This is a genomic window from Pseudomonas donghuensis (assembly GCF_000259195.1).
Lineage (GTDB): Bacteria > Pseudomonadota > Gammaproteobacteria > Pseudomonadales > Pseudomonadaceae > Aquipseudomonas > Aquipseudomonas donghuensis.
Genome location: NZ_JH650769.1, coordinates 33,535 through 75,479 on the forward strand (window position 1 = coordinate 33,535; position 41,945 = coordinate 75,479).

The 41,945-nt window shown below is 65.4% G+C and carries 45 protein-coding genes and 1 pseudogene; 32 read left to right on the plus strand and 14 right to left on the minus strand.

All coding sequences use genetic code 11. From position 1 onward, the window contains the following. From UW3_RS29690 to UW3_RS0117025, 7 genes are all read right to left on the minus strand, one after another. The coding region (locus UW3_RS29690; RefSeq protein WP_010223840.1) for an MFS transporter at nucleotides 1–590 on the minus strand (590 nt) is incomplete at its 3' end. Next, entirely contained in the window at nucleotides 580–1,707 is a 1,128-nt protein-coding gene (locus tag UW3_RS0117000) for an efflux RND transporter periplasmic adaptor subunit (protein WP_010223841.1), read from the minus strand. The genes UW3_RS0117000 and UW3_RS29690, both read right to left, overlap by 11 nt. After that, the gene (locus UW3_RS0117005; protein WP_010223843.1) at nucleotides 1,704–3,161 is read right to left on the minus strand and encodes an efflux transporter outer membrane subunit; all 1,458 of its coding nucleotides are present in this window, start codon (nucleotides 3,159–3,161) and stop codon (nucleotides 1,704–1,706) included. Before UW3_RS0117005 ends, UW3_RS0117000 begins: the two co-directional genes overlap by 4 nt. A gap of 105 nt (nucleotides 3,162–3,266) precedes the next feature. After that, on the minus strand, nucleotides 3,267–4,139 hold the full coding sequence (locus UW3_RS0117010; RefSeq protein WP_010223845.1) for an alpha/beta fold hydrolase: 873 nt from the start codon (nucleotides 4,137–4,139) through the stop codon (nucleotides 3,267–3,269). A 17-nt stretch (nucleotides 4,140–4,156) separates the two neighbouring features. Then, nucleotides 4,157–4,786: a LysE family translocator gene (locus UW3_RS0117015; protein ID WP_026001380.1), complete on the minus strand. Its 630-nt coding sequence runs from the start codon at nucleotides 4,784–4,786 to the stop codon at nucleotides 4,157–4,159. A 79-nt stretch (nucleotides 4,787–4,865) separates the two neighbouring features. Next, a complete protein-coding gene (locus UW3_RS0117020; RefSeq protein ID WP_010223848.1) occupies nucleotides 4,866–5,474 on the minus strand; it encodes a 2-hydroxychromene-2-carboxylate isomerase in 609 nt (202 codons plus the stop codon). Nucleotides 5,475–5,508: 34 nt separating this feature from the next. Continuing rightward, the gene (locus tag UW3_RS0117025; RefSeq protein WP_010223850.1) at nucleotides 5,509–6,240 is read right to left on the minus strand and encodes an SDR family oxidoreductase; all 732 of its coding nucleotides are present in this window, start codon (nucleotides 6,238–6,240) and stop codon (nucleotides 5,509–5,511) included. A gap of 91 nt (nucleotides 6,241–6,331) precedes the next feature. On the opposite strand from UW3_RS0117025, the gene UW3_RS0117030 reads away from it, so the two are divergent. Then, the gene (locus UW3_RS0117030; protein ID WP_010223851.1) at nucleotides 6,332–6,886 is read left to right on the plus strand and encodes a TetR/AcrR family transcriptional regulator; all 555 of its coding nucleotides are present in this window, start codon (nucleotides 6,332–6,334) and stop codon (nucleotides 6,884–6,886) included. Then, nucleotides 6,873–7,469 (plus strand): eCIS core domain-containing protein, encoded by a 597-nt coding sequence (locus UW3_RS0117035; protein WP_010223852.1) that lies wholly within the window; start codon nucleotides 6,873–6,875, stop codon nucleotides 7,467–7,469. Before UW3_RS0117030 ends, UW3_RS0117035 begins: the two co-directional genes overlap by 14 nt. Before the next feature lies 1 nt (nucleotide 7,470). On the opposite strand, the gene UW3_RS0117040 is transcribed toward UW3_RS0117035, so the two are convergent. Then, on the minus strand, nucleotides 7,471–8,067 hold the full coding sequence (locus UW3_RS0117040) for a TetR/AcrR family transcriptional regulator (protein WP_010223853.1): 597 nt from the start codon (nucleotides 8,065–8,067) through the stop codon (nucleotides 7,471–7,473). A 110-nt stretch (nucleotides 8,068–8,177) separates the two neighbouring features. Between UW3_RS0117040 and UW3_RS0117045 the strand changes: the two genes are divergently transcribed. From UW3_RS0117045 to UW3_RS0117165, 25 genes are all read left to right on the plus strand, one after another. Then, a complete protein-coding gene (locus tag UW3_RS0117045) occupies nucleotides 8,178–9,233 on the plus strand; it encodes a sugar phosphate isomerase/epimerase family protein (RefSeq protein WP_010223854.1) in 1,056 nt (351 codons plus the stop codon). 29 nt (nucleotides 9,234–9,262) lie between these two features. Further along, nucleotides 9,263–10,129 (plus strand): alpha/beta fold hydrolase, encoded by an 867-nt coding sequence (locus UW3_RS0117050; protein ID WP_010223855.1) that lies wholly within the window; start codon nucleotides 9,263–9,265, stop codon nucleotides 10,127–10,129. A 91-nt stretch (nucleotides 10,130–10,220) separates the two neighbouring features. Then, nucleotides 10,221–11,267 (plus strand): class I SAM-dependent methyltransferase, encoded by a 1,047-nt coding sequence (locus UW3_RS0117055; RefSeq protein WP_010223856.1) that lies wholly within the window; start codon nucleotides 10,221–10,223, stop codon nucleotides 11,265–11,267. A 207-nt stretch (nucleotides 11,268–11,474) separates the two neighbouring features. Then, nucleotides 11,475–12,065: an amino acid synthesis family protein gene (locus UW3_RS0117060; protein WP_010223857.1), complete on the plus strand. Its 591-nt coding sequence runs from the start codon at nucleotides 11,475–11,477 to the stop codon at nucleotides 12,063–12,065. Between the two features lie 26 nt (nucleotides 12,066–12,091). Further along, on the plus strand, nucleotides 12,092–12,925 hold the full coding sequence (locus tag UW3_RS0117065; protein WP_010223858.1) for an alpha/beta fold hydrolase: 834 nt from the start codon (nucleotides 12,092–12,094) through the stop codon (nucleotides 12,923–12,925). Next, nucleotides 12,922–14,403 carry an aldehyde dehydrogenase gene (locus UW3_RS0117070; RefSeq protein WP_010223859.1) on the plus strand — a complete coding sequence of 494 codons (1,482 nt, stop codon included), beginning with the start codon at nucleotides 12,922–12,924 and terminating at the stop codon, nucleotides 14,401–14,403. The genes UW3_RS0117065 and UW3_RS0117070 overlap by 4 nt, the downstream gene beginning before the upstream one ends. Before the next feature lie 12 nt (nucleotides 14,404–14,415). Continuing rightward, a complete protein-coding gene (locus UW3_RS0117075) occupies nucleotides 14,416–14,901 on the plus strand; it encodes a flavin reductase family protein (RefSeq protein WP_010223862.1) in 486 nt (161 codons plus the stop codon). A gap of 18 nt (nucleotides 14,902–14,919) precedes the next feature. After that, the gene (locus UW3_RS0117080; RefSeq protein WP_010223864.1) at nucleotides 14,920–15,309 is read left to right on the plus strand and encodes a carboxymuconolactone decarboxylase family protein; all 390 of its coding nucleotides are present in this window, start codon (nucleotides 14,920–14,922) and stop codon (nucleotides 15,307–15,309) included. Between the two features lie 44 nt (nucleotides 15,310–15,353). Continuing rightward, entirely contained in the window at nucleotides 15,354–16,106 is a 753-nt protein-coding gene (locus UW3_RS0117085) for a GntR family transcriptional regulator (RefSeq protein WP_010223866.1), read from the plus strand. 2 nt (nucleotides 16,107–16,108) lie between these two features. Continuing rightward, nucleotides 16,109–16,672: an NUDIX hydrolase gene (locus tag UW3_RS0117090; protein WP_010223868.1), complete on the plus strand. Its 564-nt coding sequence runs from the start codon at nucleotides 16,109–16,111 to the stop codon at nucleotides 16,670–16,672. Between the two features lie 93 nt (nucleotides 16,673–16,765). After that, a complete protein-coding gene (locus tag UW3_RS0117095; RefSeq protein WP_010223870.1) occupies nucleotides 16,766–17,437 on the plus strand; it encodes a GntR family transcriptional regulator in 672 nt (223 codons plus the stop codon). A 246-nt stretch (nucleotides 17,438–17,683) separates the two neighbouring features. Continuing rightward, entirely contained in the window at nucleotides 17,684–18,616 is a 933-nt protein-coding gene (locus tag UW3_RS0117100) for a 4-hydroxyproline epimerase (RefSeq protein ID WP_010223871.1), read from the plus strand. Continuing rightward, a complete protein-coding gene (locus tag UW3_RS0117105; RefSeq protein ID WP_010223873.1) occupies nucleotides 18,613–19,728 on the plus strand; it encodes an NAD(P)/FAD-dependent oxidoreductase in 1,116 nt (371 codons plus the stop codon). The genes UW3_RS0117100 and UW3_RS0117105 overlap by 4 nt, the downstream gene beginning before the upstream one ends. Beyond that, nucleotides 19,721–19,957 (plus strand): (2Fe-2S)-binding protein, encoded by a 237-nt coding sequence (locus tag UW3_RS0117110; protein WP_010223875.1) that lies wholly within the window; start codon nucleotides 19,721–19,723, stop codon nucleotides 19,955–19,957. The genes UW3_RS0117105 and UW3_RS0117110 overlap by 8 nt, the downstream gene beginning before the upstream one ends. Continuing rightward, entirely contained in the window at nucleotides 19,954–21,210 is a 1,257-nt protein-coding gene (locus UW3_RS0117115) for an NAD(P)/FAD-dependent oxidoreductase (protein ID WP_010223877.1), read from the plus strand. Before UW3_RS0117110 ends, UW3_RS0117115 begins: the two co-directional genes overlap by 4 nt. Nucleotides 21,211–21,266: 56 nt before the next feature. Beyond that, nucleotides 21,267–22,016, plus strand: a complete 750-nt coding sequence (locus UW3_RS0117120) for an AraC family transcriptional regulator (protein ID WP_010223878.1) — start codon at nucleotides 21,267–21,269, stop codon at nucleotides 22,014–22,016. Between the two features lie 242 nt (nucleotides 22,017–22,258). After that, complete coding sequence (locus tag UW3_RS0117125; protein WP_010223880.1) at nucleotides 22,259–23,077, plus strand: ABC transporter substrate-binding protein; 819 nt, start codon at nucleotides 22,259–22,261, stop codon at nucleotides 23,075–23,077. Nucleotides 23,078–23,087: 10 nt separating this feature from the next. Next, the gene (gene lhpI / locus UW3_RS0117130) at nucleotides 23,088–24,869 is read left to right on the plus strand and encodes a cis-3-hydroxy-L-proline dehydratase (RefSeq protein WP_010223882.1); all 1,782 of its coding nucleotides are present in this window, start codon (nucleotides 23,088–23,090) and stop codon (nucleotides 24,867–24,869) included. After that, nucleotides 24,862–25,527 (plus strand): amino acid ABC transporter permease, encoded by a 666-nt coding sequence (locus UW3_RS0117135; protein WP_010223883.1) that lies wholly within the window; start codon nucleotides 24,862–24,864, stop codon nucleotides 25,525–25,527. Before lhpI ends, UW3_RS0117135 begins: the two co-directional genes overlap by 8 nt. Nucleotides 25,528–25,537: 10 nt before the next feature. After that, nucleotides 25,538–26,188, plus strand: coding sequence for an amino acid ABC transporter permease (locus UW3_RS0117140; RefSeq protein WP_010223884.1), 651 nt, complete (start codon nucleotides 25,538–25,540; stop codon nucleotides 26,186–26,188). After that, nucleotides 26,181–26,903, plus strand: coding sequence for an amino acid ABC transporter ATP-binding protein (locus UW3_RS0117145; protein ID WP_010223885.1), 723 nt, complete (start codon nucleotides 26,181–26,183; stop codon nucleotides 26,901–26,903). Before UW3_RS0117140 ends, UW3_RS0117145 begins: the two co-directional genes overlap by 8 nt. 96 nt (nucleotides 26,904–26,999) lie before the next feature. Then, entirely contained in the window at nucleotides 27,000–28,028 is a 1,029-nt protein-coding gene (locus UW3_RS0117150) for a trans-3-hydroxy-L-proline dehydratase (protein ID WP_010223886.1), read from the plus strand. A 124-nt stretch (nucleotides 28,029–28,152) separates the two neighbouring features. Next, nucleotides 28,153–29,070: a dihydrodipicolinate synthase family protein gene (locus UW3_RS0117155; protein WP_010223887.1), complete on the plus strand. Its 918-nt coding sequence runs from the start codon at nucleotides 28,153–28,155 to the stop codon at nucleotides 29,068–29,070. A 69-nt stretch (nucleotides 29,071–29,139) separates the two neighbouring features. Then, complete coding sequence (abaF, locus tag UW3_RS0117160; protein ID WP_026001381.1) at nucleotides 29,140–30,522, plus strand: fosfomycin efflux MFS transporter AbaF; 1,383 nt, start codon at nucleotides 29,140–29,142, stop codon at nucleotides 30,520–30,522. Nucleotides 30,523–30,547: 25 nt separating this feature from the next. Beyond that, nucleotides 30,548–32,128 (plus strand): aldehyde dehydrogenase (NADP(+)), encoded by a 1,581-nt coding sequence (locus UW3_RS0117165; RefSeq protein ID WP_010223889.1) that lies wholly within the window; start codon nucleotides 30,548–30,550, stop codon nucleotides 32,126–32,128. Between the two features lie 29 nt (nucleotides 32,129–32,157). Here the strand turns inward: UW3_RS0117165 and UW3_RS0117170 are convergent, their stop codons facing one another. Together UW3_RS0117170 and UW3_RS0117175 are read right to left on the minus strand one after the other, a co-directional pair. After that, nucleotides 32,158–33,165, minus strand: coding sequence for an Ldh family oxidoreductase (locus tag UW3_RS0117170; protein ID WP_010223890.1), 1,008 nt, complete (start codon nucleotides 33,163–33,165; stop codon nucleotides 32,158–32,160). 145 nt (nucleotides 33,166–33,310) lie between these two features. After that, nucleotides 33,311–33,598, minus strand: coding sequence for a DUF1330 domain-containing protein (locus tag UW3_RS0117175; RefSeq protein WP_010223892.1), 288 nt, complete (start codon nucleotides 33,596–33,598; stop codon nucleotides 33,311–33,313). A 74-nt stretch (nucleotides 33,599–33,672) separates the two neighbouring features. Here UW3_RS0117175 and UW3_RS27165 point away from each other — a divergent pair. Beyond that, a pseudogene (locus UW3_RS27165) lies at nucleotides 33,673–34,250 on the plus strand (3,4-dihydroxy-2-butanone-4-phosphate synthase). Between the two features lie 137 nt (nucleotides 34,251–34,387). Here the strand turns inward: UW3_RS27165 and UW3_RS0117185 are convergent. Further along, a complete protein-coding gene (locus tag UW3_RS0117185) occupies nucleotides 34,388–34,576 on the minus strand; it encodes a hypothetical protein (RefSeq protein ID WP_010223898.1) in 189 nt (62 codons plus the stop codon). Between the two features lie 239 nt (nucleotides 34,577–34,815). Here UW3_RS0117185 and UW3_RS0117190 point away from each other — a divergent pair, with 239 nt between their 5' ends. Genes UW3_RS0117190 through UW3_RS0117205 form a run of 4 tightly spaced genes read left to right on the plus strand, consistent with a single transcriptional unit; the run spans nucleotide 34,816 to nucleotide 38,742 of the window. Then, nucleotides 34,816–35,841, plus strand: a complete 1,026-nt coding sequence (locus UW3_RS0117190; RefSeq protein WP_010223900.1) for an ABC transporter substrate-binding protein — start codon at nucleotides 34,816–34,818, stop codon at nucleotides 35,839–35,841. Continuing rightward, nucleotides 35,838–36,758 (plus strand): ABC transporter permease, encoded by a 921-nt coding sequence (locus UW3_RS0117195; RefSeq protein WP_010223902.1) that lies wholly within the window; start codon nucleotides 35,838–35,840, stop codon nucleotides 36,756–36,758. The genes UW3_RS0117190 and UW3_RS0117195 overlap by 4 nt, the downstream gene beginning before the upstream one ends. Before the next feature lie 6 nt (nucleotides 36,759–36,764). Further along, nucleotides 36,765–37,574 carry an ABC transporter permease gene (locus UW3_RS0117200; RefSeq protein WP_010223904.1) on the plus strand — a complete coding sequence of 270 codons (810 nt, stop codon included), beginning with the start codon at nucleotides 36,765–36,767 and terminating at the stop codon, nucleotides 37,572–37,574. A gap of 19 nt (nucleotides 37,575–37,593) precedes the next feature. Next, entirely contained in the window at nucleotides 37,594–38,742 is a 1,149-nt protein-coding gene (locus tag UW3_RS0117205) for an ABC transporter ATP-binding protein (protein WP_010223906.1), read from the plus strand. A gap of 62 nt (nucleotides 38,743–38,804) precedes the next feature. On the opposite strand, the gene ahpF is transcribed toward UW3_RS0117205, so the two are convergent. From ahpF to UW3_RS29695, 3 genes are all read right to left on the minus strand, one after another. Continuing rightward, the gene (gene ahpF / locus UW3_RS0117210) at nucleotides 38,805–40,367 is read right to left on the minus strand and encodes an alkyl hydroperoxide reductase subunit F (protein ID WP_010223909.1); all 1,563 of its coding nucleotides are present in this window, start codon (nucleotides 40,365–40,367) and stop codon (nucleotides 38,805–38,807) included. 121 nt (nucleotides 40,368–40,488) lie between these two features. After that, a complete protein-coding gene (gene ahpC / locus UW3_RS0117215) occupies nucleotides 40,489–41,052 on the minus strand; it encodes an alkyl hydroperoxide reductase subunit C (protein WP_010223911.1) in 564 nt (187 codons plus the stop codon). 239 nt (nucleotides 41,053–41,291) lie between these two features. Beyond that, on the minus strand, nucleotides 41,292–41,945 hold a 654-nt coding region (locus UW3_RS29695), incomplete at its 5' end, for an FAD-dependent oxidoreductase (protein WP_010223912.1).

Consider the following 41,945-nt stretch of genomic DNA (forward strand, 5'->3'; position numbering starts at 1 on the left):
TTGCGCCGGTCCCCGGCCTGGGCGCCGATCGACCAGGCCACCGCCGCAATCAGCGCCACCCCCGGGAGCAACTGCAACAGGAAAATCCAGCGCCATGAATAAGCGTCGGTGAGCCAGCCGCCAATCGATGGCCCGGCCGCCTGGGCAACGCTGTTGGACAGGCTGAACAAGGCCATGCCCAGCGGGATCTTGCTGGCCGGCAGTTCAGTGATGATCAGCTGCATAGACAGGGGGATCAGCACCGCCCCGGAGGCGCCCTGAATCACCCGGAGGGCGATCATCGCCTGCAGGCTCGGCGCCAGGGCGCAACTGACCGAACTGAGCAGAAACACCACCGAGCCCACCAGCATCACCCGGCGCAGGGAGAACACCTGCACCAGCCAGGCGGTGAGCGGGATCATGCTGATTTCCGCGACCAGGTAGGCCGTGGAGATCCACGAGCCTTCCTCGAAGCTGGCCCCCAGCGCGCCTTCGATCTCCGGCAAGGCGGCACTGGTGACGTGCACGTTCATCCCGGCCATGAAGCAGCCGAACAGGCCGCCGATCACCGCCACCCAGGCGCGCAGCGAGACTTTGTCTTCAGCGGCCATGATCGGCCTCCCGGGTATCGACCGTGGCGATCACCGACATGCCCGGCAGCAGTTGCGCTTCACCGGCGGCCGGCGGGTCGAGCTGGATGCGCACCGGGAAGCGCTGGACGATTTTGGTGAAGTTGCCGGTGGCGTTGTCTGGCGGCAACAGCGCGAACACCGCACCGGAGCCGGGCGACACGCTGTCGACCGTGCCCTGCCAGTGGCGGCCGAAGGTGTCGACTTCAAGCCTGACCCGCTGACCGGGGCGCAGGTGCTCAAGCTGGGTTTCCTTGTAGTTGGCGACCACATAGGCCTGGGCCACCGGCACCACCGCCAGCAATGGCAAACCAGGGGTGACGTACTGCTGCTGGCGCACCTTGCGCTGGCCGATCACGCCATCGAAGGGTGCGCGGATTTCGGTGTCGGCCAGGGCGTTCTCGGCCAGGCCCAACTCGGCCTCGGCCTGTTCCAGCGCGGCCTGGCGTGCAGCCAGATCGGCCTGCGCCTGTTGCCGCTGGCTGCTCAGCACCTGTTGCCGCGCCTGCTGGCGCTCAAGCTCGGCGGCGGCCGCGCGCAACAGCGCTTGAGCCTTGACCCGGCTGGCGCTGGCGCTTTCCAGGCGCTGGGCACTGGCGGCCTGTTGCCCGGCCAGTTGCCGGTAGCGCTGCCAGTCGAGCTGTGCACGCCGCGCTTCGCCTGCACAGGCGGCATGCTCGGCCTGGGCGCGGGCGATGGCCTGGCGTTGCTCGTCCAGTTGCGCAGCGAAGGTCCTCAGGCGCGCCTGTTGTGCCTGCACGGCCGCGGCGCTGGCGGCCTGTTGCGCGCGGGCCTGGCGCAGGCGCTGCTGATAGTCGCGGGCATCCAGGCGCACCAGCACGTCACCGGCCTTGACCCTGGCATTGTCGGCCACCCGCACCTCGGCCACATAACCTGCCAGCCGCGCGCTGACCGGCGCCCAGTCGGCGCGCACGTAGGCATCATCGGTCTGTTCGAAAAAGCGCGCGCTGCTCCACCAGTAACCGCCATAGGCCAGCACGGCCAACAGCCCGGCGGTGCCCAGCGCATAGCGGGCGTGCCGGCGGCGGGTCAATTGCGCGCCGACACGCTGCGGATCGGGGGTAACGACCTGGTTCATGGGCGGGCTCCGGTGTGCAAGGCAAGGGATTGAGGAGTGTCGGTACGCTGCCAGCCGCCGCCGAGGGCACGGAACAGCTCGACCTGGCGCTCCAACAGGCGCAAGTCGGCTTCGGCCAGCTCGGCCTGCTGGCGGACCAGGGTGCGTTGACTGTCGAGCAGCTCCAGGCCGTCCACGGCGCCAGCGTCCAGGTTCAGCCGGACAAGCTCGAAGGCGCGCTGGCTCTGGGCGGTGGCGCGGGCCAGGGCCGCGCGCTGCTGGCGTTCGCCGGCATACAGCGCCAAGGCCTGCTCGACGTCACGCAAAGCCCCCAGCACCACGCTGTCGAAGCGCGCCAGTGCGCCGTCGCTGCTCGCGTGTGCTTGCTCGACCCGGGCATGGGCCTGCGCGCGGTTGGGGAAGCGCCAACTGATCATGGGGCCGATGGCAAAGGTCAGCGCCTTGCTGTCGCCCATGGCGCCGAAGGTGGCCGCTGAAGACTCCAGCGCCGCGCCAAACTGCACCTGCGGATACAGTTGCGCTTTGGCCGTGTCGATCCGTGCCCGCGCGGCGAACAACTGGCGTTCGGCCTGGCGGATGTCCGGGCGGCGCTGCAACAGGCTCCAGGCATCGCCCACTGGCAATGGCCGGGCAATGCTGGGCAAGCGCTGGCAATGGCTGGCCTGTTGATCCAGGTGCTGCGGCGGCTGGCCACTGAGTACCGCCAGCTCGAACAAGGCGGCCTGGCGCTGGCCCTGCAACCGAGGCAACAGCGCCCGGGTCTGCTCCAGCAGGCTTTGCTGGCGGCTGATGTCCAGCGCCGTGAGGACCCCGGCGGCCTGTTGCTGACGCGTCAGGGCCAGGCTGCTTTGCAGCACCGCCACTGATTGAAGCTGCACCTCGCGGCGAGCGCCGAGGGCGCACACGCGCAAGTAGGCGCGTGTGGTTTGTGCCGCCACATTGACCCGCAGCCCATCACGGGCAGCCTGCGCCGCCTCGGCATCGGCGCGCGCGGCCACGATGCTGGCGGCAACCCGGCCCCACAGGTCAAGTTCGTAGTCCAGGGCAAATTGCGCTTCATGCTGCCACTGGCTGTCAGCATGGCTGTCGCTGGCTTGTGCCAGGGTCTGGTCATCGCCATCGCGGCCATAGCGATAGCCATACCCCAGCCGCGTCGTTGGCCAGCGGCCGGCAGCGGCGCTGCGCAAGCCACCGAGCAATACCTGCACATTAGCCTGGGCAGCGGCCAGCTCGCGGTTATGCGCAAGGGCGGCTTGCACCAGCCGATCCAGCTGCGGGTCGTGGTACAGCGACCACCAATCCTGCGGCAACGCCTGCGCATGCGTGCCGGCGGTACGGCTCAGTTCGACGTCGGGCCGCAGTGCCGGTGCCAGCGCCCGGCCCTCGTCAAATTGGCTACACGCCCCGCTCAGTAACACGCCTGCGCACAGCAACGGCCAACGCGCCTGTCCCATGCTGCCTCTCCTGTTGTTGTCTGTGGAGGGGCAGCTTAGGGAATGGCGCGTTGTCGTTCGCTCGTGATCAGGCCACCTATCGTCGCAAAATGGACAACGACCCGATCACCTCAACAGGAAGGTCTCGACCTGCTCGCAGCACGCCGCCGGGTCTTCCTGCATGAAGCAGTGTCCGCCCGGCACCTGGCTGGCGGTGACATGCTTGTTGGTCTGGGCCCAGCGCTGCACCGACTGCGGCACGAAGGGATAGGTGGACTGGCCATAAAGCACCAGGCTCGGGGTGGTCACCTGGGTCAGCGAAGCCCACATGCGCCGCGGGAAGGAACTGAAGATTTCCACCTCACGGCTGGGCCGGCACTTGAGCACCACGCCTTCGCCGCAATCGCCGATGGCGTGTTCGATATAGGCCTGCAACGCCGATTCGCTCCAGCCCTTGAAGATCCCCCGCCCCTCCAGCGACGCCCGCGCCGCGCTGCGGTCCGGCCAGTGGCTGCGGCGGGTAGCGGCCTTGCGTGCCAGGGCATGTCGACGGTGCAGGCCAACCAGGGCGGCGGCGCCCATGATGCCCATCATCGCACGGGTGAACAGCACCGGATCGAGCAGCACTGCGCGCTGGAACAACTGCGGTTGCTGCGCCAGCATCAAGCCGGTCAGTACCCCGCCAAAGCTGTGGCCGACGGCAAACCGCGGCACCTCGCCGTATTCGCCGCGCCCGGCCTCGAAGGCTTCGATGGCCAGCTGCGCGCTGCGGTTCCAGCCGGCGAACGGGCCACCATGATCACTGTCGCCATGGCCCTGGACATCGCACAGCCACAGGTCGAACCGCTCGGCCAGGCGCGCCAGCAATGGCTGGTAGGCCAGGCAGCAAAAACCGTTGCCGTGGAGAAAATGCAGCAACGGTTTGCCACTGGCTGGGGAGCGCCAGCCGCGCAGGGGGAAGCCAGCACTTGTGTCATGGGACCAGGGAATCAACTGCATGTGCCAGCGCACTCATGTCAGGAAAAGCTCGATTCTACAAACAGCAAGGGGTACAGGGATATCACCAGCAGCGCCGCCATCAACAGATTGAACAGCATCAGCCAGCGCGGGTTCTGCAGCACCGTGCGCAAGGCGCTGCCGAACATCACCCAGACGCACACGCTGGGCAGGTTGACCAGGGCGAACACGCAGGCAATGACGATGACGTTGGTGACGTAACCCTGAGCCGGGGTGTAGGTGGTAATCGCACCCACCGCCATGACCCAGGCTTTCGGGTTGACCCACTGAAATGCCGCCGCGCCCCAAAAGCCCAAGGGCTTGCGGCTCTCCGGATTGCTGACCGACAGCGGCCCGGAGGTGGCGATCTTGTACGCCAGGTACAGCAGGTAGGCGGCGCCGACATAACGCAGCACGGTATAGATCGGCGGATAGGCCTTGAACACTTCGCCCAGGCCAAAGCCCACCGCCAGCACCATGACCATGAAGCCCACGCTGATGCCCAGCGCATGGGGAATCGAACGGCGCACGCCGAAGTTCACCCCGGAGGCCAGCAACATGGTGTTGTTGGGCCCCGGGGTGATCGAGGAGACGAAGGCGAACAACACGAAGGCAGTGATCAGGTCCAGTGAACCGAGCATGGCAGGCATCCAGTTTTTTTATTGGGCTGCACTGACACTAACGGAGTCCCGATCCGGACCGACCATACAGTTGCTGAAAATAACGCCGCTACACTTGACTGTCCTGCTCCGCCAGCGCCTCGACGACGAACTCCAGGCGGTCCTGGCCAAAGAACATCTGCTCGCCGACAAAACAGGTGGGCGCGCCAAACACGCCACGGCGCACGGCTTCCTCGGTCGCATCCTTGAGCGCAGCCTTGACCTCGGGCGCGGCTGTCCAGGCCTGGTACTGCTCGGGGTCGAAACCGGCTTCTTGCAACACACCCGTCAGGACCTGCAGGTCGCCAAGATTACGCTGGCGAACCCACAGGGCCTCGAACATCGCGCTCAGGTAGGCCTGGAAACGCTCTGGCTGGTAGCGCTGCACGGCAACGGTAGCGCGCATCAGGCCCAGGGTATTGATCGGAAAGCCCGGTGGGAACGCCAGCGTCACGCCATAGCGTTTGGCATAGCGCTGAAAGTCGACGAACACATGCCGGGCCTTGGCCGGCACCATCACCGGCGAGGCATTGCCGGTGGCCTGGAACACCCCGCCCAGCAGCATCGGCCGGTACAGCAGTTGCGCATCGTGTTCGGCGCACAGTTTCGGTAACTGGGTCCAGGCCAGGTAGCTGGCCGGGCTGCCCAGGTCAAAGAAGAATTCGACGGTCTTGCTCATCTGCAGCGGTTCCTTTCTTGTTGTGGTGAGGGGCTTACCAACGTTCCATCCACGGCCGCAGGTCGAGCTCGAAGGTCCAGGCATCGCGAGGCTGGCTGTGCAGGAACCAGTAGCTGTCGGCGATGTGTTGCGGGTCGAGAATGCCGTCCTGGTCCTTGAGCGCATAACGTTCGGGGAAGCTGTCGCGGATGAACGCGGTGTCGATGGCGCCGTCCACCACCACATGGGCGACATGGATATTGCGCGGCCCAAGCTCGCGGGCCATGCTCTGGGCCAGAGCGCGAATACCGTGCTTGGCACCGGCAAAGGCGGCAAAACCCGCAGCGCCGCGCAAACCAGCGGTGGCGCCGGTAAACAGGATAGTCCCGCGCTCGCGGGTGACCATGCGCCGCGCGACCGCCTGAGCGGTCAAAAAGCCGGCGAAACAGGCCATTTCCCAGATCTTGAAGTACTTGCGCGCGGTCTCCTCGAGAATGCTGCAGGGCACGTTGGCGCCGATATTGAAGACAAAGGCTTCGATCGGGCCAAGGCTGCTTTCGATCTCCTCGACCAGCGCCGCGACCTCCTCTTCCTTGCGCGCATCCGAGGCAAAACCGTGGGCTTCGCCACCGGCGGCGCGGATCTCGTCCACCAGCGGCTGCAGCTTGTCGGCGCTGCGCCGGGTCACGCAGGCGACATAACCCTCGCGGGCAAAACGCCTGGCAATCGCGCCGCCGGTTGCATCGCCGGCCCCTACCACCAGTACCACCTTCTTGCCTTGGGTCATCTGTCGCCTCCATTAGTAAACGATCATTTAGTAAACGAACGCTATGCTATGATCCAGGCTTCGTCAAGCCAGCCCAGCGGAGATTGTCGGCGTGCGCTACTCCACCACCCACAAGGAACAAACCCGGCAAAAATTGCTGGAAAGCAGCGGCGCCCTGGCCAAGCGCGGGGGCTTCGGCAGCACCGGCGTGGCCGGGCTGATGAAGGCCATCGGCCTGACCGGCGGCGCCTTCTACAACCACTTCCCATCCAAGGACGACCTGTTCAGCGAAGTGGTGCGTCGCGAACTGTCGCAGAGCCCCATCGCCCAGCAACCGATAAACCGCGCCCGGCTGGAGCGCTGCCTGGAGCAGTACCTGAGCATGGCCCATTTGCACAATGTCGAAGGCGGATGCGCGATTCCGGCCCTGGGCGCGGAGATCGCCCGCGCCGAGTTACCGGTGCGCGCCGAAGCCGAACACTGGCTGTGCCATCTGCAGCACGCCTGGGCGCAGACCCTGAAAGACCCGGCCCTGGCCTGGGCGCTGCTCAGCCAGTGCGTGGGCGCGCTGGTGATTGCGCGCATGCTGGCCAGCGAGCCGATTCAGCAAGACGTGCTCAAGGCCTCCCGCGACTTTATTGCCGGGGCTTTGCATGAAGCCTCTTGAGTCGCTACTGCTGAGCCTTGCCCTGAGCGCCCCCCTGACCGCCCTCGCCGCCTGCCCGGCCGGCCAGTATGAAATCTGTCTGGGCAGTTGCATCTGCTCGCCCATCGACCTCGGCCAGGCCGGCACCGTGCTCGACGACCTCGGGCGCATGGCCAGCAGCTCCCTGGCCATGGCCTTGCAACAGGCACGCGACACCGCCGCGGCCGGCACGGTGCTGCCGATCCCGTTGCACATCCGTGCCCAGCTCGAGCCGTTCTATGACTTCCAGGTGCTCGATGCCGCGCGCTACAAGGTTGGCGACCAAGAGGCGCTGGACAGCGCCAATGCCCTGCTGCAGAACCCCGATGTCAACGCCGTGACCCTGATCGACATCATCGTCTTTCGCAACGAAGCCGACGCCCAGGACAACGTCGCGCTCTGGGCCCACGAACTGCACCATGTGCAGCAGTACCAGCAATGGGGAGTGGCGGAATTCGCCCGGCGCTACTCGCGCGACTTCGACGCCGTCGAAACGCCGGCCTACGAAATCCAGGCAAAGGTCAGCAAGGCCCTGCGTGAGCGGGCCTCGGGCCAGGCGCGCTGAATCAGGCCTGGGCCGCGCGCAGTGCGCTTAGTGCCGGTTTGATCATCGCCTGCAGGCGCGCCGTGGCAATGCCGTCGCGGGCCTGGATGGCAATGCCGTGCAGCAAGGTAGCGAACAGATCGCCCAGTGCCTGCGGATCGGCATCGGCCTTGAGCTCGCCACGGCCATGGGCCTGCTGCAGCAAGTCGATGATCGACTGGGTGCGCTGGCGGCGCAGCTCGCTCATCCAGTCGAGCACGCCGCTGATATCCGGCCCGCCGCTGGCGGTCGATGACACCGCCAGGCAACCGCGCGGGCCGTCCGCCGCCGTGTAGGTCGCGATGGCATCGAGGAGGATCTGCTCCAGCGCCTGGCACACCGGCAGGCCACGGTTGATGACCCGCTCGGCAAAGCCGCCCTGCTCGGCCAGGTACAGCGACACCACTTCGCGAAACAGCTGCTCCTTGCTGCCAAAGGCGGCGTAGATGCGCGCCGAGGCAATGCCCAGGGCACTGACCAGCAAGGCCATCGAAGTGCCTTCATAGCCGTATTGCCAGAAGGTCGCCAGGGCCTTGTGCAAGGCCTGGTCGCGATCGAATTCCCGGGGACGTCCGGCCATGGGTTGTGTGTCCATCAAATCAGGTGTGGCGGATTCTACCCTGCAAAACAGTTGACGCAAGCCTGTTGCCGACCTATTGTTTGTCGATCGACAAACAATAGGAAGTCACCATGCGTACCCTCAAAGGACCCAGCCTGCACCTGGCCCAGTTCAGCGCTGAGCAAGCCCCCTTCAACAGCCTCCCCGAGATCGCCCGCTGGGCTGCCGGCCATGGATTCAAGGCCTTGCAGGTGCCGGCCTGGGACCGGCGCCTGTTTGACCTGGAACGTGCCGCCGAAAGCCAGACCTACTGCGATGAGCTGCGCGGCATGCTTGCCGACCACGGCCTGCAGATCAGCGAACTGAGCACCCACCTGCTCGGCCAGTTGGTCGCGGTACACCCGGCGTACGACGCCCTGTGCGACAACTTCGCCCCGCCGGCCCTGCACGGCAAACCCCAGGCGCGCACGGCCTGGGCGCTGGAACAATTGCACCTGGCAATCAAGGCCTCGCAACGCCTGGGCCTGACCGACATGGGCACGTTCTCCGGCTCGCTGGCCTGGCCTTACCTGTTCCCCTTCCCGCAGCGCCCGGCGGGCCTGATCGAGGCGGCGTTTGCAGAGCTGGCGCGGCGCTGGCGGCCAATCCTCGATGCCTGCGAAGACCACGGCATCAACCTCTGCTACGAAATCCACCCCAGCGAAGACCTGCACGACGGCAGCAGCTTCGAACGCTTCCTCGACCTGGTGGACCAACACCCGCGCTGCAACCTGCTGTTCGACCCCAGCCATTTCGTCCTGCAGCAATTGAACTACCTGGACTACCTGGACATTTACCACGCGCGCATCCGCATGTTTCACGTCAAGGATGCCGAGTTCAACCCAACGGGCCGCCAGGGCACCTACGGCGGTTACTGCGACTGGACCGAGCGGGCCGGGCGTTTCCGTTCCCTGGGCGACGGCCAGGTCGATTTCAAGGCGATCTTCTCCAAGCTGGCGCAATACGACTTCCCCGGCTGGGCCACCCTGGAATGGGAGTGCTGCCTCAAGGATCAGGAAGACGGCGCCCGCGAAGGCGCAGCATTCATCCGTGAGCACATCATCCAGGTCACCACTCGCACCTTCGACGACTTTGCCGGCGCGCCGGTCGACCCGCAACAGATCCAGACCCTGCTGGGCCTGGCTTGAATCCCTCTCTTTCACATGGAGTGCAACAGATGTCAGTAACCCCCGAAGCCGACTTCGAACATCGCTATTTGATCCTGGAACCCGGCCGCCGCCTGCATTGCGTGCAATTGGGCCGCGGCCAGCCCGTGCTGCTGATCCCGGGTTGGCCGCAGACCTGGTACACCTGGCGGCATGTGATGAAAGCCCTGGCCCGCCAGGGTTACCAGGCCATCGCCGTCGACCTGCCGGGCACCGGCCTGTCCGACCCGGCCGCCGAAGGCCACGACACCGGCAACATTGCCGCGCTGTTGCACCGGGCCATGAGCCAACTGGGGCATCAGCGTTACCGGCTGGCGGGCCATGATGTCGGCATGTGGGTTGGCTACGCGCTGGCCAGCGACTACCCCGACGCCGTCAGCCAGTTGGTGCTCAGCGAAGCGGTGATTCCAGGCCTGGCCGAGGCGCCGCCAATCTTTGTCAGTGCCGAGCAGAACATCTTCATCTGGCACTTCCTGTTCAACCAGCTGCAGGACTTGCCCGAAGCCTTGATCAGTGGCCGCGAGGACCGCTACCTGACGTTCATGTTCGAGCGCTGGGCGCACCATGTCGACCGCGTTGCGGTTGATACCTACATCAAGGCCTACAGCAAGCCCGGCGGTCTCAGTGGCGGGCTGGCCTACTACCGCTCGATCAGCCAGACCATCGCCCAGAACCAGCAGCGCGCGGGCAAACGCCTGGGCATGCCGGTGCTGGCCATCGGCGCCGAGCATGCTACTGGCGAGGTGCCGTTGCAGACCCTGCAGGCCCATGCCGACAACCTGCGTGGCAGCGTCATCGCCGACTGCGGGCACTTCGTCATGGAAGAAGCGGACGAAGCGTTCAGCGCACAAGTGCTGGCGTTCTTCGAAGCGAACTAGACTTAAAAGTTGCCCCCGCAACATATTGGCCCGAGGTTGCCGGCCCCGCTGGCAACCCCGTTGACGTTGGACTTCTGCAGGAGAACACGCAATGGACGAAGCCAGACTCAATGACTTCATGGGCAAGCTGGTCACCGACATGGGTGCCGCCGCCATGCTTGCCAACCTGATCCTCGGTGATGAGCTCGGTTTGTACCGGGCCATGGCCGACAGCCAATTCATCACACCCGAACAACTGGCCGACAAGACCGGTTGCAATGCCCGCCTGCTACGCGAATGGCTGAGCGCCCAGGCGGCCTCCGGATACATGGAACACAGCGACGGGCGCTTTCGCCTGCCGGAAGAACAGGCCATGGCCCTGGCCATTGAAGATTCACCGGTGTACGCGGCTGGCGGCGCCTCGGTGATCGCCGCACTGTTTCATGACAAAGACAAACTGGTCGCCGCGATGCGCGGCGATGGCGCCCTGGCCTGGGGCGATCATCACCCGTGCATGTTCAGCGGTACCGAGCGCTTCTTCCGCCCCGGCTACCGTGCTCACCTGGTGGCCGAATGGCTGCCGAGCCTGACCGGGGTAATCGACAAGCTGCAGGCCGGGGCCAAGGTCGCCGATGTCGGCTGCGGCCATGGCGCCTCGACAGTAATCATGGCCCAGGCGTTCCCGGCCTCGCGTTTCAGCGGCTTTGACTACCACGGCCCGTCCATCACTATCGCCAACCAACGTGCTGCCGAAGGGGGGGTGGCCGAGCGCGCCGAGTTCGTCCAGGCCAGCGCCAAGAACTTCCCCGGCAACGACTACGACCTGATCTGCTACTTCGACTGCCTGCACGACATGGGCGACCCGGTCGGCGCTGCCCGCCATGCCTATGAGTCGCTCAAAGCCGATGGCACGGTACTTTTGGTCGAGCCGTATGCCAACGACACCCTGGATGAAAACAGCACGCCGGTCGGGCGGCTGTTCTATGCCGCCTCGACCTTTATCTGTACGCCGAACTCGCTGTCCCAGGAAGTCGGCCTCGGGCTTGGCGCCCAGGCGGGGGAAGCGAGGCTGCGGGCAGTGTTTGAAGAGGCCGGGTTCAAGCGCTTTCGCCGGGCCACCGAAACACCGTTCAACCTGATCCTCGAAGCACGCAAGTAGTCCCCCTATCGCGGGTCAAGTCGAGTCGTCGCACCGGCGCCCCTACAAGGTTATCTGAACCTCTGTGGGAGCGGCGGTGTGACCCGCGATGCTGTACATCCCCACCCGTCCCCCCTAGCAGAGAAATTTGCCGGAAGCACTTGCATGGTAAATATTATGGTATACCATCAGACAACAAGACCAACCCACCCTGCACGGGAGCAGCCCATGAGTTTCGAAATCCGCAAGATCGTCACCTACAGCGAACAGACCCTGATTGAAGGCGGCAAGGCCAGCGACAAACCGGTGACCATGGTCGGCCTGGCTGTGGTGATCAAGAACCCCTGGCTGGGTCGCGGTTTTGTCGAAGACTTGAAACCCGAGATCCGCGCCAACTGCTCGGACCTCGGCGCCCAGATGGTCGAGCGCTTGTGCGCGGCCATCGGCGGTGCCGACAAGATCGAGGCGTACGGCAAAGCGGCCGTGGTCGGCGCCGATGGCGAGATCGAACACGCCTCGGCGGTGATCCACACCCTGCGTTTTGGCAACCACTACCGCGAAGCGGTCAAGGCCAAGAGTTACCTGAGCTTCACCAACAAGCGCGGCGGCCCGGGCACTTCGATCCAGATCCCGATGATGCACAAGGACGACGAAGGCCTGCGTTCGCACTACATCACCCTGGAAATGCAGATCGAAGATGCCCCGCGCGCCGACGAGATCGTCGTGGTGCTCGGTTGCGCCGACGGTGGCCGCCTGCACCCGCGCATCGGCAACCGCTACATCGACCTGGAAGAGCTGGCCGCTGAAAAAGCGCAATAACAATAATGACGCCCTAGGAGCGACCGATGATTCAGCCTGCTGCTGAACGCACCCCGGCCGGCACCAGTTACCTGGCGACCGGCCAAGGCCAACCCGTGGTCCTGATCCACGGCGTGGGCCTGAACAAAGAAATGTGGGGCGGGCAGATCGTTGGCCTGGCCAGCGACTACCGGGTAATCGCCTACGACATGCTTGGCCATGGCCACAGCCCGCGCCCGGCCGCAGGCACCGGCCTGCCCGGCTATGCCGCGCAACTGGCCGAGCTGCTCGAGCACCTGCAAGTACCTCAGGCGACCATCATCGGCTTCTCCATGGGCGGCCTGGTGGCCCGCGCCTTCGCCCTGCATTACCCACAGCGCCTGGCCGCGCTGGTGGTGCTCAACAGCGTGTTCAACCGCAGCGCCGAACAGCGCGCCGGGGTGATCGCACGCACTGCCCAGGCGGCCGAACACGGCCCCGACGCCAATGCCGAAGCAGCCCTGGCACGCTGGTTCAGCCGCGAATACCAGGCGGCCAACCCAGCGCAGATCGCCGCTATTCGCCAGACCCTGGCCAGCAACGATCCGCAGGGTTACCTGACCACCTACGAACTGTTTGCCACCCAGGACATGTACCGCGCCGATGACCTGGCCAGCATCCAGGTGCCGACCCTGATCGCCACCGGCGAATGGGACCTGGGCTCGACCCCGGACATGACCGAGCAACTGGCCCGGCGCATTCCCGGTGCCCGGAGCATGGTGCTGGCCGAGCAACGGCATATGATGCCGGTAGAGTCGCCGCGCCTGGTCAACCAGATGCTCCTGGACTTTCTCGGGCACGCCCGAACCCTCTCCGATTCAGCCAAGGGGATCGTTGCATGACACTTGTACCTTTCCAGATGTGCATCGACGGCCAGTGGCGCGATGCGCTCAGCGGCAAGACCTTCACCAGCCTCGACCCGTCCACCGCGCAAGCCTGGGCGCAACTGCCCGATGCCGCTGAAGCCGATGTCGAGCTGGCGGTACAGGCCGCGCAAAAAGCCTTCGAAAGCCCCGCCTGGCGCGGCATCACCGCCACTGCCCGGGGCAAGCTGTTGCGCCGCCTGGGCGACCTGATCAGCGACAACAAGGAACGCCTGGCCCAGCTGGAAAGCCGTGACAACGGCAAGCTGATCCGCGAGACCCGCGGCCAGGTCGGCTACCTGCCGGAGTTCTTCCACTACACCGCAGGCCTTGCCGACAAGCTCGAAGGCGGCACCCTGCCGCTGGACAAGCCCGACCTGTTTGCCTACACCGTGCACGAACCGATCGGTGTGGTGGCAGCGATCATCCCCTGGAACAGCCCGCTGTACCTGACCGCGATCAAGCTCGCACCGGCCCTGGCGGCTGGCAATACCATTGTCATCAAGCCGTCCGAACACGCCTCGGCGACCATCCTCGAACTGGCGCGCCTGGCCCTTGAGGCCGGCTTCCCGCCGGGGGTGGTCAACGTTGTCACCGGCTACGGCCCGAGCACCGGCGCGGCCCTCACCCGCCACCCGCTGGTGCGCAAGATCGCCTTCACCGGCGGCGCCGCCACCGCCCGCCATGTGGTGCGCAGCAGCGCCGAGAACTTCGCCAAGCTGTCGCTGGAGCTGGGCGGCAAGTCGCCGAACATCATCTTCGCCGACGCCGACCTGGACAGCGCGGTCAATGGTGCAGTAGCCGGCATCTACGCCGCCTCCGGGCAGAGCTGCGTAGCCGGCTCGCGCCTGCTGGTGCAGGAGGAGATCTTCGATGAATTCGTCGAGCGCCTGATCGAACGGGCCAAACGCATCAAGATCGGCAACCCGCAGGATGAAAACAGCGAAATGGGCCCGATGGCCACCGCCCAGCAACTGGCCGTGGTCGAAAACCTGGTCGCCGCGGCCAAGGCCGAAGGCGCCACCCTGCGCCTGGGCGGCCAGCGTGCCGAGGTCGAAGGCAACGGCTGGTACTACCAGCCGACCCTGTTCGAATGCGACAGCCACTCGTTGCAGATCATGCAGGAAGAAGTCTTTGGCCCGGTGGCGGCGGTGATCCGCTTCAAGACCGAAGCCCAGGCCCTGGCCATGGCCAACGACTCGCAGTTCGGCCTCGCCGCCGGTATCTGGACCCGCGACCTGGGCCGCGCCCATCGCCTGGCCCGAGACGTGCGGTCGGGGATCATCTGGGTCAACACCTACCGCGCAGTGTCGGCCATGGCGCCGATCGGCGGCTTCAAGAACAGCGGCTACGGCCGTGAAAGCGGCATCGATTCGGTGCTGGCGTATACCGAGCTGAAAACGGTGTGGATCAACCTCTCCACCGCGCCCATGCCCGACCCCTTTGTCATGCGTTAGGAGCGCCAGTCCATGATCGAACCCGGCATTTACAAAGACGTGATGGGCTCCTTTCCCTCCGGCGTCACCGTGGTCACCACCCTGGACGCCGACGGCGGCATCGTCGGCATCACCGCCAGCGCCTTCAGCGCGCTGTCGATCGACCCGGCGCTGGTGCTGTTCTGCCCTAATTACGCCTCCGACACCTACCCGATCCTGCGTGACAGCAAGCAGTTCGCCATTCACCTGCTGGCCGCCGGGCAAACCGCCGAAGCCTACGCTTTCGCCGGCAAGGGCAAAGACAAGGCCAAGGGCATCGACTGGCACCTGAGCGCGCTGGGCAACCCGCTGCTGGGCAACGCCACGGCGATCATCGAGTGCGAACTGTGGCGCGAGTACGACGGCGGCGACCACGCCATCATCGTCGGCGCGGTCCAGCACTTGATCCTGCCCGAGCAACCGGCAACGCCGATGATCTACCACAAAGGCAAGCTCGGCGCCCTGCCGCCACTGGCCTGATTGATTGGGAGCGCAGCGATGAACAACGAGAAGTACCAAAAAGGCCTGCAGATCCGCACCCAGGTGCTGGGCCAGGACTACGTCAACAAATCGATCGAGAACGCCGACGACTTCAACCGGCCCTTGCAAGAGCTGGTCACCGAATACTGCTGGGGGCATGTCTGGGACCGTGACGGTTTGTCGCTCAAGGAACGCAGCATGATCAACCTGGCGATGATTTCCGCGCTCAACCGCCCTCACGAACTCAAGCTGCATATACGTGGCGCCTTGCGTAACGGTCTGAGTCGTGAGCAAATACGCGAAATCCTGCTTCAAGTCGGTATCTATTGCGGTGTGCCCGCAGCCGTGGACAGTTTCCGGCTGGCCCGCGAAGCCTTCGCCGAGGCCGACTCGGAGCCCACCCGATAACGACGGGCTGTTCAACTGCGACAGCCCTCTGCCGAGCACCGATGATGAAACGCCAGCCCCTCGACGACAGCTTCAAGGTCAACCGCAACCCCGTCACCCTGCGTGAAATCGTCCTCGACAAACTGCGCGGGGCGATCATCAGCTTCCAGTTGCTGCCGGGCGACCGACTGGTCGAGCGCGACCTCTGTGACCGCCTCGGCGTCAGCCGTACATCGGTGCGTGAAGCGCTGCGCCACCTGGAGTCCGAAGGCCTGGTGGAGTTCGCCGATGCCAAGGGCCCACGGGTAGCCATCATCACCCTCGAAGACGCTCGCGACATCTATGAGCTGCGCTGCGTGCTCGAAGGCCTGATCGTTCAGTTGTTCACCCTGAACGCCAAGGCCAAGGACATCCGCGCCCTGGAAAAGGCCCTGGAAGTCAACCGCAAGTCCCTGCAGGAAGGTGAGCTGCAACAGGTGATCGACTCGGTGCAGGGCTTCTACGACGTGCTGCTCGAAGGCTCGGGCAACCACGTTGCCGCCACCCAGCTGCGCCAGTTGCAGGCACGCATCAGCTACCTGCGAGCGACCTCGGTGTCCCAGGAAAACCGCCGCGGCGCCAGCAACCAGGAAATGGAAAAGATCGTCGAGGCGATCAAGAGCGGCGACCCGCTGGCCGCCCACCAGGCCTCGGTCGATCACGTGCGCGCCGCCGCCAAGGTGGCGCTGGACTACCTGCGCTTGAAACAGAACGACAACAGCAAGGTGCGCGACATCGCCGCGCCCATTGCCCTCAAAGAACCCCGTATAGGCCGCTGACCATGCCCGCCGTCCCGCGTTACTGCCCGCATTGCACTGCCGAGCTGCACCAGGGACGGCCCAGCGGCGATACCCACGAGCGCTTGCTGTGCAGCGCCTGTGGCTATGTTCACTATGTGAACCCGAAGATCATCGCCGGCTGCATCATCGAACAGGACGGCAAGTACCTGCTGTGCCAACGGGCGATCCCGCCGCGCCCGGGCACCTGGACGTTGCCGGCAGGCTTCATGGAAAGCTGTGAGACCACCGAGCAGGCGGCACTGCGCGAGCTCTGGGAAGAAAGCGGCGTACGCGGCGAGATCATCTCGCCCTACTCGATCTTCAGCGTGCCGACCATCAGCGAGGTGTACATCATCTTTCGCGCCATCGCCCTGGAGATCACCGGCCAGTACGGCCCGGAGACCCTCGACTACCGTTTCTTCGCCCCTGAAGACATCCCCTGGGACGAGATCTACTACCCGGCGATCCGGCAGATTCTCGAACGCTACATCGAGGAGCGCCAGGCCGGGGTATACGGGATCTACATGGGCAATGACGACACCGGCAAGGTGCATTTCATTCGTTAAGCCCGCCGCCAGCGCTGTCCGTCGGGCATGAGTGGCGCCGTACCCGGTTAGTTTCGTATACCATATCCAGAAATAACTTCGGACGACGCCACCGTGACCGTACCCCGCCTCAACGCCCCGGACCTGGGCAACACGCCTTCGACCTCGGAAATCATCACCCGTCACCTGCGCGATGCAATCATTGCCGGGCACTTCGCCGAAGACGAACCGATCCGCCAGGACGATATCGCCCGTCAGTTCAACGTCAGCAAGATCCCGGTGCGCGAAGCGCTCAAGCGCCTGGAGGCCGAAGGGCTGGTGATGTTCCAGCGCAATCGCGGGGCGATGGTCACGCGCATGTCCGAGTCGGAGCTGGCGCAGATGTTCGAAGTGCGCATGCTGCTCGAAGACAAGGCCCTGCGCCTGGCCATCCCGAACATGACCGAAGAAACCTTCGCCCGTGCCGAACGCATCTGCCAGGAGTTCGTCGGCGAGAACGACGTCGGTCGCTGGGCCGAGCTTAACTGGGAGCTGCACGCCTGCCTGTACGAGCCGGCGCAGCGCCCCTTCCTGGTCAACATGATCCGCTCGGTGAACGACAAACTGGAGCGTTACCTGCGCATGCAGATGAGCCTGTCGGCTGGCAAGGAACGCGCCGACCACGAACACCGCGACATCCTCGACGCCTGCCGGGCCAAGGATGTCGAACTCGCCGTCAGGTTGCTCGACGAACACATCGCCGGCGTCTGCAAGACCCTCTTCGAGCACCTGCCGCCCACCAAATAATGGCAACCTGGTGGACCTGTGGGAGCGGGCTTGCCCCGCGATCGAGCGCGAAGCGGTCGCAATCCAGGGGCCACCTGATGTGCTGGCTGTACTGGCCTCATCGCGGGGCAAGCCCGCTCCTACAGGTCCCACCAGGGTTCCGGCGCTGTGCCGATTTCGTCATCGGCGTGGCGTAAAGGCATCAAGCCTGCGCACTGGGGGACAGGCCACTCTGTCGTTCACTTCCCTGAACGGACGCGGCCTTCGATGAAACGCATTACCGTGATCGACTCCCATACCGGCGGCGAACCGACCCGCCTGGTCACCGACGGATTCCCCGACCTTGGCAACGCCAGCATGGCCCAGCGCCGCCAGCGCCTTGCCCAGGAACACGATCAATGGCGCACTGCCTGCATGCTGGAGCCGCGCGGCAGTGATGTACTGGTCGGCGCGCTGCTGTGCGAACCGGTGGACCCGAGCGCCTGCGCCGGGGTGATCTTCTTCAATAACAGCGGTTACCTGGGCATGTGCGGCCACGGCACCATCGGCCTGGTGGTATCGCTGGCGCACCTTGGCCGGATCGGGCCGGGCGTGCACCGCATCGAAACCCCGGTCGGCACCGTTCAGGCGACGCTGCACGAGGACCTCTCGGTCAGCGTGCGCAACGTGCCGGCCTACCGTTACCGCAAGGACCTGGTGCTGGAGGTGCCGGGCCTCGGCCGGGTGGTTGGCGATGTGGCCTGGGGCGGCAACTGGTTCTTCCTGATCGCCGACCACGGCCAGAAGGTCGCTGGCGACAACATCGAAGCACTGACGGCCTACACCTACGCCGTGCAACAGGCGCTGGAGCATCAGGGCATCCGCGGCGAGGACGGTGGCCTGATCGACCATATCGAACTGTTCGCCGACGACCCCGACGCCGACAGCCGCAACTTCGTGCTCTGCCCCGGCAAGGCCTACGACCGCTCGCCCTGCGGCACCGGCACCAGCGCCAAGCTCGCCTGCCTTGCCGCCGACGGCAAGCTGCAGCCAGGTCAGACCTGGCACCAGGCCAGCGTGATCGGCAGCACCTTCGAGGGCTCGTTCGAGGCCGACGGCGAGCGCATCATCCCGACCATTCGCGGCCGCGCGTACATCAGCGCCGAAGCCACGCTCATCCTCGAGGAAGACGACCCGTTCGCCTGGGGCATTCGCCCGTGAGCGGCGCTGCCGTGGCCGATGTAATCGTGATCGGCGCCGGGATCATCGGCGCGGCCTGCGCGCAGTCGCTGGCCGCGCGTGGCTTGCGCGTGCTGGTGCTGGACGCCGGGCTGCATGGCGCCACGGCAGCCGGCATGGGCCACCTGCTGGTGCTCGACGACAACCCCGCAGAGCTGGCACTCAGCCAACATTCGCTGCAACGCTGGCGCGAACTGGCCCCGCAGCTACCCGCAGACTGCGCCTACCGCAGCAACGGCACCCTGTGGCTGGCGGCTAACGCCGAAGAGATGGCCGTGGCCGAGCATAAATTCAACGTCCTGCAAGCACAGGGGGTGACCTGCGAGCTGGTCGCCGGGCACGCCCTGCGCCAACGCGAACCAGCGCTGCGCGAGGGGCTCGAAGGGGGTCTGCTGATCAACGGCGACGGCATCCTCTACGCGCCGGCCACCGCCCGCTGGATGCTGCAATCGCCGCGTATCGAACAGCGCCGGGCGCGGGTCACTGCGCTACAAGGCAACCGCGTGCGCTTGGATAACGGCCAGTGGCTGAGCGCCGAGGCCGTGGTGCTGGCCAACGGCATCCAGGCCGTTGACCTATGCCCGGAACTGCCGATCGAACCGAAGAAAGGCCACCTGCTGATCACCGACCGCTACCCCGGCACCGTCACCCACACCCTGGTGGAACTGGGCTACGTAACCAGCGCCCACACTGCCAGCGGCCCGTCCACCGCGTGCAATATCCAGCCGCGCCCGACCGGCCAGCTATTCATCGGCGCTTCGCGCCAGTTCGGCACCACCGACCCGGCCGTGGAAGGCTGGATGCTCGCGCGCATGCTCAAGCGCGCCACTGAATACATGCCAGGCCTGGCACACTTGAACGGCATCCGCGCCTGGACCGGCTTTCGCGCCGCCAGCCCCGACGGCCTGCCGCTGGTGGGCCGCCATCCGCACCAGGACGGCCTGTGGCTGGCGGTCGGCCACGAAGGGCTGGGGGTCACCACTGCCCCGGCGACCGCCGACCTGCTGAGCGCGCAACTGTTCGACGAAACGCCGCCACTGGCGGCCAGGCCCTACCTGCCAGATCGCTTCCTGGGAGCACTCACCCATGCCTGACCTGACTCTCGATGGCCGCCCTCTGCGCGTGGCCGACGGCACCAGCGTGGCCGCCGCCCTGGCCCTGGGCGGCGATGGCTGCTCGCGCACCTCGGTCAGCGGCCAGCGCCGCGCACCGCTGTGCGGCATGGGCATTTGCCAGGAATGCCGGGTGCGCATCGACGGCCGCCAGCGCCTGGCCTGCCAGACCCTGTGCCGCGACGGCATGCAGGTGGAGACCCGCGCATGAACGAACACACCAACCTGCTGATCATCGGCGCCGGCCCCGCCGGACTGGCCGCGGCACTGGCCGCCGCGCCGCGGGCCACGCGCATCGTGCTGCTCGACGACAACCCGCTGCCGGGCGGGCAGATCTGGCGCGACGGGCCGCAGGCCAAGGTGCCTGCCCAGGCCCGACAACTGCGCGAACAGGTACTCGCCTGTACCAATGTGCAGTACTACAGCGGCACACGGGTGATCGCCCAGCCCGGCCCGGACACCCTGCTGGTGGAAGACCCCGAACGTGGCTGGCAAATCCGCTACGACCGGCTGATCCTCTGTACCGGCGCCCGCGAGCTGCTACTGCCCTTCCCCGGCTGGACGCTCCCTGGCGTGACCGGTGCCGGTGGCTTGCAGGCACTGATCAAGGGCGGGATACCGGTGCACAACCAGCGCATCGTCATCGCCGGCAGCGGCCCCTTGCTGCTGGCCAGCGCCGCCACCGCTAAGGCTAATGGTGCCCGGGTGCTGCGCATCGCCGAACAGGCCTCGGGCGCTGCCGTCGCAGGCTTCGCCGCACAGTTGCCACGCTGGCCGCGCAAGCTGTTGCAATCGATCAGCCTGTTCGACCGCCAGTACCGCACCGCCAGCCATGTACTGGCCGCACTGGGCACCGACCGTCTCGAAGGCGTGCGCCTGAAGCACAAAGGCAAGGTGGTGGAAATGGCGTGCGACCGACTGGCCTGCGGCTTCGGCCTGATCCCCAACATCCAGCTCGCCGAGGCTCTGGGCTGCGCCGTGGAACAGCAGGCCATTGCCGTCGACGCCTGGCAGGCGACCTCGCAACCCGGCATCTATGCCGCGGGCGAATGCACCGGTTTCGGCGGCAGCGAGCGCGCGCTGGTTGAAGGCGCGATTGCCGGCTGTGCCGCCACCGGCAATCGCCAGGCGGCGCAGCAGCTGTGGCGCCGTCGCGCGCGCTGGCACGGTTTTGCCAGCGCGCTGAACAACGCCTTCGCCCTGGACCCTGCACTCAAGTCGCTGGCCACTGCCGACACCCTGGTGTGCCGCTGCGAAGACGTCCCCTATGCCGCCCTCGTCGGGCATCGCGACTGGCGCCAGGCCAAGCTTGCCAGCCGTTGCGGCATGGGCGCCTGCCAGGGCCGGGTGTGCGGTGCGGCCACCGCGCACCTGTTCGGCTGGCAACCCTCGGCGCCACGCCCGCCGTTCAGCCCGGCGCGCATCGACACCCTGCTGTGCCTGGAGGAAACCGGCGACGCTTGAGATAAACGCCGGGGGCGCTCTATGATCCCGACGGTCGCCCCCGGAACGTCAGCGCCATGCACGCCACGCTCAACCACTTCGCGCCCTGCGACCTGCCGACCCTGCTCAGCAGCCTGCAGCCCATCGCGCCGCTGCTCGACACGCTCAACGATGTGGTGTTCTTCATCAAGGACCGCGAGGCGCGCTACGCCTTCGTCAACCAGACCCTGGCCCGGCGCTGCGGGCGCAAGCACCGCGAAGAGTTGCTCGGGCTCACCGCTGAGCACGTATTCCCCGCCCGCTTCGGCCCGCTCTACACCGAGCAGGACCGCCGCGTGCTCAGCAGTGGCCGGGAACTGGCCGACCAGCTCGAACTGCACCTTTACTACGGTAATCAGCCGATCTGGTGCCTGACCCACAAACGTCCGCTCAAGGATGCCGAGGGCACTATTGTCGGGCTCGCCGGTATTTCCCGCGACCTGCAATTGCCCCAGTCGAACCACCCGGCGTTCCACAAGCTTGCCGCCGTCGACGCGCATATCCGCGCCCACTTCACCCGCCCGATCAGCCTCGCCGAACTGACCGCTATCGCCGGGCTGTCGGTGGCGCAACTGGAGCGCCACTGCAAGCGCATCTTCCAGCTCACGCCGCGGCAGATGATCCACAAGGCGCGGCTGGAGGAAGCCTCGCGCCTGCTGCAAGACCTCGACCTGCCGATCACCGACATCGCCCTGCGCTGCGGTTATACCGACCACAGCGCCTTCAGCCGACAGTTTCGTGCCCTCACCGGGCTTTCGCCCAGCCAGTACCGCGACAACCAGCGCTGAGTGTTCCTTTATCGGGCGCTGCGCACAGGCAGTGCTCCGATATGTAACACCTGCGCTGCGCCTATCCGGCTGCGCTAAAACCGCCCGCACCCGCCCTCGTTTGCTTCAGGCGCCCTAGCTCACGGGCCGCAGGATTATTCCTACAGCCACAACAAAACAGGCACGGCCATTGCACTAGAAAATATCGTATACGAAATTACCAATACGATATCTAACAGCACTTACCCGACCACGAGGCACCTATGAAAAACCGCACATTTGCCGTAGCCCTCAGCGCTGTTCTCAGTACCGCCTGCATTGCCAACGCCCAGGCCGACAAGCTCGACGACATCATCGGCTCCGGCAAACTACGTTGCGCCGTGACCCTGGACTTCCCGCCGATGGGCTTTCGCGACGAAGCCAACAAACCTGCCGGCTTCGACGTCGACTACTGCAGCGACCTGGCCAAGGTGCTGGGAGTCGAACCGGAAGTGGTCGAAACGCCCTTCCCCGACCGTATCCCGGCGCTGGTCTCCGGCCGCGCCGACGTGATCGTGGCGTCCACCTCCGACACCCTGGAGCGGGCCAAGACCGTCGGCCTGACCGTGCCCTACTTCGCCTTCCAGATGGTGGTGCTGACCCGCGACAACACCGGCATCAACAGCTTCGATGACCTCAAGGGCAAGGCGCTGGGCAACACCAGCGGCACCTACGAAGCCATCGCCCTGGAAAAAGACGTGAAAAGCTGGGGCAGCGGCACCTTCCGCGCCTACCAGTCGCAGAACGACACCCTGCTGGCCGTCGCCCAGGGGCACATCGATGCCACCGTGGTCACCAACACCGTTGCCGCGGCCACCCTCAAGTCCGGCAAGTACAAGAACCTCAAGGTCGCCGGCAATGCCCCCTACGTGATCGATTACGTGTCGCTGGGCGCCAAGCGCAACGAGTATGGCCTGCTGCGCTACCTGGACCTGTTCGTCAACCAGCAGGTGCGCACCGGGCGCTACAAGGAACTGTTCACCAAGTGGGTGGGCACTGAAATCGCCCCAACCGACCTGACCGTGCCACAGGTCTACTACTGAGGTGGGCAGCATGACCAGCACACCCATTGCCCTGACCGGGCGCAGCCTGGTCGAGGGCGCGGCCCAGGGCCCATTGTTGTTCGCCGATACCGGGTTGAGCTTCTGGGGCGGGGTTGACGCCTGCAGCGGCGAAGTCATCGACCGTCATCATCCACTCAGCGGCCAGCGCATCGCCGGGCGCGTGCTGGCGATTCCCAGCGGGCGCGGCTCGTGCACCGGCAGCAGCGTGATGATGGAGCTGATCAGCAACGGCCACGCACCGGCGGCACTGGTGCTGGCCGAAGCCGACGAGATCCTGACCCTCGGCGTGCTGGTCGCGCAGACCCTGTTCCAGCGCTCCCTGCCGGTGCTGTGCATCGGCAAGGAGGCCTTCGCCGGCTTGCGCAGTGAAGGCTGGGCGCGGGTCGAAGGCGATCGCCTGAGCCTGTATGCCCAGGCGCCAGGCGATCACTGGCAGGCCGCGCCGCCTGCCCAGGACGGCCAGCCTTTCACCACCCGCCTTAGCCTGGAAGCACAGGACCAGGCGCTGCTCGACGGCAGCCACGGCAAGGCTGCGCAGATGGCGATGCAGATCGTGCTGCGCATGGCCGAGCTGCAAGGCGCCGAGCAGTTGCTGGACGTGACCCAAGCCCATATCGACGGCTGCATCTACACCGGCCCCGCCAGCCTCGGTTTTGCCGAGCAACTGCTGCGCTGGGGCGCGAAGGTGCGGGTGCCGACCACGCTCAACGCCATCTCGGTCGACCAGCGCCGCTGGCGCGAGCTGGGCATCGACCCGGCGCTGGGCGAGCCGGCCAGCGCCCTGGGCGATGCCTACATGGCCATGGGCGCGCAGATGAGCTTCACCTGCGCGCCTTACCTGCTGGACAGCGCGCCGACCCAGGGCGAACAGATCGTCTGGGCCGAATCCAATGCAGTGGTCTACGCCAACAGCGTCCTCGGCGCGCGCACCCTCAAGTACCCCGACTACCTCGATATCTGCATCGCCCTGACCGGCCGCGCGCCGCGCATCGGTTGTCACCTGGACAGTCAGCGCAAGGCCCGGCTGATTGTGCAGGTGCCGGCGCTGGAGGCGCTGGACGACAGCTTCTATCCGCTGCTCGGCTATCACATCGGCGCCCTGGCCGGCTCGCGGATTCCCCTGGTGCGCGGGCTGGAGCAGGCGCAGCCGAGCCTGGACGACCTCAAGGCCTTCGGCGCCGCCTTTGCCACCACCTCGGCGGCGCCGCTGTTTCATATCGCCGGGGTCACCCCCGAAGCGCTGGACCCGGCGCAGGTACTCGAACCTGACGCCAGCCTGCCCAGCGAGCGTATTGAACTGAAGGGCCTGCTGCACAGCTGGCGCGCGCTCAACAGCGCCCGCGAGGCGCGGGTGGATGTGGTGTCGCTGGGCAACCCGCATTTCTCCTTCAGCGAATTCGCCGCGCTCGCGCAGCTGTGCCGAGGCCGGCACAAGCACCCGGAGGTGGTCGTGGCCATCACCTGCGGCCGCGCGGTGCTCGAACAGGCCCGCGCCGCCGGGCTGATCGCCGGGCTTGAGCGCTTCGGTGTAACGCTGGTGACCGACACCTGCTGGTGCATGCTCGGTGAACCGGTGATCCCGTCAGCGGCGCGCACGCTGATGACCAACTCCGGCAAATATGCCCACTACGGGCCGGGCCTGGCCGGTCGCCCGGTGCATTTCGCCAGCCTCGCCGAATGCGTCGAGTCGGCCTGCAGCGGCCAGGCCAGCGGCCGCTTGCCGGCCTGGCTGCAACCGGCTGCCTGCAAGGAGGACCCCGCGCATGTTTGACTACACCTTCCAGTGGCGCTCGGCACTGCGCGCATTGCCAGACATGCTGGCCGGCGCCTGGGTCACCTTCGAGACCGCCGCGCTGTCGATGATCTTCGGGGTGCTGATCGCCCTGGCCCTGACCGTGATGCGCGAAGGCAAGCAGCCGCTGCTGCGCGGCTTTGCCAACGGCTGGGTGTCGATCGCGCGCAACACGCCCTCGCTGTTCCAGATCTACATCCTGTACTTCGGCCTCGGCTCCCTGGGCCTGCACGTCAGTTCCTGGATCGCCCTGCTGGCGGGAATCACCTTCAACAACGCGGGGTACCTGGCTGAGAACTTTCGCGGCGGCCTCAAGGCCGTGCCAACCACGCAGGTGCGCGCGGCGCGCTCGCTGGGCATGAGTGCCTTCCAGACCTACCGGATGATCGTCATCCCGCAACTGCTGCGGGTGGTGTTCTACCCCTTGACCAACCAGATGGTCTGGGCGGTGCTGATGACGTCGCTGGGGGTGATCGTCGGTCTGAACAACGACCTGACCGGCGTGACCCAGGACTACAACGTCAAAACCTTCCGCACCTTCGAATACTTCGCCCTGGCGGCGGCGCTGTACTACGTGATTGCCAAGGCGATCGTCGCGCTGGCCCGGCTGATGGCCTGGCGGCTGTTCCGTTACTGAGGAGCTCGGCATGTTTTCCACCGGTTTTACCTGGAACGACTTGGTGTTCCTGCTCGACGGGGCGCGCATCACCTTGCAGCTGACCTTCTGGGCCATTCTCCTGGGCACCTTCGCCGGGCTGCTGTTCGGCCTGGCCCGGGCCCTGTGGCCACGGCTCAGCCTGCCGCTGGCGTGGGTGCTGGATGTGTTTCGCAGCGTGCCGCTGCTGATCCAGTTCGTGTTGTTCAACTCGTTCAAGAGCATCGTCGGGCTCGACATCAGCGCCTTCAGCGTCGGCTGCATCGTGCTCGGCGTCTACACCGCTGCGTACTTCACCGAGATCGTCCGTGGCGGTGTGCTGGCGGTGTCGCTGAGCGTGCGCCGGGCCAGCCGTTCGCTGGGCATGAGCTACCTGCAGGACCTGCGCTGGATCGTCCTGCCGATGGCCACCCGGGTGGCGTTTCCCGGCTGGCTGAACCTGGTCCTGGGGGTGATGAAAGACACGGCGCTGGTGATGTGGATCGGCATCGTCGAACTGCTGCGCGCCTCGCAGACCATCGTTACGCGGATTCAGGAACCCCTGCTGGTGCTGTGCATCGCGGGCCTCATCTACTACGTCATGAGCCTGGTGGTTGCCCGCCTGGGCGCCCGTCTGGAAAGAAGGTGGCAGGAAAATGATTGAGATCGAGAACGTACATAAATCCTTCGGCGACCTCGAAGTGGTCAAGGGCGTGAGCCTGACCGTGGACAAGGGCGAGGTGGTGTCGATCATCGGCGGCTCGGGCTCGGGCAAGTCGACCTTGCTGATGTGCATCAATGGCCTGGAGCCGATCCAGAAAGGCAACATCCGCGTCGACGGCGTCGAGGTCCACCACCGGGCCACGGACCTCAACCGCCTGCGCCAGAAGATCGGCATCGTGTTCCAGCAGTGGAACGCCTTCCCGCACCTGACGGTGCTGGAAAACGTCATGCTCGCGCCGCGCAAGGTGCTCGGCAAGAACAAGGAAGACGCCGAGGCGCTGGCAGTGAAACAACTGACCCACGTGGGCCTGGGCGACAAGCTCAAGACCTTCCCCGGCAAACTGTCCGGCGGGCAGCAACAGCGCATGGCGATTGCCCGGGCGCTGGCGATGTCGCCGGACTACATGCTGTTCGACGAGGCCACCTCGGCGCTCGACCCGCAGCTGGTAGGTGAGGTGCTCGACACCATGCGCATGCTGGCCGAGGACGGCATGACCATGGTCCTGGTGACCCACGAGATACGTTTTGCCCGGGATGTGTCGGACCGGGTGGCGTTCTTCCGCAACGGCCTGGTGCACGAAATCGGCTCGCCGGACCAGGTGATCGGCAACCCGTTGCAGCCGGAGACCGCGGCGTTCTTGAAGTCGGTGAAATAGAAGCATCGCGGGGCAAGCCCGCTCCTACAGGGATCTTTGTAGGAGCGGGCTTGCCCCGCGATGAGGCCTGCCCTAACAACACAAGGAGTCCTGTGAATGCGTTCATCCAAGATCATCCACATCGTCAACTGCCACGCCGAAGGCGAAGTCGGCGACGTCATCGTTGGCGGCGTCGCCCCGCCCCCCGGCGCCACCGTCTGGGAGCAATCGCGCTGGATCGCCGCAGACCAGACCCTGCGCAACTTCGTCCTCAACGAGCCGCGCGGCGGCGTGTTCCGCCACGTCAACCTGCTGGTCCCGCCCAAGGACCCGCGCGCGCAAATGGCCTGGATCATCATGGAGCCGGCCGACACCCCGCCGATGTCCGGTTCCAACTCGCTGTGCGTGTCCACCGTGCTGCTCGACAGCGGCATCCTGCCAATGACCGAGCCCGAAACGCGCCTGGTGCTCGAGGCCCCCGGCGGCCTGATCGAGGCCGTCGCCCAATGCCGCGACGGCAAGGTAGAGCGGGTGGAAGTGAAGAACGTGCCCTCCTTCGCCGACCGCCTCGACGCCTGGATCGAGGTCGAAGGCCACGGTTCGCTGCAGGTCGACACCGCCTATGGCGGCGACAGCTTCGTCATTGCCGATGCCCGGCAACTGGGCTTTGCGATACGCCCCGACGAAGCCAAGGACATCGTCGAGATCGGCCTCAAGATCACCCGCGCCGCCAACGAACAACTGGGTTTCAGCCACCCGCTGAACCCGGACTGGGCGCACATTTCCTTCTGCCAGATCGCCGCGCCCGTCGAGTACCAGGACGGCGTCGCCAGCGGCGCCAACGCCGTGGTCATCCGCCCCGGCAAGATCGACCGCTCGCCCTGCGGCACCGGCTGCTCGGCGCGCATGGCGGTGCTGCAGGCCAAAGGCCTGATGAAGGTCGGCGAGCGTTTCATCGGCCGCTCGATCATCGGTTCGCAGTTCGACTGCCGTATCGAATCACTGACCGAAATCGCCGGTCGCCCGGCCATCTACCCGTGCATTTCCGGCCGTGCCTGGATCACCGGCACCCATCAGTTGCTGCTCGATCCGAGCGATCCCTGGCCACAAGGCTACCGGTTGTCGGACACCTGGCCCGGTGCCTGAAGCCTAACCCCTTGATTTCGAAACACCCTTGAAAACCGATCAGCCACAGCCGTGAAAAAACGCTGGTCCACTCGAATCACTTGAAATATCGTATACGAAATACAATAAACAACCGGAGAACACCATGAGCAAGTACGTAAACTGGAGCGGCGTCTTCCCTGCGGTCACCACTCAATTCAACGACGACTTCTCGATCAACCTGGAAAAGACCCACGAGGTGATTTCCAACGTGATCCGCGACGGCGTCTCGGGCCTGGTGGTCTGTGGTTCGGTGGGTGAGAACACCTCGCTGAGTGCCGAAGAGAAAATCGCCGTCACCGAGGTCGCCGTCGATGCCTCCCGCGGCCGGGTTCCGGTAATCTGCGGCGTGGCCGAGTTCACCAGCGTGCAGGCCGCCAAGGTGGCCAACGCGGTGCGCCAAGTCGGCGTCGACGGCGTGATGCTGATGCCGGCGCTGGTCTATGGCTCCAAGCCTTTCGAAACCGCCGAGCACTACCGTTACGTGGCCAAGCACACCGACGTGCCGCTGATGGTCTACAACAACCCGCCGATCTACAAAAACGACGTCACCCCGGACATCCTGATTTCCCTGGCCGACTGCGACAACGTGGTGTGCTTCAAGGACTCCTCCGGCGACACCCGCCGCTTCATCGACGTGCGCAATGAAGTGGGCGATCGCTTCGTGCTGTTCGCGGGCCTGGACGACGTGGTCCTGGAAAGCATCGCCGTCGGTGCCCAGGGCTGGGTCTCGGGCATGTCCAACGTGTTCCCCAAAGAGGGCGAGACGATCTTCCGCCTGGCCAAGGCCGGGCGCTTCGCCGAGGCCATGCCGATCTATGAGTGGCTGATGCCGATCCTGCACCTGGATGCGCGCGCCGACCTGGTGCAGTGCATCAAGTTGTGCGAAGCCATCGCCGGTCGCGGCAGTGCGCTGACCCGTCCGCCACGTCTGGCCCTGCCGGAAGCGGATCGCGTCTACGTCGAGCAGATCATGGCCAAGGCTCTGGCCAACCGTCCGCAGCTGCCGGACGTCGGCCTCTGAGTGATTGCCGGGCCGGCTCCGTCGTGGAGACCGGCCTGCCTGTTTTGCGCCCATACAGGAAATGCCAGCATGTCCAGTCACCCTTCCAGCGCAACCACCCCTTCGGGATTGAAACGTGTCGTGGCCGCGGCCATGGCCGGTACCGTCGCCGAATGGTATGAATTTTTCCTCTACGGTACCGCCTCGGCACTGGTCTTCGGCCAACTGTTCTTCCGCCAGACCGACAGCCCCGTCGACGGCATCATCGCCGCCTTCGCCCTCTATGCCGTGGGCTTTCTCGCCCGCCCGCTGGGCGGTCTGGTGTTTGGTCACTACGGTGACAAGTTCGGCCGCAAGCGCTTGCTGCAACTGAGCCTGGTGGTGGTCGGCATCACCACCTTCCTGATGGGCTGCCTGCCGGGCTTCGACAGTATCGGTTATGCCGCGCCGGTGTTGCTGGTGCTGCTGCGGCTGATCCAGGGTTTCGCCTTCGGCGGCGAATGGGGGGGCGCCATCCTGCTGGTGTCCGAGCACTGCCCGGACAACCGCCGTGGCTTCTGGGCCAGCTGGCCGCAGGCCGGGGTGCCGGCCGGCAACCTGGTGGCGACCGTCGCCTTGCTGCTGTTGTCGAGCAACCTCTCGGAAGAGCAGTTCCTGGCCTGGGGCTGGCGTGTGGCCTTCTGGTTCTCGGCGGTGGTGGTGCTGATCGGCTACTGGATCCGCACCAGTGTCGACGACGCGCCAATCTTCAAGGAGGCCCAGGCCCGCCAGGCGCAGAAAGCCGAGCAACAACTGGGCGTGGTCGAAGTCTTGCGCCATCACTGGCGCGCGGTGCTGGTGGGGATCGGCGCGCGCTTTGCCGAGAACATTCTCTACTACACCGTGGTGACCTTCTCCATCACCTACCTCAAGCTGGTGGTGCACAAGGACACCTCGCAGATCCTCCTGCTGATGTTCGGCGCGCACCTGCTGCACTTCTTCATGATCCCGCTGATGGGTTACCTGTCCGACCTGGTCGGGCGCAAGCCGGTGTACCTGACCGGCGCGGTGCTCACCGCGTTCTGGGGCTTCGTCGGCTTCCCGCTGATGGACACCGGCAACAACTGGCTGATCATGGCCGCGATCACCCTGGGCCTGGCCATCGAGTCGATGACCTATGCGCCCTACTCCGCGCTGATGGCCGAGCTGTTCCCGACCCATGTGCGCTACACCGCCCTGTCGCTGTGCTACCAGGTGGCACCGATTTTTGCCGGTTCCCTGGCGCCGCTGATCGCCATCAGCCTGCTCAATGAGTTCCACAGCTCGACGCCGATCGCCTGGTACCTGGTCGGCGCTGCGCTGATCTCGATCGTCGCCGTCGGCCTGACCCGCGAGACCCGCGGCACGTCGCTGCACCAGGTAGACGCCGAAGCCGCCGCGCGTATCGCTGCCGGGCAAGCTGCGCCTGTTCGCCAGGGCAGTTCGCTGGCCTGATCCCACCCTTTTTCAGGAGTGTTCCATGCCGGATATCATTGGCCACAATTACATCGGCGGTGCACGCAGCGCCGCTGGCACCCTCACCCTGCAGAGCCACGACGCGGTCAGCGGCGAGGCCTTGCCGTATCAATTCCACCAGGCAACCGCCGAAGAAGTGGATGCCGCCGCCAAGGCGGCGGCGCACGCTTACCCGGTGTTGCGCAGCCTGTCACCAGAGCGGCGAGCGCAGTTTCTTGAGGCCATCGCCGCACAACTGGAAGCCCTGGGGGATGATTTCATCGCGCTGGTGACCCGCGAAACGGCGCTGCCCGCTGCCCGGATCCTCGGTGAGCGCGGGCGCACCAGTGCGCAGATGCGCCTGTTCGCCCAGGTGCTGCGCCGGGGTGATTTTCTCGGCGCGCGGATCGACCGCGCGCAACCGGATCGCCAACCGCTGCCACGCGCCGACCTGCGCCAGTATCGCCTGGGCGTCGGCCCGGTCGCCGTGTTCGGCGCCAGCAACTTTCCGCTGGCCTTTTCCACAGCCGGTGGCGACACGGCCGCCGCGCTGGCCGCCGGCTGCCCGGTGGTGTTCAAAGCCCACAGCGGCCACATGGCCACGGCCGAACGGGTCGCCGACGCGATCATCCGCGCGGCCGAACTCACCGGCATGCCCAAGGGCGTGTTCAACATGATCTACGGCGCCGGCGTCGGCGAAGCACTGGTCAAGCACCCGGCCATCCAGGCCGTGGGCTTTACCGGCTCGCTCAAGGGCGGCCGTGCGCTATGCGACATGGCGGCGGCGCGGGCGCAACCGATCCCGGTATTCGCCGAAATGAGCAGCATCAACCCGGTGCTGGTACTGCCCCAGGCACTGGCCCAGCGTAGCGAGCAGATTGCCCGCGAGCTGGCCGCCTCGGTGGTGCTCGGCTGCGGACAGTTCTGTACCAATCCGGGGCTGGTCATCGGCCTGCGCTCACAGGCATTCAGTGCCTTTACCGAACAACTGACGGCGCAACTGGCCGAGCAACCGGCACAAACCATGCTCAATGCCGGCACCCTCGCCAGTTACCGCAAGGGCGTCGAGGCGCTGCTCGCTCATCCTGGCATCAGCCACTTGGCGGGGCGTGCGCAACAGGGCAACCAGGCGCAGCCGCAGCTGTTCAAGGCGGATGTGAGCCTGTTGCTCGAGGGTGATGCGCTGTTGCAGGAAGAGGTTTTCGGGCCGGCTACCGTGCTGGTCGAGGTGGCCGACAGCGGCCAACTGCAGCAGGCCTTGAACGGCCTGCACGGTCAGCTCACCGCCACCCTGATCGCCGAAGCCGCGGACCTGCAGGCCCACGCCGAGCTGCTGCCGCTGCTGGAACAGAAGGTCGGCCGGGTGCTGTTCAACGGTTACCCGACCGGCGTCGAAGTCTGTGATGCGATGGTGCATGGCGGGCCGTACCCGGCCACCTCGGATGCCCGCGGGACCTCGGTCGGCAGCCTGGCCATCGAGCGCTTCCTGCGCCCGGTGTGTTACCAGAACTGCCCGGATGCGCTGTTACCACCGGCACTGCAGGACGCCAACCCGCTGGGCATCGCTCGCCTGGTTGACGGCCGGAGCAGCAGCGCCGCCTTGTAGGGTCGCCGCACCGCCGCTCCTACAGGGGCTCAGGCCAGCAGCGCCCTGAGATCGTTGTACAGGGCCTGCGGAATCTCCACGCCCTCCACCAGGCTGCGCGCGCGTGCTGCATAACGGCGCGCAGACGGCAGCCGCGCGCCCTGCCCTTCAATGCTCTCGAATACCGCTTCGGCGCGGGCCAGGTGCTGATCGGCGGCATCGCCCAGGAACCTGCGCGGGTCCAGGGCGATCAGCAATTCGCCGTGGTAGGGCGAGGCTTTGCTGCCGTCGGCATGGGCCAAGGATTCGGCACTGGTCAAGTCACCGATCAAGGGACCGGCAATCAGCTCGACCATCGCCGCCAGCGCCGAGCCCTTGTGCCCGCCGAAGGTCAGCATCGCGCCACGGTCCAGGACCACATTGGGGTCGGTGCTGGGCTGGCCGTGCTCGTCGACACCCCAGCCTACGGGAATGGCCTGGCCCGCACGCCGATGCAGTTCGATGTCACCGCGGGCGATGGCGCTGGTGGCGAAGTCGAATACGTAAGGAGGCTTGCCCGCCCGCGGCCAGCCGAAGGCGATGGGATTGGTGCCGAACACCGGCCGATGCCCACCGGCAGGTGCGACCCAGGCATGGCTGGGGGTGAACGCCAGGGCGACCAGGCCGGCCTCGGCCAGTTGCTCGATCTCGACCCACAACGCGGAAAAGTGCACACAGCGGTTAATCGCCAGGGCCGCGATGCCGTTGCTGCGGGCCTTGGCTTGCAACACCGGCAAGCCGGCCTGGAACGCCAGTTGGGAAAACCCGCCGCCGGCGTCCACGCGCACGATCGAGGGCGCCTGGTCAATGACGTCGGGGCGTGCATCGGCGACCACCTTACCGGCCTTGAGCGAACTGACGCAGCCCAGTACCCGGTACAGGCCATGGGATGCGCAGCCATCGCGTTCGCCAGCGACGATGGTGTCGCTCACCGCCTGGGCGTGGTCGGCGCCAAAGCCATTGTGCAAGAGGATTGAATAGGCAAGTGAATGGGCTTCGGACAGGGTCAGTCGGGTCATGGTCATCTCCTTGGGCTGACTGATCAGCCTGCCCTAAGCCCAGGCGCGCCGACTTGATCGCTTTAGCCCCATGCGATGACGAACTCGGCACAGTGGGCGCGGCGGTGCGACGACTCGACTTGCCCCGCGATGCTTTGCCCTGCCCTCACACCCCCTCGACAATAATCACCTCGGCCCTCGCCACCCCCTGCCTGAACGCGCACGCCTGCTGATATTCATCCGACCGATAACACGCCAGCGCCCGCTCATAGGATTCGAACTCGATCACCACGCTGCGCTGCGGCGTCGTCCTGCCCTCCAGCGCCTCGCTGCGCCCACCGCGGGCCAGCAACGTGCCGCCAAACGCGGCAAAGGCCGCCGGCGCCCGCTGGGTGTATTGCTGATATTGCGCGGGGTCGGTCACATCCACATGGGCAATCCAGTAAGCCTTCATCGCACGCTCCCGCTCAAGGTTTATCTGTATTATGGTATACCATGAAATTTACCTCAGATAGCGAGTACGCCGCAATGCCCTTCAACAGCATCGAAGACATCCTCGAGGACTACCGCCAGGGCAAGATGGTCTTGCTGGTGGACGACGAAGACCGCGAGAACGAAGGCGACCTGCTGATCGCCGCTGAACGCTGCGACGCCCAGACCATCAGCTTCATGGCTCGCGAAGCCCGTGGCCTGATCTGTCTGACCCTGACCGACGAGCACTGCCAGCGCCTGGGCCTTGAGCAGATGGTGCCGGCCAATGGCAGCGCCTTCAGCACCGCCTTTACCGTGTCGATCGAGGCGGCGCGTGGGGTCACCACTGGCATCTCTGCCGCCGACCGCGCCTGTACGGTCGCGGCTGCCGTGGCGCCCGGTGCCCGCGCCGAGGACCTGGTGCAGCCGGGGCATATCTTCCCTTTACGCGCCCGCGAAGGCGGCGTGCTGACCCGCGCGGGCAATCGCGCAGCTACTCAGAAGTGGGTACCGGCGCGCAGATTCTCCAGGACCTGGGCGTGGGCAAGCTGCGTCACCTGGGCCCGCCACTGAAATACGCCGGCCTCACCGGCTATGACCTGGAAGTGGTGCAGAGCATCCCGTTCAGCGCATAGCCGCACCAATGCCGATAACACCACCGAACCTGTGGGAGCGGGCTTGCCCGCGATCGAGCGCGAAGCGGTCGTAGTCCAGCCAACACTTGCTGCATTGACTGGGCTGGCCTCATCGCTGGCAAGCCAGCTCCCACGGGCTAGTCCTGCGCCTCGGGGAAATTGCGGCAACTCTTGCGCTCGGCCAGCTCCTTGTCAGTAGGGCGCTGCTCGACGAACACCGTCCGGCCATCCTTGTAGATCTCCAGATAGCCCCATTCCAGGTCCTGTTCATGCTGACCGGGCTTGGGCGGATTGCGCCACCAGGGTTCGCGACTGATCAACTGCATGGCAATGGCTCTCGCTGAAACACATTACTTCACTATAGACGGTAGACCGCGAAGGCTCTGTCTCGGGCATCTGCGCCCGCGAACCGGCGCCGGGTGATAGCCGGTAGCCTGCAGCCTCTTGTCAAAAGTTTGGAATACCATAATATGACATCCCGTAGACCGAAATACCTGTTGATGCTCCCCACTACAAGGCGGGCAACACAAAGCCCGCTCAAAACACAAGAAACGAGGGCGTACCTATGCTGTTCTCCAAACGCGCAAGCGCAGTGCTGGCTGCCAGCCTGCTGACATTGACCTGCCAGGGGGCCCTGGCCGCCAACAGCCTGAACTTCGTCAGCTGGGGCGGTACCACCCAGGATGCGCAGAAGCAGGCGTGGGCCGAGCCCTTCAGTGCCAGCAGCAAAATCCGCGTGGTCCAGGACGGCCCCACCGACTATGGCAAGCTCAAGGCCATGGTCGAAAGCGGCAACGTGCAGTGGGATGTGGTCGATGTCGAAGCGGATTTCGCCCTGCGTGCGGCAAGCGAAGGTCTGCTCGAACCGCTGGACTTCACCACCATCAAGCGTGATCGCCTCGATCCGCGTTTCGTCTCCGATCACGGTGTAGGATCGTTCTTCTTCTCCTTCGTCCTCGGCTACAACGAAGGCAAGCTCGGCGCCAACAAGCCACAAGATTGGACTGCGCTGTTCGACACCAAGACCTACCCCGGCAAACGCGCCCTGTACAAGTGGCCAAGCCCCGGCGTGCTCGAACTGGCCCTGCTGGCCGACGGCGTCACTGCCGACAAGCTCTACCCGCTGGACCTGGACCGCGCCTTCAAGAAGCTCGACACCATCAAGAAAGACATCGTCTGGTGGGGCGGTGGTGCGCAATCGCAGCAACTGCTGGCTTCCGGTGAGGCAAGCCTGGGCCAGTTCTGGAACGGCCGGGTCTACGCCCTGCAGCAAGATGGCGCACCGGTCGGGGTGAGCTGGAAGCAGAACCTGGTCATGGCCGATTTTCTGGTCATCCCCAAGGGCGCGAAAAACAAGGATGCGGCGATGAAATTCCTGGCCAATGCCAGCGGCGCCCAGGGCCAGGCCGACTTTGCCAACCTCACCGCCTATGCCCCGGTCAACCTCGACAGCATCAGCCTGCTCAAGCCCGAGCTCGCGCCCAACCTGCCGACCGCCTACGCTCAGGATCAGGTGACCCTCGATTTCGCTTACTGGGCCAAGAACGGCCCGGCCATCGCCACCCGCTGGAATGAGTGGCTGGTCAAATGAAAGTCGCCATCAATGCCCTGCAAGCCCCGTCCGGCGCTGCGACCGGCGCCAAGGGAGCAGCGATGAAGCACACACCCCCCCTGCGTGAACGCTGGCGCGGCAGGCGTAACCTGCTGCCGGCCCTGCTGTTCCTTGGCCTGTTTTTTTTCGCGCCGCTGATCAGCCTGCTGCTGCGTGGCGTGCTCGAACCCGTCCCGGGCCTGGGCAACTACGAGCAATTGTTCGCCAACTCGGCCTACGCCCGGGTGCTGTTCAACACTTTCTCGGTGGCCGGCCTGGTGACCCTGATCAGCGTGCTGCTGGGCTTCCCCCTGGCCTGGGCGATCACCCTGGTGCCGCGCGGCTGGGGCCGCTGGCTGCTGAACATCGTGCTGCTGTCGATGTGGACCAGCCTGCTGGCCCGCACCTACTCCTGGCTGGTGCTGCTGCAGGCCTCGGGGGTGATCAACAAGGCACTGATGGCCCTCGGCATCATCGATGCGCCGCTGGAGATGGTGCACAACCTCACCGGCGTGGTGATCGGCATGAGCTACATCATGATCCCGTTCATCGTCCTGCCGCTGCAGGCGACCATGCAGGCCATCGATCCGATGGTGCTGCAGGCCGGTTCCATCTGTGGCGCCAGCCCCTGGAGCAACTTCTTCAAGGTGTTCCTGCCGCTGTGCCGTTCCGGGCTGTTTTCCGGGGCCTTGATGGTGTTCGTCATGTCCCTGGGTTATTACGTGACCCCGGCGCTGCTCGGTGGCGCGCAGAACATGATGCTGCCCGAGTTCATCGTCCAGCAGGTGCAGTCGTTCCTCAACTGGGGCCTGGCCAGTGCCGCTGCCGCGTTGCTGATCGCCATCACCCTGGTGCTGTTCTACTTCTACCTGAAGCTGCAACCGGAATCCCCGGTCGGCAACAGTAACGCGAGGTAAGCCAAGATGCTCCTGACGCCCAATGCCATGAGCCGGCGCCTGCGCTTCGGCCTGTACACCACCACCGGGGTGATCGCGCTGTTGTTGCTGCTGCCGATCGTGTTCATCGTCCTGCTGTCGTTCGGCTCGTCGCAGTGGCTGGTGTTCCCGCCACCGGGCTGGACGCTGAAGTGGTACGAGCAGTTCTTCTCCAACGCCGAGTGGATGGAAGCGGCCCTGGCCAGCCTCAAGGTCGCGCTGCTGACCACGGTGTTTGCCGTGGCCCTGGGCCTGCCCAGCGCCTTTGCCCTGGTGCGCGGGCGCTTCCCTGGCCGGGAGATGCTCTACGGCCTGTTCACCCTGCCGATGATCGTACCGCTGGTGATCATCGCCGTGGCGGTGTACGCGCTGTTCCTCAAGCTCGGCTACACCGGCACGCTGTTTGCCTTCGTGGTCAGCCACGTGATCGTCGCCCTGCCCTTTACCATCATCTCGATCATCAACTCGCTGAAGCTGTTCGACCAGTCGATCGAAGACGCCGCGGTGATCTGCGGCGCCTCGCGCCTGCAGGCTATCGTCAAGGTGACCTTCCCGGCGATTCGCCCGGGGATGATCGCCGGCGCGCTGTTCGCCTTCCTGGTGTCGTGGGACGAGGTGGTGCTCAGCGTGATGATGGCCAGCCCCAACCTGCAGACCCTGCCGGTAAAAATGTGGACCACCCTGCGCCAGGACCTGACCCCGGTGATCGCCGTCGCTTCGACGCTGCTGATCGGCCTGTCGGTGCTGGTGATGATGATTGCCGCCGCTCTGCGCCGGCGCAACCCGGTCAGCGCCTGAGCGCCTGGAGAACAACAAGATGAGTGCAGTCCTCAACGACAAGCAACCGGCCAGGACCCTGGTCAGCCTGCGCAACCTGAACAAGCACTACGGCGATTTTGCCGCCGTGGACGACATCAGCCTGGACATCCAGGACGGTGAATTCCTCACCTTCCTCGGCTCCAGCGGCTCAGGCAAGAGCACCACCCTGTCGATGCTCGCCGGCTTCGAGACGCCGAGCAGCGGCGAGATCCTGGTCAATGGCGCCTCCCTGGTCAACGTGCCGCCGCACAAGCGCGATATCGGCATGGTGTTCCAGCGTTACTCGCTGTTCCCGCACCTGTCGGTGCGCGACAACATCGCCTTCCCCCTGGCCATCCGCAAACGCAGCGCCGCCGAACGCGACAAGCAGGTCGATGCCATGCTCAAGCTGGTGCAACTGGACAGCTTCGCCCACCGTCGCCCGGCGCAGTTGTCCGGCGGCCAGCAACAGCGGGTGGCGATTGCCCGGGCGCTGGTCTATGAACCCCGCATCCTGCTGATGGACGAACCGCTGGGGGCGCTGGATAAAAAACTGCGTGAAGACCTGCAAGATGAACTGCGCCAACTGCACCGGCGCCTGGGCATCACCATCGTCTACGTCACCCACGACCAGGAAGAAGCCATGCGCCTGTCCCAGCGCATCGCCATTTTCAGCCACGGCAAGATCGTCGGCCTGGGCAGCGGTTACGACCTCTACCAGAATCCGCCGAATGCCTTTGTCGCCTCGTTTCTGGGCAACTCCAACTTCTTGCGGATCAAGGCCCATGGCAACGGCGCGGCGAGTTTCGAAGGGCAGCCGCTGGCGATGCGTCTTACCCCGGGGCTGGCCGAGGGGCAGGAGGTGCTGTTGATGGTGCGCCCGGAAAAAGCCCTGGCCCTGAGTGTCGAGCAAGTGGCGCGCGAGGCATTGCCGGCGGGCTGGAACGAGGTGACGGCCAAGGTCGGGGAAGTCTTGTTTCTAGGCGAGAGCCAGACCTGCAGCGTGGTGACCGCGGGCGGTACGGCGATGACGGTCAAGGCCTTGTCAGCGGCGGGGATGCCGATGCAGCCGGGCGATACGGTGAAGGTACGCTGGGCGGTGGCGGATGCTTGCGTGTATACCCAGTGGGCGGAAAGTGACCTGAACAAGGCTGCCGGAGCACATTGAAGCCATCGCCGGGCAAGCCCGCTCCTACATGTAGGAGCGGGCTTGCCCCGCGAAGAGGCCGGTCAGGCTGGCGCCGAGGTGCGGATCAGGTGATCAAAGGCCGCCAACGAAGCCTTGGCGCCCTCGCCCACGGCAATCACGATCTGCTTGTACGGCACGGTGGTCACGTCACCGGCCGCGAACACGCCCGGCAGGTTGGTCTGGCCGCGGGCATCGACGATGATCTCGCCGCGCGGGGTCAGTTCGACCGTGCCTTTGAGCCAGTCGGTGTTGGGCAGCAGGCCGATCTGCACGAAGATCCCCTCCAGCGCGAGGTCATGCAGCTCATCGCTGTTGCGGTCCTTGTAGCGCAGGCCGTTGACCTTCTCGCCGTCACCGAGCACTTCGGTGGTCAGCGCACTGGTGATCACCTTCACGTTCGGCAGGCTGTGCAGCTTGCGCTGCAGCACCGCGTCGGCACGCAACTGGCTGTCGAACTCGATCAGGGTCACCTGGGCGACGATACCGGCCAGGTCAATGGCCGCTTCCACACCCGAGTTACCGCCACCGATCACCGCCACCCGCTTGCCCTTGAACAGCGGGCCATCGCAGTGCGGGCAATAGGCAACGCCGCGGCTGCGGTATTGCTGCTCGCCCGGCACGTTCATTTCGCGCCAGCGCGCACCGGTGGCGAGGATCACGGTCTTGGCCTTGAGCGAGGCACCGCTGGCCAGGCGCACTTCGTGCAGGCCGCCGTCGGTGGCCGGGATCAGCGCTTCACCGCGCTGCAGGTTGATGATGTCGACGTCGTACTGCTTGACGTGTTCCTCAAGGGCCATGGCCAGCTTCGGCCCTTCGGTTTCCTGCACCGAGATGAAGTTCTCGATGGCCATGGTGTCGAGCACCTGGCCGCCGAAACGCTCGGCGGCAACGCCAGTGCGGATGCCTTTGCGCGCGGCATAGATCGCCGCTGCGGCGCCGGCCGGGCCACCACCAACGACCAGCACGTCAAAGGCATCCTTGGCGTTGATCTTCTCGGCCTGGCGCTCACCGGCGCTGGTGTCGAGCTTGGCGAGGATCTCTTCCAGGCCCATGCGGCCCTGGCCGAACACTTCGCCGTTGAGGTAGACGCTGGGCACGGCCATGACCTTACGGCTCTCGACTTCGGCCTGGAACAGCGCACCGTCGATGGCGACGTGGCGAATACTGGGGTTGAGCACCGCCATCAGGTTCAGCGCCTGGACCACGTCCGGGCAGTTCTGGCACGACAGCGAGAAGTAGGTTTCAAAGTTGAATTCACCCTTGAGCGCGCTGATCTGCTCGATCACCTCGGCGCTGGCCTTGGACGGATGACCGCCGACCTGCAGCAGGGCGAGCACCAGCGAGGTGAATTCGTGGCCCATGGGGATGCCGGCAAAGCGCAGGCTGATGTCAGCGCCCGGGCGGTTCAGCGAGAACGACGGACGACGGGCGTCGCTGCCATCTTCACGCAGGGTAATCAGGTTCGACAGGCCGGCGATTTCCACCAGCAGGTCGCGCAATTCGCGGGACTTCGCGCCGTCATCGAGGGAAGCGACGATCTCGATCGGCTGAGTGACCCGCTCCAGGTAGGCTTTCAACTGAGTTTTAAGCGTGGCGTCCAACATACGGGCGATTCCTTTTTCAAACGGTAGAAATAACAACGCCCGGGCGAAAGCGCCCGGGCGTTTTGCGGGGCGGTGACAACGTCAGGTGCGGTAGACCACCGCCCTCGGCTGGCTCACGGTCTTAGATCTTGCCGACCAGGTCCAGCGATGGCGCCAGGGTCGCTTCGCCTTCTTTCCACTTGGCCGGGCAGACTTCGCCTGGGTGGGCGGCAACGTACTGGGCAGCTTTGACCTTGCGCAGCAGCTCGCTGGCGTCACGGCCTACACCACCGTCGTTGAGTTCGACGATCTTGATCTGGCCTTCAGGGTTGATCACGAAGGTGCCACGGTCAGCGATGCCGGCTTCTTCGATCAGCACGTCGAAGTTGCGCGAGATGACGTGGGTCGGGTCACCGATCAGCGGGTACTGGATCTTGCCGATGGTGTCCGAGGTGTCGTGCCAGGCTTTGTGGGTGAAGTGGGTGTCGGTGGACACGCCGTAGATTTCCACGCCCAGGTCTTTGAACTGCGCGTAGTTGTCGGCCAGGTCGCCCAGCTCGGTCGGGCAGACGAAGGTGAAGTCGGCCGGGTAGAAGAACACCACGGACCATTTGCCTTTCAGATCGGCATCCGAGACTTCGACGAACTTGCCCTGGTGGTAAGCGGTAGCTTTGAACGGTTTGACCTGGCTGTTGATGATAGGCATGAGTGACGCTCCTTCAGGGGGTTGAAAAAACTGATGGGAGAATCGTAGCCAATGCATTGGATTAATGCTCATTGGCAAAGCTCATGTTGGTGATTGGTTTTGGCTATAAGGCGGGGATATTAATAGAAGGGAATGATACTGAGGCTGCTGTGCAGCCTATCGCTGGCAAGCCAGCTCCCACAAAGCCAGTTGTACCTGTACCTGTGGGAGCCGGCCTTGCCGGCGATAGCGTACGCCGCTTAACGCGAAGGCGTACGCAAGGTGACGAACTCTTCGGCCGCCGTGGGGTGCACGCCAATGGTCTCGTCGAACTGCTGCTTGGTCGCCCCGGCCTTGAGGGCGATGCCCAGGCCCTGGATGATCTCGCCGGCGTCCGGGCCAACCATGTGGCAACCCAGCACACGGTCGGTGTCGGCGTCGACCACCAGCTTCATCAGGGTCTTTTCCTGCACCTCGGTCAGGGTCAGCTTCATCGGCCGGAAGCGGCTCTCGAAGATCTGCACCTGGTAGCCCTGTTCCAGCGCCTGCTCTTCGGTCAGGCCAACGGTGCCGATCGGCGGCTGGCTGAACACTGCGGTGGGGATGTTCTGGTAATCCACCGGGCGGTACTGCTCTGGCTTGAACAGGCGCCGGGCCACGGCCATGCCTTCGGCCAGGGCCACCGGGGTCAGTTGCACCCGGCCGATCACATCGCCAATGGCCAGGATCGACGGCGCGGTGGTCTGGTACAGGTCATCGACACGGATAAACCCACGCGGGTCGAGTTCGACGCCGGTGTTTTCCAGGCCCAGGTTGTCGAGCATCGGCCGCCGGCCGGTGGCGTAGAACACACAGTCGGCCACCAGTTCGCGGCCATCCTTGAGGGTAGCCTTGAGGCTGGCGTCGTCCTGGCG

Bases quoted from the DNA above. Each gene is read 5' to 3' on its own strand.
- UW3_RS0117055 (WP_010223856.1), top strand. From the start codon at position 10,221: ATGGACGAAGCCAGACTCAATGACTTCATGGGCAAGCTGGTCACCGAC.
- UW3_RS0117140 (WP_010223884.1), top strand. From the start codon at position 25,538: ATGTTTTCCACCGGTTTTACCTGGAACGACTTGGTGTTCCTGCTCGAC.
- UW3_RS0117135 (WP_010223883.1), top strand. From the start codon at position 24,862: ATGTTTGACTACACCTTCCAGTGGCGCTCGGCACTGCGCGCATTGCCA.
- UW3_RS0117025 (WP_010223850.1), bottom strand. From the start codon at position 6,240: ATGACCCAAGGCAAGAAGGTGGTACTGGTGGTAGGGGCCGGCGATGCA.
- UW3_RS0117155 (WP_010223887.1), top strand. From the start codon at position 28,153: ATGAGCAAGTACGTAAACTGGAGCGGCGTCTTCCCTGCGGTCACCACT.
- ahpC (WP_010223911.1), bottom strand. From the start codon at position 41,052: ATGCCTATCATCAACAGCCAGGTCAAACCGTTCAAAGCTACCGCTTAC.
- UW3_RS0117100 (WP_010223871.1), top strand. From the start codon at position 17,684: ATGAAACGCATTACCGTGATCGACTCCCATACCGGCGGCGAACCGACC.
- UW3_RS0117090 (WP_010223868.1), top strand. From the start codon at position 16,109: ATGCCCGCCGTCCCGCGTTACTGCCCGCATTGCACTGCCGAGCTGCAC.
- UW3_RS0117115 (WP_010223877.1), top strand. From the start codon at position 19,954: ATGAACGAACACACCAACCTGCTGATCATCGGCGCCGGCCCCGCCGGA.
- UW3_RS0117175 (WP_010223892.1), bottom strand. From the start codon at position 33,598: ATGAAGGCTTACTGGATTGCCCATGTGGATGTGACCGACCCCGCGCAA.
- UW3_RS0117035 (WP_010223852.1), top strand. From the start codon at position 6,873: ATGAAGCCTCTTGAGTCGCTACTGCTGAGCCTTGCCCTGAGCGCCCCC.
- UW3_RS0117010 (WP_010223845.1), bottom strand. From the start codon at position 4,139: ATGCAGTTGATTCCCTGGTCCCATGACACAAGTGCTGGCTTCCCCCTG.
- UW3_RS0117205 (WP_010223906.1), top strand. From the start codon at position 37,594: ATGAGTGCAGTCCTCAACGACAAGCAACCGGCCAGGACCCTGGTCAGC.
- UW3_RS0117080 (WP_010223864.1), top strand. From the start codon at position 14,920: ATGAACAACGAGAAGTACCAAAAAGGCCTGCAGATCCGCACCCAGGTG.
- UW3_RS0117040 (WP_010223853.1), bottom strand. From the start codon at position 8,067: ATGGCCGGACGTCCCCGGGAATTCGATCGCGACCAGGCCTTGCACAAG.
- UW3_RS0117005 (WP_010223843.1), bottom strand. From the start codon at position 3,161: ATGGGACAGGCGCGTTGGCCGTTGCTGTGCGCAGGCGTGTTACTGAGC.
- lhpI (WP_010223882.1), top strand. From the start codon at position 23,088: ATGACCAGCACACCCATTGCCCTGACCGGGCGCAGCCTGGTCGAGGGC.
- UW3_RS0117145 (WP_010223885.1), top strand. From the start codon at position 26,181: ATGATTGAGATCGAGAACGTACATAAATCCTTCGGCGACCTCGAAGTG.
- UW3_RS0117120 (WP_010223878.1), top strand. From the start codon at position 21,267: ATGCACGCCACGCTCAACCACTTCGCGCCCTGCGACCTGCCGACCCTG.
- ahpF (WP_010223909.1), bottom strand. From the start codon at position 40,367: ATGTTGGACGCCACGCTTAAAACTCAGTTGAAAGCCTACCTGGAGCGG.
- UW3_RS0117085 (WP_010223866.1), top strand. From the start codon at position 15,354: ATGAAACGCCAGCCCCTCGACGACAGCTTCAAGGTCAACCGCAACCCC.
- UW3_RS0117070 (WP_010223859.1), top strand. From the start codon at position 12,922: ATGACACTTGTACCTTTCCAGATGTGCATCGACGGCCAGTGGCGCGAT.
- UW3_RS0117195 (WP_010223902.1), top strand. From the start codon at position 35,838: ATGAAAGTCGCCATCAATGCCCTGCAAGCCCCGTCCGGCGCTGCGACC.
- UW3_RS0117110 (WP_010223875.1), top strand. From the start codon at position 19,721: ATGCCTGACCTGACTCTCGATGGCCGCCCTCTGCGCGTGGCCGACGGC.
- UW3_RS0117000 (WP_010223841.1), bottom strand. From the start codon at position 1,707: ATGAACCAGGTCGTTACCCCCGATCCGCAGCGTGTCGGCGCGCAATTG.
- UW3_RS0117045 (WP_010223854.1), top strand. From the start codon at position 8,178: ATGCGTACCCTCAAAGGACCCAGCCTGCACCTGGCCCAGTTCAGCGCT.
- UW3_RS0117060 (WP_010223857.1), top strand. From the start codon at position 11,475: ATGAGTTTCGAAATCCGCAAGATCGTCACCTACAGCGAACAGACCCTG.
- UW3_RS0117065 (WP_010223858.1), top strand. From the start codon at position 12,092: ATGATTCAGCCTGCTGCTGAACGCACCCCGGCCGGCACCAGTTACCTG.
- UW3_RS0117150 (WP_010223886.1), top strand. From the start codon at position 27,000: ATGCGTTCATCCAAGATCATCCACATCGTCAACTGCCACGCCGAAGGC.
- UW3_RS0117020 (WP_010223848.1), bottom strand. From the start codon at position 5,474: ATGAGCAAGACCGTCGAATTCTTCTTTGACCTGGGCAGCCCGGCCAGC.
- UW3_RS0117190 (WP_010223900.1), top strand. From the start codon at position 34,816: ATGCTGTTCTCCAAACGCGCAAGCGCAGTGCTGGCTGCCAGCCTGCTG.
- UW3_RS0117125 (WP_010223880.1), top strand. From the start codon at position 22,259: ATGAAAAACCGCACATTTGCCGTAGCCCTCAGCGCTGTTCTCAGTACC.
- UW3_RS0117200 (WP_010223904.1), top strand. From the start codon at position 36,765: ATGCTCCTGACGCCCAATGCCATGAGCCGGCGCCTGCGCTTCGGCCTG.
- UW3_RS0117015 (WP_026001380.1), bottom strand. From the start codon at position 4,786: ATGCCTGCCATGCTCGGTTCACTGGACCTGATCACTGCCTTCGTGTTG.
- abaF (WP_026001381.1), top strand. From the start codon at position 29,140: ATGTCCAGTCACCCTTCCAGCGCAACCACCCCTTCGGGATTGAAACGT.
- UW3_RS0117050 (WP_010223855.1), top strand. From the start codon at position 9,263: ATGTCAGTAACCCCCGAAGCCGACTTCGAACATCGCTATTTGATCCTG.
- UW3_RS0117170 (WP_010223890.1), bottom strand. From the start codon at position 33,165: ATGACCCGACTGACCCTGTCCGAAGCCCATTCACTTGCCTATTCAATC.
- UW3_RS0117185 (WP_010223898.1), bottom strand. From the start codon at position 34,576: ATGCAGTTGATCAGTCGCGAACCCTGGTGGCGCAATCCGCCCAAGCCC.
- UW3_RS0117165 (WP_010223889.1), top strand. From the start codon at position 30,548: ATGCCGGATATCATTGGCCACAATTACATCGGCGGTGCACGCAGCGCC.
- UW3_RS0117075 (WP_010223862.1), top strand. From the start codon at position 14,416: ATGATCGAACCCGGCATTTACAAAGACGTGATGGGCTCCTTTCCCTCC.